This window comes from Pantoea sp. JGM49 (assembly GCF_018257655.1).
GTDB classification, from domain to species: domain Bacteria; phylum Pseudomonadota; class Gammaproteobacteria; order Enterobacterales; family Enterobacteriaceae; genus Pantoea; species Pantoea communis.
The window spans coordinates 115344-173014 of the sequence record NZ_JAERJM010000011.1 but is presented as its reverse complement, the minus strand read 5'-3'; the positions used below and the strand labels follow the sequence as shown (position 1 = coordinate 173014).

General features: G+C 54.2%; 49 protein-coding genes (2 of these 49 cut by a window edge). 19 read left to right on the top strand and 30 right to left on the bottom strand.

Annotated elements, in window-relative coordinates; all coding sequences use genetic code 11:
* From trpS to pilM, 12 genes are all read right to left on the bottom strand, one after another.
* On the bottom strand, positions 1-836 hold the 5' portion of the coding sequence (trpS, locus tag JK231_RS18810) for a tryptophan--tRNA ligase (protein ID WP_034819607.1). 169 nt of this gene lie to the left of the window's left edge; 836 of the gene's 1005 nt are visible here — the first part of the coding sequence; it begins with the start codon at positions 834-836; its stop codon lies off the left edge, out of view.
* A 15-nt stretch (positions 837-851) separates the two neighbouring features.
* Positions 852-1529 (bottom strand): phosphoglycolate phosphatase, encoded by a 678-nt coding sequence (locus JK231_RS18805; RefSeq protein ID WP_160834626.1) that lies wholly within the window; start codon positions 1527-1529, stop codon positions 852-854.
* Complete coding sequence (gene rpe / locus JK231_RS18800; protein ID WP_034819612.1) at positions 1513-2196, bottom strand: ribulose-phosphate 3-epimerase; 684 nt, start codon at positions 2194-2196, stop codon at positions 1513-1515. The genes JK231_RS18805 and rpe overlap by 17 nt, the downstream gene beginning before the upstream one ends.
* Positions 2197-2261: 65 nt before the next feature.
* On the bottom strand, positions 2262-3074 hold the full coding sequence (gene dam, locus JK231_RS18795) for an adenine-specific DNA-methyltransferase (protein ID WP_034819614.1): 813 nt from the start codon (positions 3072-3074) through the stop codon (positions 2262-2264).
* A gap of 96 nt (positions 3075-3170) precedes the next feature.
* Positions 3171-4211: an SPOR domain-containing protein gene (locus tag JK231_RS18790; RefSeq protein WP_097119707.1), complete on the bottom strand. Its 1041-nt coding sequence runs from the start codon at positions 4209-4211 to the stop codon at positions 3171-3173.
* A 173-nt stretch (positions 4212-4384) separates the two neighbouring features.
* Positions 4385-5473, bottom strand: a complete 1089-nt coding sequence (gene aroB / locus JK231_RS18785; protein WP_160834627.1) for a 3-dehydroquinate synthase — start codon at positions 5471-5473, stop codon at positions 4385-4387.
* Positions 5474-5512: 39 nt separating this feature from the next.
* The gene (aroK, locus tag JK231_RS18780) at positions 5513-6034 is read right to left on the bottom strand and encodes a shikimate kinase AroK (RefSeq protein WP_034820046.1); all 522 of its coding nucleotides are present in this window, start codon (positions 6032-6034) and stop codon (positions 5513-5515) included.
* A 481-nt stretch (positions 6035-6515) separates the two neighbouring features.
* Positions 6516-7781, bottom strand: coding sequence for a DNA uptake porin HofQ (gene hofQ / locus JK231_RS18775; protein WP_211729240.1), 1266 nt, complete (start codon positions 7779-7781; stop codon positions 6516-6518).
* Complete coding sequence (locus JK231_RS18770; RefSeq protein WP_211729239.1) at positions 7717-8103, bottom strand: HofP DNA utilization family protein; 387 nt, start codon at positions 8101-8103, stop codon at positions 7717-7719. Before JK231_RS18770 ends, hofQ begins: the two co-directional genes overlap by 65 nt.
* Positions 8093-8587 (bottom strand): hypothetical protein, encoded by a 495-nt coding sequence (locus JK231_RS18765; RefSeq protein ID WP_097119710.1) that lies wholly within the window; start codon positions 8585-8587, stop codon positions 8093-8095. The genes JK231_RS18770 and JK231_RS18765 overlap by 11 nt, the downstream gene beginning before the upstream one ends.
* On the bottom strand, positions 8580-9125 hold the full coding sequence (locus tag JK231_RS18760) for a PilN domain-containing protein (RefSeq protein WP_237448854.1): 546 nt from the start codon (positions 9123-9125) through the stop codon (positions 8580-8582). The genes JK231_RS18765 and JK231_RS18760 overlap by 8 nt, the downstream gene beginning before the upstream one ends.
* Positions 9122-9931, bottom strand: a complete 810-nt coding sequence (pilM, locus tag JK231_RS18755; RefSeq protein WP_160868900.1) for a pilus assembly protein PilM — start codon at positions 9929-9931, stop codon at positions 9122-9124. The genes JK231_RS18760 and pilM overlap by 4 nt, the downstream gene beginning before the upstream one ends.
* Before the next feature lie 242 nt (positions 9932-10173).
* Between pilM and mrcA the strand changes: the two genes are divergently transcribed.
* Positions 10174-12723 (top strand): peptidoglycan glycosyltransferase/peptidoglycan DD-transpeptidase MrcA, encoded by a 2550-nt coding sequence (mrcA, locus tag JK231_RS18750; RefSeq protein ID WP_034819629.1) that lies wholly within the window; start codon positions 10174-10176, stop codon positions 12721-12723.
* A 50-nt stretch (positions 12724-12773) separates the two neighbouring features.
* Here the strand turns inward: mrcA and nudE are convergent, their stop codons facing one another.
* Positions 12774-13340, bottom strand: coding sequence for an ADP compounds hydrolase NudE (gene nudE / locus JK231_RS18745; protein ID WP_211729238.1), 567 nt, complete (start codon positions 13338-13340; stop codon positions 12774-12776).
* Positions 13341-13737: 397 nt separating this feature from the next.
* Between nudE and JK231_RS18740 the strand changes: the two genes are divergently transcribed.
* The 5 genes from JK231_RS18740 to pckA all read left to right on the top strand — a co-directional run bounded on the left by JK231_RS18740 (position 13738) and on the right by pckA (position 19801).
* On the top strand, positions 13738-15879 hold the full coding sequence (locus tag JK231_RS18740) for an intracellular growth attenuator family protein (RefSeq protein WP_211729237.1): 2142 nt from the start codon (positions 13738-13740) through the stop codon (positions 15877-15879).
* Between the two features lie 51 nt (positions 15880-15930).
* The gene (gene yrfG, locus JK231_RS18735; protein ID WP_038644273.1) at positions 15931-16599 is read left to right on the top strand and encodes a GMP/IMP nucleotidase; all 669 of its coding nucleotides are present in this window, start codon (positions 15931-15933) and stop codon (positions 16597-16599) included.
* A gap of 13 nt (positions 16600-16612) precedes the next feature.
* Positions 16613-17014, top strand: coding sequence for a ribosome-associated heat shock protein Hsp15 (gene hslR / locus JK231_RS18730; RefSeq protein WP_160833813.1), 402 nt, complete (start codon positions 16613-16615; stop codon positions 17012-17014).
* A 25-nt stretch (positions 17015-17039) separates the two neighbouring features.
* The gene (gene hslO, locus JK231_RS18725) at positions 17040-17912 is read left to right on the top strand and encodes an Hsp33 family molecular chaperone HslO (RefSeq protein WP_211729236.1); all 873 of its coding nucleotides are present in this window, start codon (positions 17040-17042) and stop codon (positions 17910-17912) included.
* Between the two features lie 269 nt (positions 17913-18181).
* Complete coding sequence (gene pckA / locus JK231_RS18720) at positions 18182-19801, top strand: phosphoenolpyruvate carboxykinase (ATP) (RefSeq protein ID WP_211729235.1); 1620 nt, start codon at positions 18182-18184, stop codon at positions 19799-19801.
* A gap of 144 nt (positions 19802-19945) precedes the next feature.
* On the opposite strand, the gene envZ is transcribed toward pckA, so the two are convergent.
* Together envZ and ompR are read right to left on the bottom strand one after the other, a co-directional pair.
* Positions 19946-21304, bottom strand: a complete 1359-nt coding sequence (envZ, locus tag JK231_RS18715; protein ID WP_058960579.1) for a two-component system sensor histidine kinase EnvZ — start codon at positions 21302-21304, stop codon at positions 19946-19948.
* Complete coding sequence (ompR, locus tag JK231_RS18710; RefSeq protein ID WP_001157751.1) at positions 21301-22020, bottom strand: two-component system response regulator OmpR; 720 nt, start codon at positions 22018-22020, stop codon at positions 21301-21303. The genes envZ and ompR overlap by 4 nt, the downstream gene beginning before the upstream one ends.
* Before the next feature lie 514 nt (positions 22021-22534).
* Here ompR and yjbE point away from each other — a divergent pair.
* Positions 22535-22777 (top strand): exopolysaccharide production protein YjbE, encoded by a 243-nt coding sequence (gene yjbE, locus JK231_RS18705; RefSeq protein ID WP_097119379.1) that lies wholly within the window; start codon positions 22535-22537, stop codon positions 22775-22777.
* Positions 22778-22900: 123 nt separating this feature from the next.
* Here the strand turns inward: yjbE and greB are convergent, their stop codons facing one another.
* A complete protein-coding gene (greB, locus tag JK231_RS18700; RefSeq protein WP_160833810.1) occupies positions 22901-23389 on the bottom strand; it encodes a transcription elongation factor GreB in 489 nt (162 codons plus the stop codon).
* Between the two features lie 204 nt (positions 23390-23593).
* Between greB and JK231_RS18695 the strand changes: the two genes are divergently transcribed.
* A complete protein-coding gene (locus JK231_RS18695) occupies positions 23594-25924 on the top strand; it encodes a Tex family protein (protein ID WP_211729252.1) in 2331 nt (776 codons plus the stop codon).
* Positions 25925-26298: 374 nt separating this feature from the next.
* Positions 26299-26640, top strand: coding sequence for a colicin E1 family microcin immunity protein (locus JK231_RS18690; RefSeq protein ID WP_211729234.1), 342 nt, complete (start codon positions 26299-26301; stop codon positions 26638-26640).
* A 4-nt stretch (positions 26641-26644) separates the two neighbouring features.
* Here JK231_RS18690 and JK231_RS18685 read toward each other — a convergent pair whose 3' ends face one another.
* Complete coding sequence (locus JK231_RS18685) at positions 26645-27715, bottom strand: colicin-like pore-forming protein (RefSeq protein WP_211729233.1); 1071 nt, start codon at positions 27713-27715, stop codon at positions 26645-26647.
* A 961-nt stretch (positions 27716-28676) separates the two neighbouring features.
* On the opposite strand from JK231_RS18685, the gene JK231_RS18675 reads away from it, so the two are divergent.
* A complete protein-coding gene (locus tag JK231_RS18675) occupies positions 28677-30365 on the top strand; it encodes an alpha-amylase family glycosyl hydrolase (protein ID WP_211729231.1) in 1689 nt (562 codons plus the stop codon).
* Here the strand turns inward: JK231_RS18675 and JK231_RS18670 are convergent, their stop codons facing one another.
* Both JK231_RS18670 and bioH read right to left on the bottom strand, forming a co-directional pair.
* The gene (locus tag JK231_RS18670; RefSeq protein ID WP_160833808.1) at positions 30366-30635 is read right to left on the bottom strand and encodes a DUF1471 domain-containing protein; all 270 of its coding nucleotides are present in this window, start codon (positions 30633-30635) and stop codon (positions 30366-30368) included. It lies immediately after the preceding gene.
* Between the two features lie 150 nt (positions 30636-30785).
* Complete coding sequence (gene bioH, locus JK231_RS18665) at positions 30786-31562, bottom strand: pimeloyl-ACP methyl ester esterase BioH (protein WP_211729230.1); 777 nt, start codon at positions 31560-31562, stop codon at positions 30786-30788.
* 34 nt (positions 31563-31596) lie between these two features.
* Here bioH and JK231_RS18660 point away from each other — a divergent pair, with 34 nt between their 5' ends.
* Entirely contained in the window at positions 31597-32274 is a 678-nt protein-coding gene (locus JK231_RS18660) for a phosphoribosyltransferase family protein (protein WP_211729229.1), read from the top strand.
* Between the two features lie 58 nt (positions 32275-32332).
* Positions 32333-32908 carry a Fe-S biogenesis protein NfuA gene (gene nfuA, locus JK231_RS18655; RefSeq protein WP_034819678.1) on the top strand — a complete coding sequence of 192 codons (576 nt, stop codon included), beginning with the start codon at positions 32333-32335 and terminating at the stop codon, positions 32906-32908.
* A gap of 37 nt (positions 32909-32945) precedes the next feature.
* Here nfuA and malQ read toward each other — a convergent pair whose 3' ends face one another.
* The 5 genes from malQ to glpE all read right to left on the bottom strand — a co-directional run bounded on the left by malQ (position 32946) and on the right by glpE (position 39659).
* Positions 32946-34991, bottom strand: a complete 2046-nt coding sequence (malQ, locus tag JK231_RS18650) for a 4-alpha-glucanotransferase (RefSeq protein ID WP_211729228.1) — start codon at positions 34989-34991, stop codon at positions 32946-32948.
* Between the two features lie 91 nt (positions 34992-35082).
* Entirely contained in the window at positions 35083-37488 is a 2406-nt protein-coding gene (malP, locus tag JK231_RS18645) for a maltodextrin phosphorylase (protein WP_211729227.1), read from the bottom strand.
* Positions 37489-37675: 187 nt separating this feature from the next.
* On the bottom strand, positions 37676-38434 hold the full coding sequence (locus JK231_RS18640; protein ID WP_034819687.1) for a DeoR/GlpR family transcriptional regulator: 759 nt from the start codon (positions 38432-38434) through the stop codon (positions 37676-37678).
* Between the two features lie 41 nt (positions 38435-38475).
* Positions 38476-39300, bottom strand: coding sequence for a rhomboid family intramembrane serine protease GlpG (gene glpG / locus JK231_RS18635; RefSeq protein WP_160833803.1), 825 nt, complete (start codon positions 39298-39300; stop codon positions 38476-38478).
* Between the two features lie 32 nt (positions 39301-39332).
* Positions 39333-39659, bottom strand: coding sequence for a thiosulfate sulfurtransferase GlpE (gene glpE, locus JK231_RS18630; RefSeq protein WP_211729226.1), 327 nt, complete (start codon positions 39657-39659; stop codon positions 39333-39335).
* 228 nt (positions 39660-39887) lie between these two features.
* Between glpE and glpD the strand changes: the two genes are divergently transcribed.
* Entirely contained in the window at positions 39888-41396 is a 1509-nt protein-coding gene (glpD, locus tag JK231_RS18625) for a glycerol-3-phosphate dehydrogenase (RefSeq protein WP_211729225.1), read from the top strand.
* 99 nt (positions 41397-41495) lie between these two features.
* Here the strand turns inward: glpD and iolE are convergent, their stop codons facing one another.
* The 3 genes from iolE to iolD form a co-directional block, all read right to left on the bottom strand.
* Positions 41496-42392 carry a myo-inosose-2 dehydratase gene (gene iolE, locus JK231_RS18620; protein WP_034819699.1) on the bottom strand — a complete coding sequence of 299 codons (897 nt, stop codon included), beginning with the start codon at positions 42390-42392 and terminating at the stop codon, positions 41496-41498.
* Between the two features lie 46 nt (positions 42393-42438).
* A complete protein-coding gene (locus JK231_RS18615; RefSeq protein ID WP_038644253.1) occupies positions 42439-43452 on the bottom strand; it encodes a Gfo/Idh/MocA family oxidoreductase in 1014 nt (337 codons plus the stop codon).
* Between the two features lie 149 nt (positions 43453-43601).
* A complete protein-coding gene (iolD, locus tag JK231_RS18610; protein ID WP_211729224.1) occupies positions 43602-45536 on the bottom strand; it encodes a 3D-(3,5/4)-trihydroxycyclohexane-1,2-dione acylhydrolase (decyclizing) in 1935 nt (644 codons plus the stop codon).
* 547 nt (positions 45537-46083) lie between these two features.
* On the opposite strand from iolD, the gene iolC reads away from it, so the two are divergent.
* Both iolC and JK231_RS18600 read left to right on the top strand, forming a co-directional pair.
* On the top strand, positions 46084-47997 hold the full coding sequence (gene iolC / locus JK231_RS18605) for a 5-dehydro-2-deoxygluconokinase (protein ID WP_034819708.1): 1914 nt from the start codon (positions 46084-46086) through the stop codon (positions 47995-47997).
* A 208-nt stretch (positions 47998-48205) separates the two neighbouring features.
* A complete protein-coding gene (locus tag JK231_RS18600; protein WP_034819711.1) occupies positions 48206-49051 on the top strand; it encodes a MurR/RpiR family transcriptional regulator in 846 nt (281 codons plus the stop codon).
* 159 nt (positions 49052-49210) lie between these two features.
* Here JK231_RS18600 and iolB read toward each other — a convergent pair whose 3' ends face one another.
* On the bottom strand, positions 49211-50029 hold the full coding sequence (gene iolB, locus JK231_RS18595) for a 5-deoxy-glucuronate isomerase (protein ID WP_211729223.1): 819 nt from the start codon (positions 50027-50029) through the stop codon (positions 49211-49213).
* A gap of 25 nt (positions 50030-50054) precedes the next feature.
* Positions 50055-51560 (bottom strand): CoA-acylating methylmalonate-semialdehyde dehydrogenase, encoded by a 1506-nt coding sequence (locus JK231_RS18590; RefSeq protein WP_038644250.1) that lies wholly within the window; start codon positions 51558-51560, stop codon positions 50055-50057.
* 413 nt (positions 51561-51973) lie between these two features.
* Here JK231_RS18590 and JK231_RS18585 point away from each other — a divergent pair, with 413 nt between their 5' ends.
* Positions 51974-52789: a TIM barrel protein gene (locus JK231_RS18585; protein WP_097119388.1), complete on the top strand. Its 816-nt coding sequence runs from the start codon at positions 51974-51976 to the stop codon at positions 52787-52789.
* A 282-nt stretch (positions 52790-53071) separates the two neighbouring features.
* Here JK231_RS18585 and JK231_RS18580 read toward each other — a convergent pair whose 3' ends face one another.
* Positions 53072-54295 (bottom strand): MFS transporter, encoded by a 1224-nt coding sequence (locus tag JK231_RS18580; RefSeq protein WP_211729222.1) that lies wholly within the window; start codon positions 54293-54295, stop codon positions 53072-53074.
* Positions 54296-54523: 228 nt separating this feature from the next.
* Here JK231_RS18580 and JK231_RS18575 point away from each other — a divergent pair, with 228 nt between their 5' ends.
* The 3 genes in view from JK231_RS18575 to JK231_RS18565 are tightly spaced (each overlapping or abutting the next) and all read left to right on the top strand, a layout consistent with a single transcriptional unit that may run on beyond the window.
* On the top strand, positions 54524-55234 hold the full coding sequence (locus JK231_RS18575) for an ABC transporter ATP-binding protein (RefSeq protein WP_045814084.1): 711 nt from the start codon (positions 54524-54526) through the stop codon (positions 55232-55234).
* Entirely contained in the window at positions 55212-56183 is a 972-nt protein-coding gene (locus tag JK231_RS18570; protein WP_176505805.1) for an ABC transporter substrate-binding protein, read from the top strand. Before JK231_RS18575 ends, JK231_RS18570 begins: the two co-directional genes overlap by 23 nt.
* Positions 56184-57671: the 5' portion of an iron ABC transporter permease gene (locus tag JK231_RS18565; protein ID WP_211729221.1), read on the top strand. It continues 165 nt past the right edge of the window; 1488 of the gene's 1653 nt are visible here — the first part of the coding sequence; it begins with the start codon at positions 56184-56186; its stop codon lies beyond the right edge, outside the window. It abuts the gene before it with no gap.

Here is a 57671-nt window from a genome sequence, read left to right as displayed (position 1 = left end):
TCCGCCACTTCGCCTTTCAGGTGGCCATACATCTTGCCTTCGAATTCCTGCTCCAGCTGCGGAATCGACTTACCGGTGACACCAGAAAGAATATCCAGCAGGTTAGAGACACCGGCTTTTTCTTTCACGTCGTAACGCACCACTGGCGGCTCGGCGGAATCGGTGACCGCGCGCTTGATCTTTTTCACTACCGCTTTGGTGTCTTCCAGCAGGCCAATCACGTTGTTACGGTTGTCATCCGACTTCGACATCTTCTTGGTCGGTTCCAGCAGCGACATCACGCGTGCGCCTGATTTCGGAATAAACGGCTCAGGAATTTTGAACACATCGCCATACAGCGCGTTGAAACGGCCGGCGATATCGCGGCTCAGTTCGAGGTGCTGCTTCTGATCTTCGCCCACCGGTACCTGGTTGGTCTGATACAGCAGAATATCGGCCGCCATCAGCACCGGGTAATCGAACAAACCTGCAGTGATGTTTTCAGAATAACGCGCGGACTTATCCTTAAACTGCGTCATACGGCTCAGCTCGCCAAAGTAGGCATAGCAGTTCAGTACCCAGCTCAGCTGCGCGTGCTCAGGCACATGCGACTGTACAAAAATGGTGCTTTTTGCTGGATCAATACCGCAGGCAAGGTACAGCGCCAGGGTATCCAGCGTGGCTTTGCGCAGCGCTGCGGGGTCCTGACGAACGGTGATGGCGTGCAGATCGACGATGCAGTAAATGCAGTGGAAATCATCCTGCATCTGCACCCACTGACGCAGCGCACCCATATAGTTGCCAATGGTCAGTTCACCGGAAGGCTGGGCGCCGCTGAAAACGATGGGTTTGCTCATGTTATATCCTGATAATTACAGCCCGAGAGCGGGCAAAAGTTCGCTAAAAGTATCGAGAGTGAGATCGGGTTGGCTGGCGGCAATCGGCTCGCCATAGTTGTAGCCAAATGTCATACCGACATTAGGTACACCCGCAGCCTGAGCTGCGTGAATATCATTACGAGAATCACCAACAAATAGTAATTCTTTTTGCAGTACGCCAAAGTGACCCAAAACAAGGAAGATCGCTGCCGGATGGGGTTTTTTCACCACCACATCATCACCGCCAATAATCAGCGTGAAGAAATCGGCAATGCCCAGCGATTGCAGCAAAGGCGCGACAAACGGCGTTGGCTTGTTGGTGACGATGGCCATCGGCAAGCCTTTGGCATGCAAAGCAGCCAGCGTCTCTTTCACCTGCGGGAACAGCGTGCTGCCCGCTTCCACCGTTTCGGCGTAATACTTGTCAAACAGCGTGCGTGCGTCACGCTGCTCTTCGGCGTGCGGTTCACGGCCTAGTGCCCAGGTCAGCGCGCGTGTCATCATCACATCTGCGCCATTGCCAATCCAGGTGGAAGCCAGCGCCAGGCCAGGAGGCGGTAACTGCAAATCACCTAAAGCATGATCAATGGCCTGTGACAGACCCGGTGCGCTATCGACCAGCGTGCCATCGAGATCAAACGCCAGCGCGCGGATATCAGTGAAATGAGCCATTAACTTTCTCCAGTTCGCCGCGCATTTCGTCGATCACTTTTTTGTAATCGGGGTGACCAAAGATGGCTGAACCGGCCACAAACATATCCGCACCTGCCGCCGCGATCTGACCGATGTTATCGATCTTCACACCACCGTCCACTTCCAGACGGATATCGTAACCGCTTTGATCAATAAGACGACGCGCCTGACGCAATTTGTCCAGCGTGCCGGGAATGAAGGATTGACCGCCGAAGCCAGGGTTCACTGACATCAGCAGAATGATGTCGAGTTTATCCATCACGTAGTCGAGGTAATCGAGCGGCGTCGCCGGATTGAACACCAGACCCGCTTTACAGCCGTGCTCTTTGATCAGTTGCAGTGTGCGGTCAACGTGCTCACTGGCTTCAGGATGGAAGGTAATGTAAGTCGCGCCCGCTTTAGCGAACTCTGGAATCAGTGCATCCACCGGCTTCACCATCAGATGCACATCAATCGGTGCCGTAATGCCATAGTCGCGCAGCGCTTTCAGCACCATTGGCCCCATGGTCAGATTAGGCACATAGTGGTTATCCATCACGTCGAAATGCACCACATCCCCGCCTGCTGCCAGCGCTTTGGCGGTATCTTCGCCCAGGCGAGCAAAGTCAGCAGCAAGAATTGAAGGGGCCAGCAAAAATTGTTTCATCCGATTCTCCCAATTTTGTGCGCCAGCCAGAGCTGGCGTAATGCGTTGGTCGCGGACGAAACAGGCTAGCGGAAAAGCGCCAGCAGTTCGTCAACCTGAGTGCGACCACTTATGCTTCGGCTGATGGAACGCCGGGCTTTGACTACGTGTAAAACCGCATTCTGATACCACTCACGCGTGAGCAGCGTGTCGTGGTTGGAAATCAGCACCGGTATGCTGTTTTCATGTGCCAGCTTATTTGCCAGCTCGGCCAGATGCTGCTGCTCGCGCAGGCTAAAGCTATTGGTGTGGTACGCGGTAAAGTTCGCCGTCGCCGACAAGGGCGCATACGGCGGATCGCAATAAACCACTGAGCCAGCAGGGGCGTTGTTCAGAGTAACATCGTACGATTCACAGACAAAGGTCGCTTTTTGCGCCCGTTCGGCAAACCACAACAGCTCCGCTTCCGGGAAGTAAGGTTTGCGATAACGACCAAAAGGCACATTGAACTCACCGCGCAGATTGTAACGGCACAAACCGTTATAGCCATGCCGATTGAGATAGAGAAACAGTAATGCACGCTGATATTCATCTTTGCTGGCGTTAAAGGCCAGACGTTGCGCGTAATAGGTCTCTGCGATATTACCTTCAGGCGTGAACAGCTGCCGCGCGTCTTCAATAAACTCAACCGTGCGGTTTTTAACGATGTTATAGAGATTGATCAGGTCACCGTTGATGTCCGCCAGGTGATAGCGATCATAATCGGTGTTGAGGAACACGGAACCGGCACCCACAAAAGGTTCGACTAAACAGTCACCTTGTGGCAAATGACGACGGATATCGTCAAGCAGCGGGTATTTCCCTCCGGCCCATTTAAGGAAAGCGCGATTTTTCTTCATGCTGTCGTGGTTATTACATCTTAATTATGGGCTGTGGTGGAACCGACAGCAGCTTTGCGCTTTAAACGGGGCCGCATGATCGCAGCCCCACATCAATTACTGACTTTCTTTCTTCACCTGACTCAACGGTTTTACCCACGGATTTGCCGCACGAACTTCAGCAGGCAGTGATGCCACTGCGCGCTTGGCATCGGCTGGCGTAGCGTAAGCACCGCTGACCAACACATACCAGGGCTGACCGTTACGCGTGGTTTTATACACATGATAACCGCTCAGATTTTGTTTCTTCGCCCAGGCATTCAGGCTCTCTTCTTTCGACGCACCGCTCAACTGCAGCGTGTAGCTGCCACCGGTTGGCAGTGACTTACTGGCACCGCTGCTGGCACTCACAGGTGCATTGTGTGCGGCGGTGGTATGTGTTTTATTCTCTTTTGCTCCGGCGACTGGTTTCGACGTGGCCGGCGCTTTATGCGCGGTGTTGCTGTGCGTTTCACGTGAACCGTTGCTATTAGCACGCGCAGGTATTTCAGAGCGCATCGCCGGAGGCGTTATCGCTTTACCGTTACCGCTCACCGTAGCAGGCGCAGTGGGCAGTGAACTGTTGCCTTGCGCACCCTGTGCGGCGTTATCAACCTGACCTTGCTGGTTGCTCAACGCACTGTTGAGATCGCCCGGCAGCGTCACACGTTGCTGATTGGCTGGCGTATCGACAGGCGCAGCCTGTGTCGGTGTTGAAGACACCGCTGGCATAGAAATCGAGTTGGAATCGCTGCTTGCTGGCGAGGATGATGCAGCTGACGTCTGTGGTGCGTTTCCTTCCGCTGAAGGCGTGGCGTTTTGCTGGCCGCTCATGGACGTCGAGCCGGAAAGGTCGATGTTCTTTTCACCACCGGTTGCCGTCGGCGCCGCATTGCCATTATTAGCAGTGGTCGCTGGTTTCTTTTCATCTGGACCGGTCAATGCCGAACCGATGCCCAGTACTACCAACAGCAGAACCAGGATGCCGATCCCCATCATCATATGCTGACGAGAAACAGGTACCTTCACTTTCGGCGCAGAAGACGTTTTGCGTGGCCGCGTAGGACGGCGGTCACTGGCATCAGGTTTTAACTCGTCTTCCGGTTTGAACTCATCCATCTAGCCTCCTCCGTAAAACGGCACGCTTCCCACGCACCGCATCACCACTCTACCCGTCATACTCAAGCTGAAACGGCGTTGGTTGCACTTTATTATCCAGACGCTCACTCACATCAGCGCCTGGAATGCATGCAATGCTCACCTTGCTGCAGCTCAACTTATTCCGGATATCTTCAGTATTTTATACAATCGTTAATCGCAGCCAGCACCATATCATGTGCCACACCTGCGCGCACTTCAGAGCGGCCAATTGCGAGAGGCAGCACCAAACGCATTTCACCCGCCAGCACTTTCTTATCGCGCATCATGTGCGGAAGATACGCTTCTGCTTGCATGCTTTCCGGGCCGTGCACCGGTAAACCGGCACGCAGAAATAGCGCGATAATGCGATCGGTATCCGCTGCAGAGAACTGTCCCAGACGTTCAGCGGTACGCGCAGCCATCACCATGCCTGCCGCAATCGCTTCGCCATGCAACCAGTTGCCATAGCCCATGTGTGCTTCAATCGCATGACCAAAAGTATGGCCCAGATTGAGCAGCGCGCGTTGACCGTTTTCACGTTCATCGGCGGCGACCACTTCAGCTTTGAGTTCACAGCAGCGACGGATGCAGTAGGCCAGGGCTTGCTGATCCAGTGCCAGCAGAGCATCAAGATGCTGCTCCAGCCACTGGAAGAACTCGCCATCGAGGATAATGCCGTATTTGATCACTTCCGCCAGACCAGACGCTAATTCGCGCGCCGGCAGCGTAGCCAGGCAATCGGTATCGACCACCACTGAGGCTGGCTGGTAGAAGGCACCAATCATGTTTTTGCCCAGCGGATGGTTGACGGCTGTTTTACCGCCGACCGAAGAGTCGACCTGAGACAGCAGCGTTGTCGGTACCTGGATAAAGCGCACACCGCGTTGATAGCTCGCAGCAGCAAACCCCGTGAGATCACCAATCACACCGCCGCCGAGCGCAATTAACGTGGTATCACGTCCATGCGGTTTCTGCAGCAGCGCGGTGAAGACATCGTCCATCACAGCGAGCGTCTTGTACTTTTCACCATCAGGTAAAATCACCTGATCCGCCTTCACGCCCGCCTGCGAAAGCAGTGCTGACAGCTTGTCGAGGTAGATCGGGGCAAGCGTCTCATTGGTCACCAGCATGGCGTTATCGCCTGCTTTTAGCGGCCAAAAAGAAGCCGGATCGTTAAACAGTCCGGCAGCGATGGTGATGGGGTAACTACGATCCCCGAGTGAGACAGTGATCTTCTCCATGATGACCGATACCTATTGCTGAGCCGTCAGGGCGCTGGATTAATTTTTTTCCAGCATGTTGATGATCTGATTGGCGACAACTTTTGCACTTTGATCGTCAGTGCGAATAGTGACGTCAGCGATCTCTTCATAAAGTGGATTACGTTCGCCAGCTAAAGCTTCCAGTACTTCGCGCGGTGGCTCTTCAACCTGCAACAACGGACGTTTTTTATCACGCTGTGTACGAGCAAGTTGCTTCTCGATAGTCGTTTCAAGATAAACGACCACGCCGCGGGCGGAGAGACGATTGCGGGTTTCACGGGATTTGACAGAACCACCACCGGTCGCCAGGACAATGCCTTGTTTCTCGGTGAGTTCATTAATGATCTTCTCTTCGCGATCGCGGAAACCGTCTTCGCCTTCCACATCAAATACCCAGCCTACATCCGCTCCGGTACGTCGCTCAATTTCCTGATCGGAATCGAAAAATTCCATATTGAGTTGCTGAGCTAACTGACGACCAATAGTGCTTTTGCCGGCACCCATCGGCCCAACCAGAAAGATATTGCGTTTCTCTGCCATTTTATCGGTATTACTAAGAATTCGTTGATGATACCCCGCGTTCAGCATAGTGCTGGCGGGACAGGAACTGAGACCTCATGAGCATTAACAAGAGTCAGACGGAAAATTATCTCAACACTCATGGCCGTTTGGCAACCGAATAAATTGCCCCCGGCGACCTTGTAACAGGACCGGTCTGTGGTTCGCGAGACGGTAACGCCCCTCCTGTTTCCTTCACACTTCAAGCAGCATGCGCGTTGGCTGTGTCTTTTCATCCCTGAAACTTACAGAAATAAGCTTAGAAATGAACGCTTTCACCACCGCGCTTTAACTCAAATTATTTAAGGAAAATATATTCTGACGCCAGTATCGCTTGTGACTGACGCCCATCGGAAGGTTATCCTGCCGCGTTCCGCTACACCGTTTTAAAAATCGCTAAACCTTGTAAGCTAATTCCTGCCCTGCGTCAACGCAGATGGCAAATCAGAGTGAATTTTCCGCTTTATCCGGCTGTAAGCGCTGCTTCCCTGACCAGTCTGGGGGTAATGAAGATCACCAACTCCTTCTTTTTATGTTCTTTGGTTTGCTGACGGAACAGCGTTCCCAATAGGGGCAGTTCACCCAACCAAGGTACCCGCTGCTCGGTCTGCATGCGCTGTTGTTGAAAAATCCCGCCCAGCGCCAACGTTTCGCCATCACGCAGCGTCACCTGGGTTTCAATTTCCTGCTTATCAATACTCAGCACGCTGCTTTCACCCACGTTCAGGCTGCGCCCCGGCATGTTCTGGCTTAAGCGCAGTTTTAACTGAATCCGTCCATTCCCCAGCACCATGGGCGTCACTTCCATCCCTAACACTGCCTCTTTAAATTCAATCGCCGTTGCACCACTGCTGCCCGACTTCACCTCGTAAGGAATTTCGGTTCCCTGTTTAATGGAAGCGGTTTGCTGATGAGAGGTAAAAAGCCGCGGACTGGCGATGATTTCAATTTGGTTCTCCTGCTCAAGCGCGCTGAGTTCCAGATTTAGCAATCCGCCACTGACCTGACCCAGCGTAACGCCCGCGCGCAAAGCAGGATTATTTACCGCCAATGGGATCTCCAGCTGTGGATGATGCAAGGCTGCCGTCACACTTTGGGCAGGTGCGGTGTGCCAGTTCACTCCCAACTCACGCAGATGCTCTTCATTGATGGTGATGATGTGGGCAGACAACTCGACCTGTTCGAGTGGCATATCCAGCGCGCGCAACCAGCGCGAGGCGTCACGCAACGCGGCGGCGGTGTCACGCAATAACAAGCTGTTGGTGCGGCTATCGACCGTGACACTGCCGCGTGAAGTGAGGAGTGAACGCTCCGCTTGCAGACTACGATAGACATCGCTGGCATTGGCGTAATGCAGCGTGACGGACTGCTGTTCGAGAGGAAGTTGCTGTTGCCGCTCCTCATGTTCTGTTTTCGCCTGTTGTGTCTGCATCTGTTGCCAGCTTTCGGGATAAACCAGCAGCACGCCCTCTTCCTGCACTACGGTGAGTTTTGCCAGCCGGGTCACCAGCGCCAGTGCGCGTTCCCATCCTACATTTTCCAGGCGCAGTGATAAGCGCCCTTCAACGCCAGGTGCAATCAGCAGGTTGGTTTGTTGATAATCTGCCAGCGCCTGCAAAATACGTTCAACGGGGGCATCATCAAACACCAGGCTTAAGCGTTCTTCATTTGCCTGCAGGGGCAGGGGCAGGCTCAAACTCAGGCACAGCAGTAGTGTCATCCATTTCATAATATCCTCCTTTTATAGACCAGATGATTTGCTGCGGCGGGCAGCTTTGCGCGACATGCAAGGTCATGCTATTCGCGGTTAATGCTGCCACCTGCCAGCTTGAGCGCGGTAACCGAGCCGAAGGGCCAAGCCGATGATTTTTTCCTTCTGGTGAGCGTAGCCAGGCAACATAGCGCGTGGGAGTACCGATAATGCCCTGCAACCGCCAGCCATCAGGTTCAGCTACCTGCATCCGACATTGCACCTCGGGCAGCGGCTGAAAGGGATCGCGTGCCAGCGTAAAGCCGCTCCACAGCACTAACAGCCATGCACTATGGCGCATCTCCATCCTCCAGCCACAGCTGTGTGTTCAGCGCTCCCTGCTCTTCTTTGAGTTCAAAGCGCTGCGGTACAGGCAGGCGAGTCAATGACAGCTCAGAAAACAGCGGAACAAATTGCGTCCAGCCGAGCCGCAGCTGTAACTGCTGCGGCTGATTATCCGGTAGCCAGCTTTCCAGTTGATCGCCGCGCGCGGTGATCAAAGCTTCAAGCGTAGCTTGCTCAGTGACGCCACTCATGGGTTGCTGTAACCGTGCGATTTCCTGTTCCAGCACGTTGATGGCAGGTCGTGCAGCCAATAGCTGCTGACGCTGCATCATCTGTTGTGACATCACCGCCTGCTGGCGTAATTGGGCAGCATGGACCTGTTGCTGCGGGCGAAGCAAAATCCACCACGCCATAAGCATCAGCAGCAGAGACATGCCTAACAGGCAGGCAATCCGCCACATCAGGGCTAAAGCGAGCCAGCGCTGTAATGCATCATTCACCGATGTTCTCCTGCATCCGCGCGCGCAAGACAAATCGATAGTGCCCAGCGGTTTGGCGCTGCACGCTGGCCGGTTTAACCGTGGCAAACAGCGGCTGCCGCATCAATTGATGACGAAAATCCTGGATCGCCATCATGCTCTGCGCCTGCCCCTCGAACAGCAAGACGCCCTGGCGCCGCTCCACCCGTTTGAGCCAAAGCGTGTCCTGCATCAACATTGGCAAGCGCAGCCAGAACTGTTGCCAGCGCTGATGCTCATCCTTTTTACGATGCCGTATCCGCTGCGTCTCTAATAGCTCATCGCGTTGCTGCAGCAGCAGTTGCTGTCGCGTCAACTGGCGTTGCAACGCTTCATGCTGTTGGCTGATATCCGCCAACGTCCTGTGCATCTGGCCCTGTGTCTGGCTTCCGCGCCACCATAACGACAGCACCATCATTACAGTCGCCAGCAGGACGCATCCCAGCAGGGAAAAACTTTGCTGGCGGCGGCGCTGCTGCAACCGGACGCGCCAGGGTAATAAATTGACGGCCAGCATCATGCATCCTCCGGGCGCAGCGCCAGACCCAGCGCAATGGCAAATTCCCCTTCGTGCGCGGGCAATGGCGGCTGCCGGTAATGCAGTAATGAAAGCGGTTGACAGTGCGCCACGCTGGGTTCAGCCAGGCTGTAGGTCGAGGTGCAAAAGATGGAGGATGCCTGAGGGAAGGTTTCACGCAGTTTCGCCAGCGTTAGAGGCTCTGTGGCCGCGCCTGATGTGCCCGGCTCACCGGCTAACGTCCATAGCCAGTGATCGCTAAGCGGATGGATTAAAAGTTGGTCACGATGCAGCGGCATGCGCATGGCGATTTGGGTCAACGCCAGGCTGCTCAGTTCAAAGACATCGGGTCGCAGGCCAGCCTCCTTTAAGGGCGCCAGCCACTGCGCAATCACTTCACGCCGAGCCGCCGTAATGCACAGTTGCGTTGCATTGCGTGCCGAGCGGTAGTCAATCGACAGCGTGGCGGGTTCAACCGGAAACAAGCGTGGCGCCGAGGATGCCACATAACGGCTCATTGCTGGCTCACTGAGCGAGGTTTCTGGCAGCGGCAATGTTCGCTGCAACACCAGTTGCGGGGGCAAGCCAACTCGCAGTGAATAGCGTTTCGGCAGATGGCGCTGCCAGCGCGTCAACATCTCCTGTAACAGTGGGGTAGTTTGCAACACGCCGTTGCGTAACGTATCGTGCGGCAGCGGTTGCTGCCACCAATGGCGTAACTGCCAGCCATGACGTCGGCGTTCAATGCCCAGGGCGCAAAGTTGCCCGTTTTGGATGTCCAATCCAATTTGCCAGCGCTGAAAAGCCATATGCGCGATCTCCTTATCTTTTAAGGTAAAAAAAGAGAGACCCTCAATCTTTCGAGTGGCGGCAAGGCGGAAAACGAACTATTACTCAGGCGCTTACCGAAGTCAGCGTCTAAGGTGAGCTCGCGCAGCCGACGTAGCTGCCGCTCGAAGTATGACGGGTATATCAAAGCGTCAGGCTTGCCTTTATACTACCGCGCGATTGTTTATAAACTGCCCAAACGACAACAGATGGGAATTCTCAGGTGAAGTTCGTAAAGTATTTATTGATTCTTACAGTGTGTTGCATTCTGCTGGGAGCAGGCACGGTTTATGGTTTGTACAAATACATAGAGCCGCAGCTGCCTGATGTGAACACGCTGAAAGACGTGCGTTTGCAAACCCCAATGCAGGTTTACAGCGCGGATGGCGAACTGATCGCCCAGTACGGTGAGAAGCGCCGCGTGCCGCTCACCTTGCAACAGATGCCGCCTGAGCTGATCAAAGCGTTCATTGCAACCGAAGACAGCCGTTTCTATGAGCACCATGGTGTCGACCCGGTGGGCATTTTCCGTGCTGCCAGCGTCGCGCTGGTGTCCGGCCATGCTTCGCAGGGTGCCAGTACCATTACGCAACAGCTGGCGCGTAACTTCTTCCTTAGCCCTGAACGCACGCTGATGCGTAAGATCAAGGAAGCGTTCCTGGCGATTCGCATTGAACAACTGCTGAGCAAGGATGAAATCCTCGAGCTCTACCTCAACAAAATTTATCTAGGTTACCGCGCCTATGGTGTCGGAGCGGCTGCACAGGTCTATTTCGGTAAGCCGGTTGATCAGCTTTCGTTGAGTGAGATGGCGATGATTGCCGGTCTGCCGAAAGCACCGTCAACCTTTAACCCGCTTTACTCTCATGCGCGCGCGCTGGCGCGTCGTAATGTGGTACTGGCGCGTATGCTTGACCAGAATTACATCACGCAGCAGCAATATGATGCCGCGCGCAACACGCCGCTGGTCGCAACCTATCATGGTCCCGAAATTGCCTTCTCCGCACCTTATCTGAGCGAAATGGTGCGTCAGGAGATGGTGAAACGCTATGGTGATGCCGCTTACGATGATGGCTACAAAGTGTATACCACCGTCACGCGTCATCTGCAGGAGGCCGCACAACAAGCTGTTCGCAATAACGTGATGGCGTATGACATGCGTCATGGTTATCGCGGCCCGACCAACGTGCTGTGGAAAGTGGGCGAAGCAAGCTGGGATAAGAGCCGCATTCAAAACGCGCTGAAAGATCTGCCGACCTACGGTCCACTGAATGCCGCCGTGGTGACCACTGCCACGGCCGATGAAGCCACCGCGATGATGAAAGACGGCAGCAGCGTCTCTCTGAGTATGGCGGGCGTTCGCTGGGCGCGTCCTTACAAATCCGACACGCTACAAGGCCCGACGCCCCGCAGCGTGACGCAGGTACTGCAGGCAGGCCAGCAGATTTGGGTGCGTAAAGTCGATAACGATTGGTGGTTAGGTCAGGTGCCGCTGGTCAACTCGGCCCTCGTCTCGCTCAATCCAGAAGACGGTGCGGTACGCGCGCTGGTCGGTGGTTTCGACTTCAACCAGAGTATGTTCAACCGTGCGACACAGGCACTGCGTCAGGTTGGTTCAAACATCAAACCGTTCTTGTATACCGCCGCGATGGACCGTGGACTGACGCTGGCTTCCATTCTGAATGATGTGCCTATTTCACGTTGGGATGCGGGTGCCGGAGCCGACTGGCGCCCCAAAAACTCACCGCCGACCTATGCGGGGCCTATCCGCCTGCGTCAGGGCCTGGGTGAGTCGAAAAACGTGGTGATGGTACGTGCGATGCGTGCGATGGGTGTGGATTACGCCGCAGAGTATCTGCAGCGCTTCGGCTTCCCAGCACAGAACATCATCCATACCGAATCGCTGGCACTGGGTGCGGCTTCGTTTACCCCAATGCAGGTGGTGCGCGGTTATGCCGTGATGGCTAACGGCGGCTTCCTTGTCGATCCTTACTTCATTACCAAAATTGAGAATGAACAAGGCGGCGTAGTGTTCGAAGAGAAACCGAAGATTGCCTGCCCACAGTGCAATCTGCCGGTGATCTACGGTGATACCAAAAAATCGCTGGCGTTGAGCGAAGAGAGCGTGGAAAACGTCGCGACCTCCGATCAATCGCAGAATCAGGCGGTGCCACAGCCGGAGCTGGAGCAAGTGCCTGCTCAGCCGCAACCCGCAGGTGACCAGCAATACGCACCGCATGTGATTAATACACCGCTGTCGTTCCTGATCAAAAGCGCACTGAACTCCAACGTGTTCGGTGAGCCAGGCTGGATGGGGACAGGCTGGCGTGCGGGTCGTGACCTGAAGCGTAACGATATTGGCGGAAAAACCGGTACCACCAACAGTTCAAAGGATGCGTGGTTCTCGGGTTACGGCCCTGGTGTCGTGACCTCAGTGTGGATTGGTTTTGATGATTCACGCGCGCTGGGCCGCTCGACCATGTCAGGCGCGATTCCTGACCAGATTTCTGGCTATGAAGGCGGCGCGAAGAGTGCTCAGCCTGCCTGGGATGAGTACATGAAATCTGCGCTGGATGGCGTGCCGGTACAGCCGCTGACACCGCCAGATGGCGTTGTCACTGTGACGATCGATCGCGGTACGGGCAAGCTGGCCAACGGTGGCGGCAATACCCGTCAGGAGTACTTCATCAATGGCACTCAGCCAACGGAGTATTCAGTGCATGATGTGGGCACCACACTCATGGACAACGGCCAAAGCCACGAACTGTTCTGATCAAAAAAGCCGGCGTATTCGCCGGCTTTTTTATTGCGCACTTGTCGTATTCAGTAGGTCAATCGTCCCTGCTTCACCAGCCACTCACGCACCAGGAACAGCGCACTGACATTTCTGGCTTCGCCGAAATCTGGCTCGTCCAGCAACGCCAGTAGGTTATTGAGCGGCCAGCGGTGCACAATCAGCGGTTCAGGTTCATCCCCTTCCAGCTTCTCTTCATACAACCCCTCAGCCACCACAATGTTCATTTTGCTGGAGAAGTAAGACGGAGCCATAGTGAGTTTACCCAGCGCTTCGAGTTTTCGGGCACCAAAGCCGGCTTCTTCTTTTAACTCACGGTCTGCGGCTTCAAACACGCTTTCGCCTGGGTCAATTAACCCCTTAGGAAAACCCAACTCATAGCTTTCCAGCCCCACGGCATATTCCTGAATCAGGATCACATCATCACCCAGAATCGGCACAATCATCACCGCTTCCCGGTTGGAAGGTTTCATACGCTCATAGACACGGCGTGCACCGTTACTGAAAGCGAGATCAACCGCTTCAATAGTAAACAAGCGGGAGCGGGCCACCGCTTCCACGTTGAGGATGTCAGGTTTTTTCATTGGAGTTTTCATATCAGCCTCAAACTTAGCACAGCCTTGTGAATCGCGATGACGCCAGCATACCGAAGCCCGCAGCAATGTGCGACACGCAGCGCAGGGAAAGCATCGTGACACACATTTGCTTACGCCTGCTAACAACTTATTGTTATCTATACACTTAAATTTTCACAATAAGTCAATGGGGTTTTGTTAAATTCAGAAAATACCGATATTTAATTGAGTGTCCTGTGGTTAACATCCCATTAAGGAATAATCTAATAAATTATAATTCAATGATTTTGCGCGTTATTTTATCTGAGTTTTTTCTTGTAAGAATGACTTATGCTCGCCAAAATTGACTGGTAATAATGGTTCCATCGGGAGCACATCGTAAACGTGAAGGCAGTTTTTTGGCTGGATTGAGCAAAGCATGAGCACTTTTATCACCATTCTGGCTGTCATGCTGGCCTGCTCTCTGATAGCAGGAATAGGTTATTGGTACGCTATGCGGCATCGTCCGCCGTTGGCGAAACCGCTGCCGTTTATAAGCCCCCCCTGCCGCAAACTCACTGATGAAGAACGTCATGCTGTTGAAGCGTACATTGCGTCCCTGGCGAAACAGCAAAAACAGAGTACTGCCCGCTCCTCAAAGAAGTCGCGTGAAACCAAATCCCTGACGCTCACGGCGCAGAGCAGCAATGTTTATCCTGTCACACGTTCCATCACTCGCTATGGTCTCTCAACGGATGATGCGCATCAATGGCGCTACTACCTCGATGAAGTGGAAGTGCATCTGCCACCGCTGTGGGAGCAGTACATTGCGGAAGAGAATTATGTTGAGCTGATCCGCACTCAAACGCTGCCGCTGGTGATCTCACTCAACGGTCACTCGTTAGTAAACTATGCCGTAGAACAACCCGCCTTGCCGCCGCTGGTGCGCTCAATGTCGACCAACGCCTCTATTCGTAAAGAGGAGAGCGAAAATGTCGAGTTGCTGCAAGTGCGTAAAGAGTCGCCGGAAGAGTACCGTCTATCGCGGCCGGATGGCACGCGCGAGGCCATTGTTATCTGCTTTGCCTTCCTGCTGTTCTTCCTCAGCCTGGTGCTGCCCGGAAGCCTGATGCTGTGGATTGCCCTGTCAGCCTGCGCAATGATTGCGGTTAGCTTGTGGTTCCTTTACCGCTTCCCGGGTGAAAAAGGGCTGCGCGATGTGCACTGCTTGCGCGGAGCACCGAAACGCTGGGGCCTGTTTGGTGAATCCAATCAGGAGCAGAGCAATATCTCGCTGGGCATTATCGATTTAATTTATCCCGCCCACTGGCAACCCTATGTGGCGCACGATTTGGGCCAGGTGACGGATGTCGACATCTATCTGAATCGGCAAGTGGTGCGACAGGGGCGTTTCCTCTCCCTGCACGATGAAGTTCGCAACTTCCCAGTTCAGCGCTGGCGCAAAAATCTGGTGCTGGCATGTGGTTCGCTGGTGCTGCTGGTGATGCTCTTTACCTGGATTCCGCTCAGTATGCCAATCAAGCTCAGCCTCGCATGGGTAAAAGGCACCGAAAGCATTGAAGTGAATAGCGTGGATAAACTCAACGCCCTGCCGCTGCACATCGGTGACAACCTGAAGGTGAGCGGAACCGGCATGTGTTCCGTACCGGGCAACTATCAAAGCAATCGCAGCTATGCGTATATGCCGTTCGATTGCTCAGCCATTTACTGGAATAACGCAGCACCTCTGCCGCAGCCGCAGTCGGATATCATCGATAAAGCTGCCGCTCTGCTTGATACCACCACACGTCAGCTGCATCCGGAAACCAACACCGATCCGAAACTCAACCCACAGCTCGCCTCCGCGATACAGAAATCGGGCATGATTCTGCTGGATGATTTCTCTGATTTAGTGCTGAAAACACAGGATCTGTGCAGCCAGCAGCAAGATTGCGTCCGGCTGAAAAATGCCCTGGTGAATCTGGGCAATGCTAAGGATTGGGATTCACTGATCCACCGCGCAGATTCCGGCAAGCTTAACGGCATGAACGTGCTGTTACGCCCGGTCAGTGCGGAAGCGCTGGAGAACCTGGTGAATACCGCGACCTCGACCTTCTTCTCGCGTGAAACCCGTCGTGCAGCAGAAAATCTGAATAGCCCACCACCGGGCGGCTTCCTGATAGTGAGTGATGAGGGTCGTCAGATGGTGAATCAGCCACAGCCTTCCGTGTCGCTGTTTGATCTTGATGCACCATCGCAATGGCGCGAATTACAACGCATGTCCGGCATGCTGTTGCACACGCCGTTTGCTGCCAACGGCATCATTACCAGCATCACCACTGACGCTAACGGCACACGCCACATTGCGTTGCACAATGAACCGGATGCGATGGCGCAATGGCGATACCTCGGTACCGCATTATTGATGCTGGTGCTGATCCTCTGCGGCGTCACCAATGGGCTACTGGCCCTGCGACGTGTGCATCGTAATCGCCTGCGCATGGTGGAAATTCAGCAGTATTACGACAAGTGCTTCAATCACAATCTGAGCACTATGCAGAGCGTGCGCTCACTGTTCTGAGCCCTTCCCTTCTGTGCTACCCTGTCGCCCTATTTTTTAGGGCGAGAGAGTATGACGATGACGCTAAACTGGTCCGGGATTGATACCGTGCTGCTGGATATGGATGGCACGCTGCTCGATCTCGCCTTCGACCGCCATTTCTGGTTGGAACACGTTCCTGAAACCCTGAGCCGCGAGCGTGATATCACGCTGGCCGAGGCACATCAGCTGATTCAGCAAAAGTATCAAGCCGTAGTGCATACGCTAAACTGGTATTGTCTTGATTACTGGTCGCAAGAACTGGCCTTGGATATCCGCGCCATGACATGGGAAAAACGTCACCGTGCCGCCATGCGCGAGGATACGTTGCCGCTACTCCAGGCACTACGTGCTGCGGGTAAACGCACCATTTTGCTGACCAATGCGCATCCGTACAACCTCGAGGTAAAGCTGGAGCAAACCGGTTTGGCTCCCCACCTTGATTTATTACTTTCTACCCATACCTTTGGGTATCCGAAAGAGGATCCACGTCTCTGGCAGGCCGTTCAGCAGCAAACTGCATTCGATAGCGAGCGCACGCTGTTTATTGATGACAGCGAAGCGATCCTCGATGCGGCGGCACGCTGGGGCATTCGCTGGTGTTTAGGCGTCAGCAATCCGGATTCCGGTCGGCCCGATCAATCTTTCCAGCGTCATGCTGCAGTGCGAGACTATCGCCAGTTGTGTGAAACGCTGCGTTAAAGCAGGAGCCGCAATGAAAGAAAAAACCAGCGAAGGTGTCCGCCTCGATAAATGGCTGTGGGCTGCACGTTTTTATAAAACGCGCGCGCTGGCTCGCGAAATGATCGAAGGCGGTAAAGTGCATTACAACGGCCAGCGTAGCAAGCCGAGTAAAACCGTGGAATTGCATGCCGAGTTAACGCTGCGTCAGGGCAACGATGAGCGAACGGTAGTGATCACCGCCATTGGCGATCAACGTCGCCCTGCTACTGAGGCGCAAGAGATGTATGCGGAGACCGCCGCCAGCATTGAGAAGCGTGAAAAAACGGCGCTGGCACGAAAAATGAATGCTCTGACCATGCCGCACCCCGATCGCCGCCCGGATAAAAAAGAGCGCCGCGATCTGATGAAATTTAAATTGTCGGGCGATGAATAACCGTCGCCCCAACGAGAGAAACACTATGTCTGTTCAAGATCAACTGCACCGTTACCTGTTCGAAAATGTCGCCGTTCGCGGCGAGTTGGTCAACGTATCCGAAACCTGGCGTGAGATTGTCAAAAACCACGACTACGCCGAACCGGTGAAAAACCTGCTGGGTGAATTGCTGGTCGCGACCAGCTTGTTGACCGCAACGCTGAAATTTGATGGCGACATCACCGTTCAGTTACAGGGCGATGGTCCACTGACATTGGCGGTGATCAATGGCAACAACAAGCAGGAATTACGTGGTGTTGCACGCGTGAAGGAAGATGCCGATATAACACCGGGTAGCAGCCTAAAAGAGATGGTGGGCAACGGCTATCTGGTCATCACCATTTCTCCGGAAAAAGGCGAGCGTTATCAGGGTGTCGTCGGTCTGGAAGCCGATACGCTGGCTGGCTGCCTGGAAGATTACTTCATGCGTTCTGAGCAGTTGCCAACTCGCCTGTTTATTCGTACCAGCGATCAAGGCGCCGCCGGTATTCTGTTGCAGGTACTGCCTGCACAAGAGCCGAGCCAGGATGATTTTAATCATCTGGCCACTCTGACCGAAACCGTGAAGAGCGAAGAGCTGATTGAGCTGCCCGCGACGGATGTGCTGTGGCGCCTGTATCATCAGGAAGAGGCCACGGTGTTTGATCCGACCCCGGTCAGTTTCAAATGCACCTGTTCACGCGAGCGCTGTGGCGAAGTACTGAACACACTGCCGGTTGAAGAAGTGGACGAAATCCTTGCAGAGGATGGCAAGATCGATATGCACTGCGACTATTGCGGTTCGCATTATGTTTACGATGCCGTAGACATCGCCGCGATTCGCAACGCACCTACAAATAACAGCGATCAATTGCACTAATTCCCCTACGGGCGGCATCGCCGCCCGCATTTCTGTCAGAAATTAACCCATCAACTTCCGCGTAATTTAACTAACTTACACTGACTTTAGTTTCTTAACTGGCAGAATTCACTGCTTGTCACGTTCCAGCTCGCATTTTTAACTCTCTTCACTTTTACGCCCTGCTCAGACGTGTACACTGCGCGCGATCTGCCCTGTCCGGCCATGCACGACAGGACGCAGACCCCCTCATAAAAATGCTATGAAGCATCGATCTAAGGAGCAGCCACATGCGCGTTCACGGCCTGACATCGCAAGACCTTGCCGCTTTGGGCATTAGCGGCACCACAGAAGTGGTGTACAACCCTGACTTTGATACGCTGTTTCAGGAAGAAACCCGCCCGGAACTTGAAGGTTATGCGCGAGGCACCCTGACGCAGAGCGGCGCCATTGCCGTGGATACCGGTATCTTTACCGGACGTTCGCCAAAAGATAAGTACATCGTGCGCGATGACACCACGCGTGACACCTTGTGGTGGAATGATGTCGGCAACGGTAAAAATGACAACCAGCCGTTGTCGCAGGAAACCTGGCAGGCGCTGAAAGATCGCTGCACCGCACAACTCTCTGGCAAACGTCTGTTTGTCATCGACGCTTTCTGCGGTGCGAATCCCGACACCCGCCTGAGTGTGCGTTTTGTGATGGAAGTCGCCTGGCAGGCGCATTTCGTCAAAAACATGTTTATCCGCCCTGATGAAGCCGAGCTGGCCTCCTTTAAGCCGGATTTTGTGGTGATGAACGCCGCGCAATGCACCAACCCGGACTGGCAGGCTCAGGGTTTACACTCTGAGAACTTTGTCGCCTTTAACCTCACCGAACGCATGCAGCTGATTGGCGGCACCTGGTACGGCGGCGAGATGAAGAAAGGCCTGTTCGCCATCATGAACTACCTGCTGCCGCTGAAAGGCATCGCGTCAATGCACTGCTCGGCGAACGTGGGTAAAGCGGGTGACGTAGCGGTGTTTTTCGGCCTGTCTGGCACCGGTAAAACCACACTGTCCACCGATCCCGATCGCCAGCTGATTGGCGATGACGAACACGGTTGGGACGATGATGGTGTCTTCAACTTCGAAGGTGGCTGCTACGCCAAAACCATCAATCTGTCGGAGAAAGCCGAGCCGGAAATCTATCGCGCCATCCGCCGCGATGCCCTGCTGGAGAACGTGGTGGTGCGAGCGGATGGCAGCGTTGATTTTGCCGATGCCAGCAAAACAGAAAATACGCGCGTTTCCTATCCCATTGAGCACATTGAAAACATCGTGCAGCCGGTATCCAAAGCGGGCCATGCGCAGCGCGTGATTTTCCTGACCGCTGATGCCTTTGGTGTACTGCCGCCGGTTTCGCGCTTAACGCCAGAACAGACCCAGTACCACTTCCTGTCGGGCTTTACCGCCAAACTGGCCGGCACCGAGCGTGGTGTCACCCAGCCAACGCCGACTTTTTCAGCTTGTTTTGGCGCGGCCTTTCTGACATTGCATCCAACGCAATATTCCGATGCGCTGGTGAAGCGTATGGAAGCGGCGGGTGCAAAAGCGTATCTGGTGAATACCGGTTGGAATGGCAGCGGAAAACGTATTTCACTGAAAGATACCCGCGCCATCATCAATGCGATTCTGGCGGGTGAGCTGGACGACGTAGCGATGGAAACGCTACCGGTATTTAACCTGCAGATGCCTGCGACCCTGGAAAAAGTCGATGATGCGATTCTGGATCCACGTCGCAGCTGGCCGGATGAAGCCGCGTGGCATGAGGCCGCGCAGGGTCTGGCGCAGCGTTTTGTCACCAACTTTGAGAAGTATACCGATAACGATGCCGGCAAAGCGCTGGTTCAGGCTGGCCCGCAGTTGTGAAGTGAATGAGCCGCCAAATGGCGGCTCATTGATACTCAGTCTTAAGCGGCGTGATTTTTCAACTGTGGTGCTGAGGGCTACGCAGCCAGTCGCGGATGCCTGCAGGCGAAACAGTCATCGCTCCACATTTATCTGAGCGAAGCGTTAACTGTGATGCGTGCTGACTAACGCCGTACCGTTATTCTCCGGTATCGGCAACCACGCGCGAATGCGCAATCCGCCATGCTCGCTCTCACCTATCTCCAGCGAGCCTTCATGCGCGTCGATAATACGCTGCACAATCGCCAACCCTAAGCCGGTGCCACTGGTGCTGCGTGCGCTATCGCCACGTACAAAAGGCTGGAACAGATGCTGAAGCTGATCGGGCTTAATACCCGGACCATCATCTTCCACCTGGAACCAGGCGCGATTCAGTTCCTGGCCGCTGCTGACTTTGATCCAGCCGTTGCCATAACGCGCGGCATTCACCACCAGATTCGCCACGGCACGCTTAATCGACAGCGGATTGATATCCAGCATCAACTCTTCCGGCATCACCGCATTCTCAATCTCACGCTCATAGCCGCTTTCCGCCGCCACCACTTCACCCAACACACTGTTGAGATCGGCGCGCTCGGTCTGCATCTCCTGCCCGGTGCGCAGATAGTCGATGAACTGCTCGATGATGGCGTTGCACTCTTCGATATCTTTATTGATCGACTCGGCCAGATAGCCATCCTGTTCACTCATCATCTCGGTGGCGAGACGAATGCGTGTTAAAGGGGTGCGCAAATCATGACTGACACCCGCCATCAGCAGCGTACGGTCATCGGCAAGCTGTTTGACGCCCGCCGCCATTTGGTTAAAGGCTCGCGTTACGGAACGCACTTCCGATGCGCCATACTCACGCAGCGGAGGAGGAATGATGCCTTTACCGACCTGAAGCGCTGCATGCTCCAGGTCGACCAGGGGTCGGTTCTGAATGCGGATAAACAGCCAGGCACCGCCGATCGCCAGCAACATAATCGCCAGGGTGTAGCGGAACAGTGGCGAGAAATCGCCCTGATGGATTTCAGTCAACGGCACACGCACCCAGATGTCTGGCGACAACCAGGTTTTCAGCCAGACCACGGGGGAATTCTTGTTAACCTCGACACGGACATCGGTCGGGCCACCCAGCTGTTGCGCCATCTGCTCGCTAAGGAATTCGTAATGCTGTGCCCAGCGCAGGCCACTCTCTTCTGCCGCTGCGTTGGTGTACAACGAAATACCCAGTTCACGATAAATTTCACGCCGGAAGGCAGGTGGCACTTCCAGTTGCGTGCCATCTTCCAGCTGCAGTCGATCGGTCATCAACATACGCACTTCGTAAGCGAGGACTTTATTGAACTGCTGCAAACTTGGAAGAATGGCGAAATTCAACACCACCAGATAGGTCGTTACCAGGCTGACGAACAGCAAGGTAACGATCAATAACAGGGTGCGGGCAAACGAACTGCGAGGAGAGAAGCGCAATCGCCTCATGCTTTACTGCCGTCCGGAACGAAGACGTAGCCAAGACCCCAAACGGTCTGGATGTAGCGTGGATGCGCCGGATCTTCTTCTACCATGCGGCGCAGACGGGAAATCTGCACGTCGATAGAACGTTCCATTGCACTGTATTCACGACCACGCGCCAGGTTCATCAGCTTATCGCGTGATAACGGTTCGCGCGGATGGCTCACCAGTGCTTTCAGCACTGCAAACTCACCGCTGGTCAGCGGCATTGGCTCATCTTCACGGAACATTTCACGCGTGCCGAGGTTCAATTTGAACTTACCGAAGGCGATAACCGCTTCTTCCTGTGAAGGCGCACCTGGCAATTCATTGGCCTGACGGCGCAGCACGGCACGAATACGGGCCAGCAGTTCACGTGGGTTAAACGGCTTCGGAATGTAATCATCAGCGCCGATTTCCAGCCCAACGATACGATCCACTTCTTCGCCTTTTGCCGTCACCATAATGATCGGCATCGGGTTGCTCTGGCTGCGCAAACGGCGGCAAATGGACAAGCCATCTTCGCCTGGCAACATCAGATCCAGCACCATTAAATGGAATGATTCACGAGTTAGCAGACGATCCATCTGCTCGGCGTTGGCGACACTGCGCACCTGAAAGCCCTGCTCGGTGAGATAGCGTTCGAGCAGTGCGCGCAAACGCATATCATCATCGACGACCAGAATTTTGTAGTTCTCTTGCATTGTTCAACTCCCAAAGGCGCCATTGCCTGAGTCAATATTGTGTAAAAAAGATGCCTGCATGTGACAGTTATTAATGGTTTATATTCTAGCCGAAATTGTTACAAAGCATATTAAACAGCAGCTTATATTTAATTTAAGCCCTGAAATGCGCGTTGTCTCCCGCTTTTTATCGGGGCTTTCCAGCCGCTTAGCGCTAATCCGAAAATTTACGCGGTTTTCTTTTCGAAAATGGATCACTGGGCCGAAGACCGCTCGTTATCACAGCATTTGGGGCCATTTGGCTTAAGTCGACAGGCCAGAATCATTCGATGGGCGATCATTCGCAGCATAATATCTGGCTCTTTTCGTTTTCAGTGCTCATCTGCTCTCGGAACAATACGCATCTCGCGCCAGATAATGCCAGTGTTAAATAAAGTCTGATTAATCAGACAGTAATCAGCACTTTCTTCCTGCACAACGATCTCAGAAACTGCAAGGGTTCCTGCTGATATTGCGCATCTTTGGAGAGAAAAAAATGAAAAAAACTGCGGTCTTGCTGAGTGTACTGGTGCTGGTCAGCCTTTCTCAGGCTCATGCGGCCACCAGCGCGGGTGAAGCGGCGGGAGCCGAGGCCTCCACTACCGCCAAAGGCAATTCAGACGCGATGGGTGTGGGTGCCGTGGGTGCACTGTTAGGGGTGGCACTGGCAACCATGGGCGGCGGTGACAAAGGCACCAGCAGCACATCGACCACCACCGCGACAACGCCAGGCAAATAATCCAAATCTTTCAGGCGCGGCAATGCTGCGGCGCTCCCCCCTTCTACGCCAGCCCATTTCGCCACCGGAGAATAAGTTGCACCCAAGGCTTTTTTACCCAAGCCATTATTCTCCGCCTCTTTTTTACTCTGGGTTCTTCACATACTCGATGCAGTTAACAAACCAGACTTTCTGTCCTTCCGGCGTATTCACCACGACTTCGTCATCCACCTCTTTTTTGATCAGCGCACGGGCCATCGGTGAATCAATGGAGATGTAATCCTTAACCGCATCGCCATAGATTTCATCCGGCCCCACAATGCGGAATCGCTTTGCATCACCCTGTTCATTTTCCACCTCAACCCAGGCACCAAAGAACACCTTTCCTTCCTGTTGCGGCGCATAATCGACAATTTTCAGATCGGCGAGGCATTTGCGCAGATAGCGCACACGGCGGTCTATCTGCCGCAACAGGCGCTTGTTGTAGGTGTAATCGGCGTTTTCTGAACGATCACCAAGGCTGGCCGCCCAGGAGACAATTTTGGTGATTTCCGGACGCTTCTCGTTCCACAAATAGTCGTGTTCGGCACGTAATTTGTTATAGCCTTCGCGGGTAATCAGTTGGGTTTTCATGACGTCTACTCGTGATAACAAGGTATCGTTACTGCAAAGAGGCCAACAATAAGCGACTGCTTTGCTCTCAGCAAGGTGTGCACAGCGATGTGCGCGCTGCATTCAGAAAAAGACGGATTCACCTGTCCCCGGCTGGCAATTTGCCGCCCCAATCCGTATAACTGTCCCCTGTTTTCCAACCCTGTGTAAGCATTGTTAATGATGATGAAAGATTCACTGAGCCAGATTATCGCAAGTGAGCTGAAGGCTCGCGCCGACCAGGTTGACGCCGCTGTAAGCTTGCTGGATGAAGGGAACACCGTGCCGTTTATCGCACGTTATCGTAAGGAAGTGACCGGTGGGCTGGATGATACCCAGTTGCGTCAGCTGGAGAGCCGCCTTGGCTATCTGCGTGAGCTGGAAGATCGCCGCCAGTCAATTCTGAAATCCATCGACGAGCAGGGCAAACTCACCCCAGAACTCGCCACGGCCATCAATGGCACGCTGAACAAAACTGAATTGGAAGATCTGTATCTGCCTTATAAGCAGAAACGTCGCACGCGTGGGCAGATCGCCATCGAAGCGGGCCTGGAGCCACTGGCTGAAACGCTATGGAGCGATCCTTCTCAGGAACCCGAGTCATTGGCTGCAAGCTATGTGAATGCGGATAAAGGCGTCGCCGATGTGCGCGCAGCGCTGGATGGCGCACGTTATATCCTGATGGAACGTTTTGCCGAAGACGCCACGCTGCTGGCAAAAGTGCGTGATTATTTGTGGAAAAACGCGCATCTGGTAGCGCGTGTGGTGGAAGGTAAAGAGGAAGAAGGCGCGAAATTCCGCGACTACTTCGATCACCACGAACCTCTCAGTACCGTTCCTTCTCACCGTGCGCTAGCGATGTTCCGTGGTCGCAATGAAGGCGTGCTGCAACTCTCTCTGAACGCCGATCCACAATTCGAAGAAGCGCCGCGCGAAAGCCACGGTGAAACGCTGATCGCCGATCACCTGCAACTGCGTCTGAACAATGCTCCGGCAGACAGCTGGCGTAAAGCGGTGGTGAGCTGGACCTGGCGCATCAAAGTGCTGCTGCATCTCGAAACCGAACTGATGGGCACCATTCGCGAACGCGCAGAAGATGAAGCGATTAACGTATTCGCCCGCAACCTGCACGATTTGTTGATGGCGGCTCCGGCAGGCATGCGCGCCACCATGGGCCTCGATCCGGGCCTGCGTACCGGCGTGAAAGTCGCCGTGGTGGATGCCACCGGCAAACTGGTGGCACATGACACCATCTATCCGCACACCGGGCAGGTGGCGAAAGCCGCATCGGTTGTGGCAGCACTGTGCATCCAACACCAGGTGGAGTTGGTGGCGATTGGTAACGGTACCGCTTCACGTGAAACCGAGCGTTTCTTCCTCGACGTGCAGAAGCAGTTCTCGCAGATCAACGCGCAGAAAGTGATTGTCAGTGAGGCTGGTGCATCGGTCTACTCCGCATCGGAACTGGCCGCGCTGGAATTCCCGGATCTGGATGTTTCCATTCGCGGCGCCGTCTCCATAGCGCGTCGCTTGCAGGATCCGCTGGCCGAGCTGGTGAAAATCGATCCGAAATCCATCGGTGTCGGCCAGTATCAGCATGATGTGAGCCAAAGCCAACTGGCGAAGAAGCTGGATGCGGTGGTGGAAGACTGCGTAAACGCCGTCGGCGTGGATCTGAATACCGCTTCAGTCGCCTTGCTGACGCGCGTGGCAGGCTTAACCCGCATGATGGCGCAGAACATTGTCACCTGGCGTGATGAGAACGGCCGCTTCCAGAATCGCCAGCAGTTGCTGAAAGTCAGCCGTCTTGGGCCAAAAGCTTACGAGCAGTGCGCCGGCTTCCTGCGCATCAATCACGGCGATAACCCGCTGGATGCCTCCACCGTGCACCCGGAAGCTTACCCGCTGGTCGAACGTATTCTGGCCGCGACTGAACAGGCGCTGAGCGAACTGATGGGCAACCCGGGTGGGTTACGAGATCTTAACGCGCGCGACTTCACCGACGAGCGTTTTGGTCTGCCAACCGTCACCGACATCATGAAAGAGCTGGAGAAACCGGGGCGCGATCCCCGTCCGGAGTTCAAAACCGCGCAGTTTGCCGAAGGCGTGGAAACGCTGAACGACCTGCTGCCGGGCATGATTCTGGAAGGCGCGGTCACCAACGTCACCAACTTTGGTGCTTTCGTGGATATCGGCGTGCATCAGGATGGTCTGGTGCACATCTCTTCACTGTCAGACAAGTTCGTCGAAGATCCCCATCAGGTGGTGAAAGCGGGCGATATCGTCAAAGTGAAGGTGATGGAAGTGGATATGCAGCGTAAGCGCATCTCCCTCACCATGCGTCTTGACGAACAGCCCGGCGAGAGCAATGCGCGCGGCGGCAATAATCGCAGCAGCGGCAAAGAGAATGCACGTCCCGCGGCCAATAACAAAGCACGCGGCAAGCCGGCTAATTCGCCAGCTGGCAATAGCGCGATGGGTGATGCACTGGCCGCCGCGTTCGGTAAGAAGCGCTAATTGCCTTACCAAATAGCACCTGAATTTATCACTTTGTAGCCATGTGCTCTGATGCTGTCCTATTAAGCATCAGAGCCTTTCCACTCTGGATTCTTTGCTCTAATAATAAGAAAAGCTAACGCTAATCTATTACCAGATATAGTAAAGAAACTCCTCAGCCTAAGGATCTTTTTGGCTGTTTTAGGAAAGAATCGGGAATTGTTGTGCCAGATAAATTGCAAGGCCAAATAATCACAAAAGAATTGAATGGTTAAACATGTAATTCTTGAGAGAATATAAATTAGAAAAATATGATTTACAGCACAGTAAGTTTACTTCTAATAGTGAAATATAGACCACTCAAAGGATGAATGGTAATAACAAAAGGACTTAAAATGACAAAGTCATACTATATAAAAAATGCTGCGTTAGGAATGCTATTATTTGTCATCACTACAGTAATTATGCGTGATGCAGCTATAGATATCAGCCAAAACTCCAGATTAATCTTTCTTGCAGTTTGTGGGATTCTATTTCCCTCTGCAAAATTCACTATCGAAAGTTTTGCATTGAAATTCACATCTAAAACCTTTTGGACCACTGGTTTTTTTGAAAATGACACGGGAATGCAAGGAATAAAAGCTATCTATTTTTTGATTTGCTTTACATTAGCCATTCCTCTAAGCATTCTATTTTTCATTATGAAGTTAAGTAAAGCCGGGAATCCCCCGGCTTAAACCTCTATTTAAAACCCATTTTAGAATTCAAATTATTGATCAATGAATTGTTAACTAAAGAACCAACGAGTGCCATTATGATTGCGTATCCGACAATGCCTACTCCAGTGCCGAGTATAATACTGAAAGCGAATGCAGTTAATGCGGCCGCCAATTTTCCTGCTACTAACTTCTCAAGTTTGACGATAACATTTCTCCAGTTATTAGTCTGAGTAGCCAATGCAATCTCCTTAATGACATCTATAAAGTCGGAAATTGCACCATAGAACCCTAACCCTCTACTAAATCGATTCAAATCTCGAGCAAACGTTACATAATCAATTTTTCTAACAGCATCCCCCAATTTTTTACGTTCTGCGCTGTTAAACTTAGATCCGTTCAAAACTTTGTATTGTTCAAAAGATTTTATTGCATCGTTGACACTTCTTAATTTCTTACCTTTTATTTCTTCAGTGAAGTACTGCGCATGAAACGATACCCTTGCACTAATCCGCTCTGATAAATTTTTATAAAAATCTGTTACCAGTCTTATACCATCCTGCAAATCAGAATATGATGGCTGTAATTTCCTAGCCTCCATGATAATTGACAATTCTAACTTGGCTTTTAATGTCGCTTGCCTCGCAGCGGTAATGCTAGTACCAGACTGAGTGGAGTTTGCTAAACGAGCATTTTTTTGAATAATTTTCTTCAACGCAGTAACGCGAGCATCAGATATATCTAAATTATAAGGTACACTACCTCCAGGAGCTGAATTATTTTGCTGCCCGGGGGAAAGTGTCGACTCTTCTGGATAACCTAAATTTACACCGTATGCATCTCCCAAGTTGTGTTTTGTTATGCCTATTAGCTCGCCGTTAATACCTAATGTATAACCTACAAATTCAGCAGGATTGATACCTAGTTTTTTGGCCTGTTTCTCGCCTATTTTCGGATTAACAGACAATCCACCACCATAAGCCTTCCCATTAGAAGAACTCCCTGCCCCGTTACCCGCATTGCCTTGGCTGCCACTATACCCAGTACCATTGCCGCGTTCAGAGCTCCAGTTGGTACCATCACCATATCCATTCATATACATCTCCTTAATGAAAAAAGTGTTGTGCTATATGTTTTCAATATTACAAGGTCTGGATGGTTTATCCACCCATAACAATCAAAACTCAATCATATTCAATTGAATGAGTAAAAATGGCAACCATCCTATACTTGTATTAATCCTTAATAACAAAGAAATAATAACGATCCTGGAAAGATAAATTTAAATATCACAGGGATGATGGCTCAGTCATTTAAATTAATAATTAACCAATGAAAGTAATAAAACTTAAAACCAAATCCATGATTGTTATTTTGCAAGCAGCTTATTAAAATCCACAAAAAGTAGTTGCCTATTATAACCCTTCCATTATGGTTGATTAAAACCAATGCGAACACATACAAGGAAGAATGATGATCATAATCATTGATGATTACGTTAATGCACTTTACGTCAATCGAAGGAACATTAAATTAACAAAAATGGAATACACTCTTTATTCAAACTTAATGAAAAATAAAAAAACAAAAAGCACAGTTGAAACATTAATAAGACAGACGTGGCCAAGGAGGTTTGAATCCATCACTCAGAACAATCTTTCTCAGTTAGCCTTCAAACTGAAAAGAAAATTATGTGATGCGGGCATTCTAACTACCATTACGGTATCACTTAAAAGCGGTTGCAAAATATCGCACTACAAACCCTGTTTGATTATCCGCGTAAAGACTTCTTTGGCATCAAGGCTTATCCAAAAAATCATTATTCATAAACCATTCAAAAATAATTAGACTTATCAATAAAAAATAATTGATATAATTTATAGTGCTGAAATGTAACCTGAATTGATTTTATCACCTGCCCAGTATCAGATATGAGCACTATCCTTTGTGCGGAATCAGCTCTGCTTCCGCACATATCAAGTTGATAAATCCCCTCATCCGTCTACGCTGAAAAAATCCGTGTGAAAAAATGACCTTCCGCGTGGCCCAACGTTCTGATGGACATAATCAACGCCCTACTTGATGAGATTTACGAAGGCCGCTTCCCCGTCGCCGCACGTGAGCGTCTGCTTTCCCACATTCGTGCAGCGCACGATACCGCTAAACTGCCGCGCAAAGCCCACTGGGACGAGAAGGATGTGGTGCTGATCAGCTACGCCGATCAGTTCCGTGAACCCGATCAGCCCACGCTCGCCAGCTTCTCGCACTTCTATCAGCAGCATCTGCAATCCACTTTCAACCTGGTGCATTTGCTGCCGTTCTTTCCCTATTCTTCCGACGATGGCTTCTCCGTGATTGATTATCACCAGGTGAATCCTCTCTGTGGCGAGTGGCAGCATATTGCGGCGCTGCACAGTGAAACCCGGTTGATGTTCGATTTTGTCTGTAATCATATGTCGGCGCACAGCCAATGGTTCCGCCACTTTTTGGCGCAGGATCCTGGCTGGGATGACTTCTTTATCAGCATGCCACCGGCCACCGATCTCAGCGCCGTGACGCGCCCTCGTACCTCGCCATTACTGACGCCGTTTGAGATGGCTGATGGTGAAACGCGCTTTATCTGGACCACCTTTAGCGCCGACCAAATCGACCTTAACTTTGCCAATCCTGACGTGCTGATTCGCATGGTGGGCGTATTGCTGGATTACCTGAACAAGGGCGCCGATTATGTTCGTCTCGATGCGGTGGGGTATATGTGGAAGACGCCGGGTACAAATTGCATTCACCTGCCGAAAACCCACCAGCTGGTGAAGCTGTTTCGCGCCATTTCCAACGAAGTGGCACCGGGCACAGTGATCGTCACCGAAACTAATGTGCCGCATAAAGACAACATCAGCTATTTTGGTAACGGGCACGATGAAGCGCAGATGGTGTATCAGTTTTCACTGCCGCCGCTGGTGCTCCATGCCATTCATTCAGGATCCGCACGCGCGCTGCGTCAATGGGCCAGCACGCTGGGCACCGGTAACGGCACCACCACGTTCTTCAACTTCCTTGCCTCGCACGATGGCATTGGCCTCAATCCTGCGCGCGGTATTTTGTCTGAAGTGGAGATCGTAGCACTGGTGCGAGATTTGGCGCTGGAAGGGGCGCTGGTGTCTTATAAAAACAATCCCGATGGCACCACCAGCCCTTACGAAATTAACGTCACCTATTTCGATGCTCTCAACCAGCAGAATGATGACGATGACACGCGCCTGCGCCGATTCCTGCTGGCACACGCCATTCTGCTCGCCTTTCCGGGCGTGCCGGCGATCTATATCCAAAGCATTCTGGGATCGCGCAACGACAATGAAGGCGTGCGCGCGGCAGGACACAACCGCGCCATCAATCGCCAGAAATACAGTTTGCGTGAAATGGAACAGTGGATCAGCGGCGATGACCCATTGCGTCAGCAGGTGTATGAACGACTCAGCGCATTGATCCAGCTGCGCACCCGCCAGAGCGCGTTCCATCCGGATAATGCGATGACGCTGCTGGAGAGTGAAAATACCCTGCTGATGTTGCGGCGACATCCGTCAGGCAGTGAAGAGGGCTTATTGTGCGTGTTTAATCTCAGCAGCCGGGAAGTGACCACGCATCTGCCGCAGGCGCGACATTATCAGGATGTGATCAGTGGCGAGAAAATCGATGGCAGCCAGCCAATGACGCTGGCTGCGTGGCAATTTATGTGGTTGCGTGGCTGATTATTTGTAAACATCCGCCGTGGCGCTGAACTTGCCATGTTCGCGGCCCGCAATCACCAGAAAGTATTTGCCGCCTTTCTCATCGGCCGCTTTGGAGAGTTCGCGCTTCGCATCCATCGGTGAGGTGGTCTCCGCCGTGGTGGTCACCGTACCGATTTTCTCCAGATTCATTTTCTGCACTTCTTCTTTAGTCACTTCCTTTGCGGCGAACGCTGAAAACGACACCGCACTCATCACCAGAGAAGCCACAGCCAATTTCATCATCTTCATAGCATTACCCTCATCCATTTTTTGCATTATTGGGATGTCAGCGGCCGCGAAGCACAACAGGCGAGATAGCAAAAGAACACACCGCGAAGCAGCTCAGCTCACGTCAAAAGTATTACCGCTGGTGAAAGAATTTCCACTGCCGCAACAGATTTAACAGGTAACCGCTTGGATGAACTCGATAATATGCTGGCAAAATGTGTCAGGATGCGAGACAAATGGCGCATGCGCCGCTTTTTCCATCACAATTGAAGGTGAACGCGGTAACGCTTCATCCAACTGCTTTGCAATTCGACGTGGTACTAATCCATCCAGCGATCCATACAAACGCATCAAGGGCATTGCCAACTGCGGCAGCTGCGCGCGCAGATCCACTTCGCGCAATATCTCCAGTCCACCTTCCAGCACCGCGACCGAAGGCATTGGCTGCGATAGCACCACATCTTTGAGCTGACGTGCATCCTGGCGCGCATTTTCCGTACCCATGGTTTGCAAGGCCAGGAAACGTTCTACGGTGCGCTGGAAATCATTGCTCAGCTGCTGCTGGAAGCTCTCCAGCGTCTCAGGCTTGATGCCCGGCCAATCCTTGTGCGCGGTAAAACAGGGCGACGACGCCACGCTAATCAGCGCGGTGACACGTTCAGGCTGCATCAGTGCAATCTGGCTGGCAACCAGTCCCCCCAGCGACCAACCGAGCAACACTGCACGCTCAGGAAGTTGCGGAAGCAGCTGTTGAGCCATGTCGGCTAAGGTCAGTGCACCAAATCCCTGGCTGCGGCCAAAGCCGGGCAGATCCACCAGGTGCAGACGAAAATGCGGGCTGAGTCGTGGAACAATGTTCTGCCACACTTCGGCATTCAATCCCCAGCCGTGCAGCAGCACAAGATCGCGATCGCCTGTGCCTGTGGTGTGCCAGTAAAGCGAACTCATCGGTTACACTCCCGAAAAGTGAAAAGAGGCCGCTATGCTATCAATCCCTGCCCTGTGTTGGCTATGCCGCCTGCCATTACAGATTGCCAGACACGGGCTATGCAGCCGCTGTGCGCAACAAATCCCGGCGCTGCCCGCGATCTGCCCCTGCTGTGCACTGCCGGCCAGCGGCACCCGATTGTGCGGCCGCTGTCTGCGTTGTCCACCGCCGTGGCACAGCCTGACTTGCGTGAGTGATTACCTGCCGCCGCTGAGCGATTGGGTCATCCAGCTGAAATTTTCTCGGGCAACCGCACTCAGAGTGATGCTGGCACGACTCCTTTTGTTAAAATTGTTAAATAGTCGCCGCGATAACCTTACGCCGCGCATTGATTTGGTGTTGAGTGTGCCGTTACATCGGCGTCGTGCCTGGCAGCGTGGCTATAATCAGGCTGAGCTGCTGGCAAAACCGCTGGCACACTGGCTAGGTTGTGAATATCGTGCGGGGGTGCGCCGCAGACGGCGGGGCTTGGTCCAGAATGCGTTGCGCGCTTCGGCGCGGAAAAAGAATCTGCGCGGGGCCTTTTCCCTTGAAATGCCAGTGCGCGGACGCCATATCCTGCTCATCGACGATGTGGTTACCACCGGAAGCACGGTGGCAGAAATCAGCCGCATTTTGCTGGCGCAAGGCGCGGCCAGCGTGCATATTGGCTGCCTGTGCCGTACCTTGTAGAGCGGCGGCGTTGGGCGTATTATAACCAAGTAATTTAGTCAACTATTGAGCAATCGCCATGATCGTTATTACTGATGCTGCGCAAGAGCACTTCTCAAAATTGCTGTCAAAACAAGAAGATGGCACACAAATTCGCGTATTCGTCATTAATCCGGGTACGCCAACCGCGGAATGCGGTGTTTCTTACTGCCCACCCGATGCAGTAGAAGCCACTGATACTGAAATGAAGTTCGAAAAGCTGTCAGCCTATGTTGATGAGTTGAGCGCGCCTTATCTGGAAGATGCTGAGATCGATTTTGTCACCGATAACCTCGGTTCCCAGCTGACGCTGAAAGCGCCAAACGCCAAGATGCGTAAAGTGTCTGATGATGCGCCAATGGTTGAGCGCGTGGAGTATCTGCTGCAAGCGCAGATCAACCCACAGCTGGCGGGTCACGGTGGTCGTGTATCCCTGATGGAAATCACCGATGACGGTTACGCGATTCTGCAGTTTGGCGGCGGCTGTAACGGCTGTTCAATGATCGACGTCACGCTGAAAGATGGCATCGAGAAAGAGTTGCTGGCAGCGTTCCCTGAGCTGAAAGGTGTGCGTGACCTCACTGAACACCAGCGCGGCGAGCACTCTTACTATTGATTTTCTTGCGGCAGCGCACCCGCGCTGCCGCAGATTTCTACCTCGCTTTGCGTCCGTCATTCACCGCTTTCAGAACTTGCTTCACGGCTTTGTCGGCAAACATCTCTTCCAGCGTGACACATAACTTGCGCTGCCAGTTGGGATACTCATCCACTGTGCCAGGCACGTTGACCGGCATTGTCATGCCGAGCCAATCTTCCGGCTGCAATCCCAGTAATGCGCTCTCCGTGCGGGCCAGGTAACGGTGCATCGCCACATTGATCGCCGGCGTCAGCGGTTGCTTCAACGCAGGTTGACGACTGCGAGCTGGCATGGCCCCCGCCTGCTGTAAGGCGTCCAGCAAAGCCTGCTTTTGTGCTGTGCGCTGTTGTTGCAGGGAGTGCAGCACGCTATCGCGATACATGCCAAGCTTTTCACCCAATGCCAAATCTTCCGCCTGCCAGAATCCGCTCAACGTGGGCAAATCATGAGTACTGGCACTGGCAATCGACTGTCGAGGATAAGCCGCAGGCTGGCGGTAGCGGCCATCGCGCTCCTGTTCGAAGAACAGCACTTTCCACGAGAAAATGCCGTGGCTGCGCATCATGCGAACGATGATCGGCGGCACAATGCCCAGATCCTCGCCGATCACCATGCAGCAATGGCGCTGACTTTCCAGCGCCAGAATCGCCATCAAATCGTCCACCGGATATGACACATAGGCGCCTTTGTCTGCTGTCTCGCCATACGGAATCCACCACAGCCGCAATAACGCCATCACGTGATCGATACGCAGCGCGCCACAATCACGCATATTGGCGCGCAATAAATCGATAAAAGGCTGATAGCCGCGCGCGCGCATCTCATGCGGATCAAGCGGCGGCAACGCCCAGTTTTGCCCCAATGGCCCCAGGCGATCCGGCGGTGCCCCCACCGAAGCACCCAGCTTATACAACTGCGGGTCCTGCCAGGTTTCTGCGCTGTGCTGCGCCACACCGACCGCCAAATCCCGGTACAATCCCACCGTCATGCCGAGCTGCTGGCTACGCTGCCAGCAGGCGGCAAATTGCTGCTGCGCCAGCCACTGCAACCAACACCAGAATTGAATCTCGTCCTCATGTGCAGCACACCACTGCTGAACTTCTGGCTGATGGGCATTGCGCCAGGTTTCCGGCCACGATGCCCACCCCCACTCCTTCTCCTGCTGAGCGCTGCGTTCTGCCAGAATGCCGTCAAACGCCGCCTGATAGCGCAGATGCTCGCCGCCCTCGGCGACAAATTGCAGGAATTCCTGCTCAGGCTGATAATGCTGCCAGGACAGGCGTAGCGCGGTGATTTTCAACTCAGCCACCGCTCGATAATCGACATAGTCAGTGGCGCGCGCGGCTTGCACAGCCTTGCGCGTTTTGGCGAGTTTCCACCAGCGCTGTGCTTCAGCGCTTTGAGCGAATGCCGCCACCTGATTAACGTCGATATACAGCATATTCAGCCAGCGACGCGAGGTGGGGCTATAAGGGCTGGCGTGGTCAGGCTGCGCAGGATAAAGCGCGTGTAGCGGGTTGAGGCCAACAAAATCGCCTCCGTGAGCGGCGATCTGCTCCAGCATTTGCGCAAGATCGCCAAAATCACCGATCCCCCAATTGCGATCGGATCGCAGCGTATAAAGCTGCACCAGCGCTCCCCAGCGTTTGTCGCCTTGCGCTAGCGGTTCGGATAAATAGCAGCGACGTGGCGCGATAATAATGCGCGAGTGCCACTGCTGACGTCCTTGCTGTAAGGTCAAACGGTGATACCCCTGCGGCAGACGCGGCGGCAATGTGAAGGTCTCGCCTGCCTGAAGCGTGCCGCTGTAAGTTTTGCCCCGTTCGGTCTCAAGCTGCCAGCTAAATTCGCCTTTGCCCTGCGGGCAACACTGACGCGGACGGCGCGGAGTGAAAACCAGCACCGGTGGCAGTGGTGGCGTTTTACCTTCCGGCGTATTCATCACCGCCAGCAGTGCACGTTTGGTGTCGTCGCTAATGCGCACCCGCTCACCGTTCGCATTGGTAAAATCTACCGCAATACCCGCTTCCTGCGCGGCCTGATCCAGTTTGCTGAACGTCATCACGTCTCCTTGGGTGCAGTGCGTATCAATACGTATCCGACGAAAACCTTATCGAAACCATGTCGAGCGGCCATCAATAGCGAGCTGGAAATCAGCGCGCGGCCTGCCAGATGCGTTGCTGGTAATCGCGAATCGAACGATCGGAACTGAATCGCCCGGTGCGCGCGGTGTTGAGAATCGCCGCTTTAGTCCAGGCTTCCGGGTTCTTCCACAAGGCTTCAACCTGTTGCTGCGCGTCGAGATACGCCTCGAAATCGGCCAGCACCAGCCAGGGATCGCCACCTTTGGTCAGGCTGGTGAGCAGCATATCGAATGCCTGCTTATCACCTTCGCTGAACTTGCCCTTCTCCAGATCTTTCAACAATCCATCCAGATACTTATTTTGCTTGCGCAGTTTTTTCGGGCTGTAACCGTTGGCTTTGAGCGCCTTAACCTCATCCACGGTATTGCCGAAGATAAAGATGTTCTTCTCGCCCACCGCTTCGGCGATTTCGACGTTCGCACCATCCAGCGTGCCAATGGTCAGCGCGCCGTTCAGCGCCAGCTTCATATTCCCGGTGCCGGACGCTTCATAACCGGCAGTCGAGATTTGCTCCGAGAGATCGGCTGCCGGAATCATCAACTCGGCGGCGGTAATGCGATAGTCAGGGATAAACACGACTTTTAACCGATCGCCGACTTTCGGGTCGTTATTGATCACCTCGGCCACTTTGTTAATGGCGTAGATGATGTTCTTGGCAAGGTAGTAGCCCGGCGCGGCCTTGGCACCGAACAGGAATACGCGCGGCACAAAGTCGGGGTTATCAGGATTGTCCCGCAGCTGACGATAGCAGTGCAGCATATGCAGCAGGCTGAGGTGCTGACGTTTGTACTCGTGTAGCCGCTTAATCTGCACATCGAACAGCGCATCAGGATTCACATCAATGCCGGTCACGCGTTTGATGTATACGGTCAGGCGCAGCTTGTTCTGCTGCTTGATGGTGCGGAACTGCTGACGGAAAGCTTTTTTACGCGCATAGGGCGCCAGCCACTCCAGCGCATCCAGATCGTTGGCCCACTCCACCTGCAACGTTTCATCAATCAGGTTCGACAGCAATGGATTGCACTGCTTCAACCAGCGGCGCGGCGTGATGCCATTGGTCACATTATGGAATTTGTTTGGCCACAGAAGGTGGTATTCCGGGAACAGATCCTTCACCACCAGCTCAGAGTGCAGCGCAGCCACGCCATTCACGGCGAAACAGCTCACCACACACAGGTTCGCCATACGCACCTGTCCATCAGCCACCACCGCCAGCTTTTGCCATGTCGCGCTATCGCCGGGCCACTGCTTCTTGACGATTTTTTTCAGACGCTGGTTAATTTCGCGGATGATCAGCATATGGCGCGGCAGCAGATCGCGCACCAGCGACTCATCCCAACGCTCCAGCGCTTCCGGCATCAAGGTGTGATTGGTATAGGCGAAAACGCGGCTGGTGATGTGCCAGGCTTCATCCCAACTCAACTGATGCTCATCCAGCAGGATACGCAGCATCTCCGGGATGGCGATAGTGGGATGCGTGTCGTTGAGCTGGATGACTTCAAAATCGGGCAAGGTGTGGATCGAGCGCCCGGCAAGATGGTGGCGGCGCAGAATATCGCCCACCGCACACGCGCACTGGAAATATTGCTGCATCAGGCGCAGGCGTTTACCTTCTGCGTGATTATCGTTGGGATACAGCACCTTGGTGAGTTTGTCAGCATCAATGCCGGGCTGTTCGGCCTGCAGGAACTTGCCATCATTGAACAGGGTGAGATCGAACGGATGCACGCTGCTGGCTTGCCACAAACGTAACGGCAGCGTCACACCATTACGGTAGCCGACAACCGGCAAATCCCAGGCTTCACCTTTAAGCTGAAATTTAGGTCGCCACTGTAGCGAGCCATCGCTGTTTTTCTTCACTTTGCCGCCGATGCCAACCTGCACATCCTGTGCGGCGTTATGGCGAAACCACGGATAACTGTTGCGCTGCCAGTCGTCTGGCGCCTCTTTTTGCTGGCCATCGTCAAAGGTCTGGCGGAACAAACCGTACTGATAATTAAGGCCATGTCCCATCGCGGCCTGCCCGACAGTGGCCATCGAGTCCATGTAACACGCGGCCAGGCGCCCCAATCCACCGTTGCCAAGCGCCGGATCCACCTCTTCCTCCAGCAACTCACTGAGTTCTACCTGATGCGCGGCCAGCGCTTCCTTCACCTCGTCGTACCAACCCAGATTCAGCAAGTTGTTGCCGGTCAGGCGGCCGATAAGAAACTCCATCGACAGATAGTTCACATGGCGTTGGCCTGCGCGCGGTGTGGCGGGCGGCTGCGTGGCGAGCATCTCGGTCAGCACACGGCTTAATGCCTGCCACCACTGATGCGGTGTCATTTGCTGGGCGGAGGTGAGTCCAAGGTGCTGCCATTGGCGGGTAAGTGCGGCGTCGAAACGTGTTTTATTAAATTTTTGCTGCGACATATCAATCCCTTCGAGTCCGTTAACGGTAAAGACGGGCGAGCGCATAACCAGAAAGGATAAGTAAAGCCGGGGGCGAAGAAAAAAGCGACAGGGAAATGCGGATGGAGGGAAAAAAAGTGGATTTACGCGTGGCGCGCAACCTGATGCCATTCTGCGGGCGGCATAGCAACCGCCCCGACAGGATGGATTAGCAGAGTTCGAGATGGACTTCGTGTTGCTCAATCACCTTCAGCACGCTGGCAGGCGGCGTCTGATCGGTATACATGTAGTCAATCAGGCTCATATTCCCCAGGTTCACCATCGCATTACGGCCAAATTTCGAATGGTCCACCACCAACATCACGCAGCGTGAGTTTTCGATTATCGCGCGTTTGGTGCGGACTTCGTGGTAATCGAACTCCAGCAGTGAGCCATCCATATCGATGCCGCTGATGCCGAGAATGCCGTAATCGAGGCGAAACTGGGAGATGAAATCCAGCGTCGCTTCACCCATGATGCCGCCATCCCGCGTACGCACTTCGCCGCCAGCGATGATGACGCGGAAATCCGGCTTCGCCATCAGCAAAATCGCCACATTGAGGTTGTTGGTCACCACGCGCAGATTGTTGTGATTCAGCAACGCATGCGCCACCGCTTCCGGCGTAGTGCCGATATCGATAAACAACGTGGCACCATCCGGGATCTGGCTCGCCACACGCTCGGCGATGCGCGCTTTTTCCGCTGACCACATCATTTTGCGGTCCTGCCATGCGGTGTTTTCAGAGCTGGAAGGCAGCGCCGCGCCGCCGTGATGACGCTGAATTTTATTCTGATCGGCCAGATCGTTCAGGTCACGCCGAATGGTTTGCGGGCTCACCTCAAAGTGATCCACCAGCTCTTCCGTACTGACATATCCCTGGCGTCGCACCAAATCGATAATGGCGTCATGACGTTGCGTCTGCTTCACATCTCTCTCCTCGGCTCAGAGCCGTTTTCTTTTTATACCTGCTACCGACGAGCCACATTGCGCGTATCGACAAACGCCATGGCCAGGCCGACCAGCAAGCCGGTGACATGTGCAGCGTTAGCAATCGACAGCCCAAAAGCGCCGTACCAGCCAATAATCAGCCATACAATAGCGAAGCCCATCAGACCACGCTCCAGATAAATGCCACTTTCGGGATCGCGCTCGCCACGCAGCCAGCAATAACCCATCAGCGCATACACCACGCCCGATAGTCCGCCGAACAGCACACCGCTGAATTTGGCCTGCATCCAGCCGCTCAACAGCGCGGAAATGAGCATAATCACAAACAGCTTACCGCTGCCAATACGCTTTTCCACTGCGCCACCGAGATACCACCACCACATCAGATTGAACAGGATGTGCAGCAGTGAGAAGTGCAACAACGCATGGCTAAACCAGCGCCACACCTGGAAATACTGTGAGGAGTCAGCAGGCCACGCCAGCCAATCCAGCGCCACATCATCGCCAACAATCTGCATCATGATAAACACCGCCACGCAGGCGATCATGATCGTCATGGTGAGCGGACCTGCGCGTTCACGAATATTCGCCCAGATATTGCTGCGCTCGTAGCGCAAGCCACTCTCGGTACTGCCGGTGTGCCAACTGGCCGCCTGATAACGCGGATGGTTGGGATCGCGAATGAACTGTGCGAGTTCGTTTTCAACCATTGAAAGCTGCGTTTCGTCATCCAGCATAATGACATAGTGGCTTTCGCGCTCAATACGCAGCGTGACGCCACGTGTGGCCATATAGTCCACAAATGCCTGTGCCATGCGGGGATGGTTAAACTGGGTAATGCGCATCGTGCGTGCTCTCCTTCCTTTTAGGGATCGGCTCAGACGCTGCCAGTCGCAACCTGCGCTGGAAACGCACTACGCCAGGCGTCAAAACCGCCATCGATGCTATACGCGGCATTGAATCCCTGCCCTAACAGGAACTGTGCTGCACCTTTGCTGCTGTTGCCGTGATAGCACATCACCAGCACCGGCAGCTCATGATTCGCCTGCGCAATAAAGTCCGCCAGATTGTCGTTCGACAGATGTAACGAGCCTGTCGCGTGGCCCATGGCATAGCTTTGTGGGTCGCGAATGTCCACCAGCTGCGCGCCTTGTGCCAGGTGCTCGTTAGCCTGCTGAACCGAAATACATTCGAAGTTTTCCATGGTGTCTCTCATAAGGTCGTCACAATTAGCGCCTAGTTTAACCTGAGAATCCGTCGCGATAACCTGACAAAAGTTATGGCTATGGATTTTTTTTCCTGCAGGAATGTTAGCTATATCACGCAAAAATGTTTTTATTGAGTTAAGCGCTGGCATCAATGTTGGTTTCCGATTATTATTACGCTCGAAAACGAACATTTTAGAACTATTCCGAACATCGGAGGAGATGACGTGGAAACCAAAGACCTGATCGTGATCGGCGGCGGCATTAACGGAGCCGGCATTGCAGTGGACGCTGCAGGACGCGGACTGTCAGTGCTGATGCTGGAGGCGCGGGATTTGGCCTGTGCAACCTCCTCCAACAGCTCTAAATTAATCCACGGTGGCCTGCGCTACCTGGAACATTACGAATTCCGTCTGGTGGGCGAAGCGCTGGCTGAACGTGAAGTGCTGCTGAAAATGGCACCGCACATTGCCTTCCCAATGCGCTTCCGCTTGCCACATCGCCCGCATCTGCGTCCGGCGTGGATGATTCGCCTTGGCCTGTTTATGTACGACCGTCTGGGTAAACGCACCACTTTACCGGGCAGTAAAGGCCTGCGTTTTGGCGCGGAATCGGCCCTTAAGCCTGAGATTACGCGCGGATTCGAATATTCTGACTGCTGGGTGGATGATGCGCGTATGGTCGTGCTCAACGCGCAGGAAGTGGTGAAACAGGGCGGCGAAGTGCGCACCCGCACCCGCGTGACCCGTGCATGGCGTGAGAGTGGCCTGTGGATGGTGGAAGCGGAAGATATTGATACCGGCAAAACCTTCACGTGGCGTGCCAAAGGCCTGGTCAATGCCGCTGGACCTTGGGTAAAAGAATTCTTTGATGATGGCCTGAAGCTGAAATCGCCGTACGGTATTCGCCTGATCAAAGGCAGCCACATTGTGGTGCCGCGCGTACACCGTGAAAAGCAGGCTTATATCCTGCAGAACGAAGATAACCGTATCGTGTTTGTGATTCCGTGGATGGACGAGTTCTCTATCATCGGCACGACGGATGTGGAGTACAAAGGCGATCCGAAAGACGTGAAGATCGATGACAACGAAATCAGCTATCTGCTGAAAGTGTTTAACGGACACTTCAAACAGCAGCTGAGCAAAGATAACATCGTCTGGACTTATTCTGGTGTGCGTCCGCTGTGTGATGACGAATCGGATTCACCGCAGGCCATCACCCGTGATTACACGCTGGATGTGCATGACGACAATGGCCAGGCGCCGCTACTGTCGGTGTTTGGCGGTAAGCTCACCACCTATCGTAAGCTGGCAGAGCACGCGCTGGAAAAACTGGCGAAGTACTATCCCAACGCCGGCCCAGCCTGGACTAAATCAGCAGTACTGCCAGGCGGTGATTTCTCTGGCACCCGTGAAGATTACGCCGCAGGTCTGCGTCGTCGTTATCCGTTTATCAGCGAAGGCATGGCGCGCCACTTTGCCCGTACCTACGGTAGCCGCACCGAAGAACTGCTGGCAGGCGCAAGCAGTCTGGCGGATCTGGGCGAGAACTTCGGTCACGAGTTTTATGAAGCTGAATTGCGCTACCTGGTGAAAAATGAATGGGTGCGCGAACTGGATGACGCAATCTGGCGTCGTACCAAACAAGGTATGTGGCTGACAGAAGCCGAGCAGGCACGCATTCGTGAGTGGCTGGCGGTCAACGGTCAGAAACCGGCTCTGTCGCTGGCTTCATAATCCAGGCCAAATAGAAAGGCCGTTATCCTGTAAGGGATAACGGCCTTTTTTATTGTGTCTGATGGTCAAAAGAGCGCGATAAATCGCGCATCATTGAACTTATAAGCCGGTATTCTCGCGAATATATTTACGCGCTTTCACCGCATATTCGAACGGATTGGCCAGCGCCGGATCCTGCTCCGCTTCCACCACCATCCAGCCTTTGTAACCGTAATCGTCGAGGATTTTGAACACCGGTTTGAAATCAATCACGCCGTCGCCCGGCACGGTGAAGGTGCCTTTCTTCACGCCATCAAGGAATGACAGTGATTTTTCACGCACTTCAGCCACCACGCTGTCACGCACATCTTTCAGGTGCACGTGGAAAATACGTGGCAGATATTTGGTCAGCACATCCAGCATCGCCTGCTGTGAGCCTTCGGAGTAGTAGATGTGGCCAGTGTCATACAGCAGGCCGACATTCTGATTGGTTGATTCCATAAAGCGATCGATTTCCGCTGGGGTCTGAATGCCGGTCCCCATGTGATGGTGCAGCGTTACGCGCATGCCCTTCTTCGCCGCGATCTCAGCCAACTCGTTGTAGCCTTCCGCTGTCAGACGCCACTCTTCATCGGTGAATATCGGCTTCTGCTCCAGCACTGCCAGCGTGGTGCCCTGAATGCTTTTACTCTGCTCAGAGCAACCAATCACGCGCGCGCCCATGGCGTGCAGGAAGTTCATGTGCTGGGTGAACTCGTCGATGGTTTTCGCCTTGTCGCCGTTGGCGAAGAAGGTGCTGAACCAGGCATTGCAGATCTGAATACCACGAATTTCCAGCATCGGCTTCAGCACTGCCGGATCTTTCGGATATTTACTGCCGACTTCACTGCCGGTAAAGCCTGCCAGCGCCATTTCACTGACGGTCTGCTGGAAGGTGTTTTCGCTGCCCAGTTCTGGCATGTCATCGTTGGTCCAGCCGATTGGCGCAATCGCCAGTTTTACATTGTCTTTGTTCATTTCAATTCCCTGATTCTGAGAGAGAAGTGTTAGCGCACAGGCTCAGTTATTTGGCGTAAAAGTCTGGACGCGCTGGCATGGTCACCGGCTCGATAGCGCCGCTGTTCTGGGCTTTATGGCAGGCATCCGCCGCAACGGAGGCAGCAAAACCATCCCAGGCGGAAGGCCCGGTCAACTTGCCCGCTGTGGCGTCATTGATGAAAGCTTGCAGCTCAACGTCGTAAGCCTCGATAAAACGGTCTTTCCAGTCAGTGAGCAGCGCATTGCCGAGACGCGCGTTTTTACGCATCTGAATAGATGAAGGCTCAGGCAGTTTGGCAATGCCCTCTTCGCCCACCACTTCACACTGAATGTCGTAGCCGTATGCGCAGTTCACGAAGATCTCGACATCAATACGAATGCCCTTCTGGGTTTCGAACAGCACGATTTGCGGATCTTTCAATTTGGCATGGCTCTTCGAGGTGGAACGCGGGAACACCACCTGCACCGATTTATAATCGTCTTCGGTCAACCAGCGCAGCACGTCCAGCTCGTGAATCAGGGTGTTGGTGATTGCCATATCGGTGGTGTAATTTTCCCCCACGCTCTGGTTGCGGTGCGCACAGTGCAGCATCAGCGGCTCGCCGATTTCACCGTCAGTGATCACTTTCTTCAACGCGCGATAGCCTGAATCGTACGGACGCATAAAGCCCACCTGCACCAGGCGTTTACCGTGTTTGATTTCGGCATCAACGATGCGACGGCAGCCTTCGGCGCTCATCGCCAGCGGCTTCTCGCAGAACACGGGCTTGCCAGCAGCAATGGCGGCAAGGGTGAATTCTTCGTGGGTCGGATCCCATGATGTCACCAGAATGGCATCCACCTCCGGCGAGTTAATCACCTGATGACCATCCTGATACACCTCAGCTTCGATATTCAGACGCTGCAGCGCCGCGCGGGCCCCTTCCACGTTGATATCTGAAACCGCCACCACTTTCGCGCCCTGCAACACATTGTTGCAGCGACGAATGTGATCCTGACCAATTGCACCGGTACCAATTACACCGAGTTTGAGCGTCATAATTACACCTGTAGAGTCGGATAAGTATGCCCTTCATATTTCAAGATGCAGGTGCGTTGGCTGCTCTCGTTGGCCGCCTTCCTGATTCTCGAATTATTTGGGGGACATAGGGTTAAACAAGGCCGGCGAACGCCGGCCTAAAAAGGGTGTTAGTACTTACGTGCTTGTTCGATATGCACGTTAAGTTTGTCGGCCACTTCCTGCGTGCGTTCAGACGTTGAAGTCTGAGCCACACCAACGTGCCACCAGCTGAAATATTTGTGAATCATGGTTTTTGGCAGCACTTTGATGTCGAACAGCACTGAAACGGTCTGTTTCTGCGCGTCAATCAGTGCAGCTTCCAACTGTTCCAGCGTGGTAATGCGATAGGTTTTGCAACCGTAACCGCCCGCAATCGCCGCGAAATCGACCGGAATAAAGCCGCCATCCAGCTTGCCGCCTTCCGGGTTGCGGAAACGGAACTCGGTGGTGAAGCTGTCCATGCCGTGTTCCATCTGTAGGTTGTTAATACAGCCGTTGGTCATGTTATCCAGCAGCACCACGTTGATTTTCGCGCCTTCCTGAATCGAGGTGACCAGCTCGGAGTGCAACATCATGAACGAGCCATCTCCTACCATCACATAGACTTCACGCTGCGGCTGGGCCAGCTTCACGCCCAACGCGGCATTGACTTCGTAGCCCATACAGGAATAGCCGTATTCAACGTGGTACGAGTTGTAATCTTTGGTGCGCCACATGCGTTGCAGGTCGCCCGGCAGACTGCCCGCTGCCGCGACAATCACTGCATCCTTTGGGAGCTGCTCGTTTAAGGTGCCCAGCACGCTGCTCTGCGTCAGCACTGACCGCGTCAGGCGCTCAAACTCAGTAAACAGCGCTTCACGGTCAATGTGATCGGCGATTTCGGGAATAAAATCGTCGGTGTTATAAGTGGCGGCATACACACGCTGCGTCTCTTTCAGTAGCTTGCTTTGTGCCTGCTCAACCTGACCGCCCCAGTGGTTTTCAAAGCCTTTCAGGCCGCTTTCCAGTGCAGTCAAACCTTCACGTGCATCCGCTAACAGCTGCACTGCATCGAGCTTGTAGCTGTCGAAATTGCTGACGTTGATGTTGAGGTAGCTCACTTCAGGATTCTGGAAAATCCATTTCGAAGCGGTGGTGAAATCGGTGTAGCGCGTGCCGATCCCAATCACCAGGTCGGCTTCTTTCGCCAACAGGTTAGCAGCCAGACAGCCCGTTTCGCCGACGCCACCCACATTCAGCGGATGATCAGAAACAATGGTGCCTTTACCGGCCTGTGTTTCCGCAAACGGAATGTTAAAGCGTTCCGCGAATTTCAGCAGCGCGGCACCGGCATCGGAATATTTCAGACCGCCACCCACGATAATCAGCGGCTTGTGTTTACGCGCAATCAGCGACAGCGCATCTTCCAACTGAGCAGCTGTCGGCAGACGGCGATCCAGACGGTGCACACGTTTCTGGAAGAAATATTCCGGGAAGTCCCAGGCCTCACCCTGCACGTCTTGCGGCAGCGCGATGGTCACGGCACCGGTTTCCGCCGGATCGGTCAGCACACGCAAGGCATTAATACAGGCAGTCATCAGCTGTTCAGGACGGCTAACGCGGTCCCAGTATTTGCTCACCGCGCGGAAGGCATCATTGGTACTGATGCTGAGATCGTGGCTCTGCTCGATCTGCTGCAAAACGGGATCGGGCTGACGCGTGGCGAACACATCGCCCGGCAGCAGCAGTAAAGGAATGCGGTTCGCGGTCGCCGTAGCAGCTGCGGTGATCATGTTCGCCGCGCCCGGTCCCACTGAAGAGGTACAGGCAATAATCTGACGACGCAGCGACTGCTTGGCGAAACCAATCGCCGCATGCGCCATGCCCTGTTCATTACGACCCTGATGCACCACCAGATCGCCGCTGTCCTGCTCCAGCGCTTGCCCCAGTCCCAGCACGTTACCGTGGCCAAAAATGGCAAAAATGCCTTTCACAAATTTGGTTTCAACGCCGTCAACGTTCAGATACTGGTTATCAAGAAATTTCACCAGCGCCTGTGCCGTGGTAAGTCTGATTGTGCCCATATGCTTCTTCCTTTACATGCTGGTACCTGACGTGAGGTACAACGCGGTTCGGGTTTTCGCTGCCGTGACGGCACCCGCGGATAAGTGAAACGTGTGGCGATTATAAACAAATATTTTTTTCATTAAACGTAATTACAGAAGAAACATTTCATTTTGCGATGGAGATCAAATTCAGCGATGAAACGTTGCCAGCGAAGGCCGTTGCAGGGGAAAAAGTGAAATGACAAAATAGCATTTTAACAAGATAGCGAAATTTCATTTCACTTCAGTAGCTTCCTTTATTCACAGCCATTTTCCTGCGACCTGGCTCACAAGCCATAGCATCAGTGAAACCCATGCTAAACAGCATGCCGTGATAGCGCATTGTGCAGAGTTTTACCTGGGTCACAAAATCGCGACGGATGTTTCATTTCATATTGTATTTGGAATTTTTATTCCTCATACTGCCACCATAGCCAATCAGGCACCTTGAGAACCCGGAAGCATAGCGCTTCATGTTGGGCGTTTTCGCCCCAGTGTCTGCTTATCACAGAAGGAAACCACAGGTATGAGTACACAACAGAAGCGGCTTGATGTGATTTGTATCGGACGCATCGCCGTCGACCTCTACGGTCAGCAAATCGGATCACGTCTGGAAGATATGACCAGCTTTAATAAATATCTGGGCGGTTCTTCCGGTAACGTGGCCTATGGAACAGCCATTCAGGGCCTGAAATCAGCCATGCTGGCGCGCGTAGGGGATGAACATAACGGCCGCTTTCTGCGAGAAGAATTGCAGCGCGTGGGTTGTAACACCGATGGGCTGATCACCGATAAAAACCGCCTGACCGGTCTGGTGATCCTCGGTATTAAAGATGAGGATACCTTCCCACTGATCTTCTACCGCGACAACTGTGCCGATATGGGCCTGGTGCCGGATGACATTAAAGAGGAATTCATCACCTCTTCTCGCGCTGTCGCGGTCACCGGTACGCATCTTTCACATCCGCAAACCCGCGCGGCAGTACTGAAAGCGTTGGATATCGCCAAGCGAAATGGTCTGCGCACCGCACTGGATATCGATTATCGTCCGGTGCTGTGGGGGCTGACGTCACTGGGCGATGGCGAAACGCGTTTCGTTGAATCCGGTGAAGTCACGAAACAACTGCAGGAAGTGCTGCACTATTTCGATTTGGTGGTAGGAACGGAAGAAGAGTTCCATATTGCCGGCGGCAGTACGGATACGCTGACAGCACTGAAAAATGTGCGCCAGGCAAGTAAAGCCACGCTGGTCTGTAAACGTGGACCGCTGGGGTGCGTGGTGTTTGAAGGTGATATCCCGGACAGCTGGGAGCAGACAAAATTGCAAACCGGCGTTCGCGTTGAAGTCCTGAACGTGCTGGGTGCAGGCGATGCCTTTATGTCTGGCCTGCTGCGCGGCTGGCTGAATGATGAAAGCTGGGAACAGGCTTGCCGCTACGCCAACGCCTGTGGTGCGCTGGTGGTTTCACGCCATGGTTGCGCGCCGGCGATGCCAACCAAAGAAGAGCTGGACGATTTCCTCGGTCGCGACAAAGACGTAAAACGCCCGGATCTGGATGCGCGTCTCAACCATCTGCACCGCGTCACCACGCGTAAACAACAGTGGCCAGAACTCAATGTGTTCGCGTTCGACCATCGCAAACAGCTGGCCGATATGGCCCGTGAAGCAGGCGTCAGTGAAGATAAGATCCCACAGTTGAAACTGCTGCTGTTGCAGGCGGCGCAGGAAGCGGCCAATGAAGCAGGCTTAAATGAGAAGAGTGGGATTCTGGCGGATACCACCTACGGCCAGAAAGCACTGAACGCGATTACCGGTAAAAACTGGTGGATTGGCCGTCCGATCGAACTGCCAAGCTCGCGTCCCCTGCGTCTGGAGCACGGTAACATCGGCTCGCAACTGGTCGACTGGCCAGCAGAGCACGTGGTGAAATGCCTGGTGTTCTACCATCCGCACGACAGCGCCGAGCTGCGTAAAGAGCAGGATGAACTGGTACTTGATGTGTGGAACGGCTGTAACAAGAGCGGGCATGAGCTGCTGCTGGAACTGATTCTGCCGGAGAGCAATCCGGACCGTAATGAATCGTACTATTACGACATGCTGAGCCACTTCTATAGCCTGGGCATTCAGCCGGACTGGTGGAAACTGCCACCGCTGTCGGCAGAGAGCTGGCAGGCTATCAGCGGGTTGATCGAACAGAACGATCCCCACTGCCGCGGCATTCTGCTGCTCGGCCTTGATGCGCCGGAAGAGACGCTGAAAGCCGGTTTCGCCGCTGCAGCGCAGGCACCGTGGGTCAAAGGCTTCGCCGTCGGCCGTACCATCTTCGGTCAACCGTCACGTCAGTGGCTCAACGGCGAGCTGGATGACAAAGCGCTGATTGAAACGGTGAAAGGCAACTATCTGCGACTGATTGGTTACTGGCGCGCCGCGCGTGGCTGATTGGCGTTAAAGCAGTACCAAAGCGGCTCATTAGGGCCGCTTTTTTTATGGGCATCAGCACTGCCGCTAATCACTTCTTTTTGTGAGGCATTTCATAAACCGATGAAATAAGCGTCACGATAGCGTCAAACAAATGAAATTTTCCATCCATCTGGTACTATAGCGCTCATTATCCAGCCATATTTTCATTTTTTGACGGGCCGAAGTCATGACCAACAATCCAACCCAATTAACCTTGTTACAGGACGATATCCGTCGTCGCTATGAGACGCTGAGTAAACGCCTGAAGCAGGTGGCTCGTTATATTCTTGATAACAGCAACAGCATTGCATTCGATACCGTGGCTTCCATCGCGCAACAGGCCGATGTGCCGCCCTCCACGCTGATCCGCTTTGCCAACGCCTTTGGTTTCAGCGGTTTCAACGAAATGAAACAGGTTTTCCGTCAGCACCTGATGGAAGAAACCGTGAACTACACCGAGCGTGCTCGCCTGTTCCGCCAGACTGCCACTGATGACAGCGCCAGCTCGCCTGAAAGCCCGGTAGAAATCCTCAACGTCTTTACTATGGTGAACAGCCAGGCATTGCAGCAGTTAGCGATGCAGGTCAATCCGGACCAGCTGAATAAAGCGGTCAAGATGCTGGATGAAGCGGAGAATATCTACATCATTGGCCTGCGTCGCTCCTTCAGCGTTGCGTCCTATCTGGTGTATGCGCTGCGCCATCTGGAGCGTCGTGCGTTTCTGATCGACGGTCTCGGCGGCATGTTCACCGAGCAGTTGAGCATGGTGAATCCCAAAGATGTGGTGATTGCCATTAGCTACTCGCCGTATGCGCGTGAAGCGGTTGAGCTGGTTGAGTTGGGTGCCAAGCGCGGCGCACATCTGATTGCTATTACCGACAGCCAGGTGAGCCCACTAGCCGCCTTCAGCGATGTGTGCTTTGTGGTGCGCGAAGCGCAGGTGGATGGCTTCCGTTCGCAGGTGGCCTCCCTCTGCCTGGCGCAGACGCTGGCGGTTTCATTAGCGCTCAATAATACCGGCACCGGCGAATAACTTCGCCAGATGTTGTACATCAAAAAGGGCAGCCATTTGGCTGCCCTTTTTACATTTGTCATTCATATCTTGCGGTGTGCTGCCAGATGCACATCACTGTGCACCCAACGACAAGCGTATCGCTAGTCGGTAGCGTCGCCATTATGGCGACCTGCGACTTTATTTGCTGCGCGGGTACTTATCGCTGTTCACCCAGGCGTGATCTTTCTCCCAGGTAAACTTCCACAAACGCACCGGACCGGCCATCACGTTCAGATAGTAATTGTCGTAACCCGCAATGGTGGCCACCGGATGGTAGCCACGCGGGACGGTCACCACATCGCGGTTATACGGCGCCATGCACTCGTCAAGTGAACGGTCGTCGGTATACACGCGCTGCATCGCGAAGCCTGGCTCAGGATCGAAACGGTGATAGTAGGTCTCTTCCAGATAGGTCTCATCCGGACTGGTTTTCTGGTCGTGCTTATGGCTGGGGTACGAACTGGTCGCACCCTCGTCGGTATACACTTCCACCACCAGCAGGCTGTCCGCTTCTTTGTTGTCCGGCAAAATGTTGTGCACCAGACGCTGGTTGCGTCCTTTACCACGCTGCTCCACCCCCACATCTTCCGGTGCAATCAGGCGTGCAGGCAGATTGCCTTTGCTCGGTGCATTACACACCGCCAGCTCCAGATCGCTATCGGCGTAGACTTCTACTACATCATCGTGCGGCACATACACCGAGTACGGTGGAATACGCTCGAACGGTGACAGGCGCTTACCCAGGTTCGGGAACTCCGCGTTGCGGGTTTTTACCGAGGCAAAACCCGCCACCAACACCAGACACAGTTCTTTATCGCCGCTGCTGAGCTTTAGGCTCTGGCCCTTCTTCAGCAGGTAGGCATCAAAGCCGACGTACTCCCAGCCCGCACTTTCTGGCGTGACGTGCTGGATACGACCATTACTGTCTGGCTGCTGCGCTTTCGAAATCAAAGACATCATCGATCTCCTAAGTTAAGCGAGATTAGCCCAGCGTTGGCATGCTGAACTCTGAAACAGTCTGCTGACCGCTCGGCCAGCGCACGGTGGCGGTTTTCATGCGGGTGTAGAAACGCACACCGTCTGGACCGTGCACGTTCAGCGCACCAAACACCGAACGCTTCCAGCCACCGAAGCTGTGGAACGCCATTGGCACTGGCACCGGCACGTTAACACCCACCATGCCCGCTTCCACGTTCTGCACAAACTCACGCGCGGTGTGGCCGTTGCTGGTGAAGATGGCACTGCCGTTACCGAATTCATGGCTGTTGACCAGCTTCAGTGCACTGTCAAAATCAGTAGAACGCATGATGCTCAATACCGGCCCGAAGATCTCTTCACGCCAGATCACCATGTCCGGGGTCACGTTATCAAACAGGGTGCCGCCCACGTAATAACCCTCTTCATGGCCTGCGACTTTTACACCACGACCATCTACCACCAGTTTTGCGCCCTCGGCTTCACCCTTGTCGATGTAGCCCAGCACTTTCTTCTGATGCGCCGCAGAAACCACCGGGCCCATTTCGTTCTCTTCAGCACCTTTTTGGATACCGGGGCCGATGCGCAGCGCTTTGATCAGCGGAGTCAGACGCGCAATCAGTTTGTCAGCAGTATCATTGCCCACTGCAACAACCACAGGCAGCGCCATGCAACGCTCACCGGCAGAACCAAACGCGCCGCCCATGATGGCATTCACAGTGGCATCCAGATCGGCATCTGGCATCACGATGGCGTGGTTTTTCGCCGCACCAAACGCCTGCACACGTTTGCCGTGGGCGCTGGCGGTTTTGTAGATATGCTCGGCCACGCCGGAAGAACCGACGAAGCTCACTGCCGCAATACGCGGATCTTTGTACAGCTGCTCAGCGTCTTCGTTAGAGGAGTGCACCACGTTGAACACGCCATCCGGTAGGCCCGCTTCTTTCAGCAGTTCAGCCATACGCACAGAGGCTGATGGATCCAGCGCCGGTGGCTTCAGGATAAAGGTGTTACCGCACGCCAGGGCGATAGGGAACATCCACAGTGGCACCATCGCCGGGAAGTTGAATGGCGTGATACCCGCCACCACACCAACCGGCTGCATCAGCGAGTAGCTATCCACGCCGGTGCCGACGCTTGGTGAGTTTTCACCTTTAATCAGATGCGGGATTCCGCAGGCAAACTCGATCACTTCGATACCGCGCGTCAGCTCACCCAACGCATCCGACCACACTTTACCGTGCTCAGACACGATCAGCGCAGCCAGTTCGTCACGGTGTTTTTCCATCAGTGCTTTGAAGTTGAACATCACACGGGCACGACGCAGCGGCGCTGTTTTCGACCATTCAGGGAACGCGGCATGGGCGATTTCGATCGCTTTTTCCACTTCAGCAGCGGTGCTCTGCGTGAGTTCACGCGCGACCTTGCCGGTGGCTGGATCGTATACCGGGATGGTTTCATTGCTGGCGCTGTGGGTAATCTTGCCGCCGATAAAGTTTCCTACGATAGTCATGTCGTTGCCTCTTTGATGTGAAGTTCCCTGCAGGCAGTCGGTTATCACTGCAACGCCACCTGACCAGGCAATACGAAAAGCGTGCTATGAAGCTATTACAATGAAATAAATTTTTCAAATACTTCTTTTTGGAAAATTTCCTTTTAGCGGCATGGATCGCATTTTTCCCGCCTTCCCTGCAGCAAGGCCGCAAACCTCGCTCGATCGGCGCCCTGCCTCTCTTGCCGACACGCAATCATAACCCTCTGTGACCACACAATTTCCACTGAGATCACGCCAGCATGATGTTACGCGAAACGAAATATGAAATTTTTGCGAGGAAGATCCAATATCTGATATTTCATAATTCACTAACAATGAAATAAATGTTTTCTTTGCAGCATCTGAACCGTATCCTATTACAGGAGCCACACATGGCCATCGATCCAACCCGTTTCTGTATCAACCGTAAAATTGCGCCCGCGCTCTCTCTTGAAGCTTTTTTCCAGTTAGTTCAGCGACTGGGTTTGAGTAAAGTGGAACTGCGTAACGATATGCCGGGCGGCAAGGTCACCGATGGTCTGAGCGCATCGCAGCTGCGATCGCTGGCGGATAAGTATCACATCGAGATCGAGACCATTAACGCGCTTTATCCGTTTAACCGCCCTGATGACGCGCTGTTGAGCAAAGCCGAAGCGATGTTGCAAGAAGCGAAAGCCATTGGAGCCAAAGCGCTGGTGATGTGCCCATTGAACGAGGGTATTGCCATCGCACCAGAGAAAACGCTGGAGGCGTTGCAGATCCTGGCATCGCGCTTCGCTGAATACGGTATTCAGGGGCTGGTTGAGCCACTGGGCTTCCCGGTGAGTTCACTGCGCTCTGCGGTGCAGACGCAAAAGCTGATTAAGCAGGCGGGCGTGCCGTTTAAATTGCTGTTGGATACCTTCCATCATCACCTTTACGAGAACGCCGAGCAGGAGTTCCCGCAGGAGATTGAGGTGAACCAGATTGGCTTAGTGCATCTCTCAGGCGTGGAAGATACCCGCCCAACGGCTGCACTGACGGATGAAGAGCGCATTATGCTGAGCGACCGCGATGTGCTGAACAGCGTGGCGCAAGTGAAGCGTCTGGAGATGCTGGGCTATAAGGGCATTTACGCCTTTGAGCCATTCTCCTCGGAGCTGGAGAAGTGGGGCGCGAAAGAGATTGAGCGCGAGATTCGCCAGAGTATTGAGTTGCTGCAAGCCTGATTTATAACGGCGGCCGAGGGTGTGTGCCGCCGTTTCCCCTACCCTTATCTGTGTCCATAACAAGACACACTTTGTTAGTGTTGGCCTCGGTCGGAGGCCCTTTTTTCCATCCTCGTCATATTTTACGTCATAGCTGCGTTGGCCGCGTTTGTGCGCCCCAGTCACTTACGGACGTAAGCTCCTGAGGACTTACAAACTTGCCGCCTTGCTCTGACGTAAACTATTTAGAGGATGCCTGAGCGATTGACATGAATAATTTGAGGATGCCTTATTGATTGAAAATTAGGCATTTTCCTTGATCTCCACGCCCGTTTCTTGTGGCAGCCGCTTCATCATGCGTAGCGTGCAGAACAGCGCCAGACATACCAGCAGCGCGGTGAGCAGATAGACCAGCGACACCCCGGCGTAACTCATGATAAAACCCGCAATCGGTCCGGTGATACCTAGCGACAAATCCATAAACGCCGTGTAGGTCGCCAGCGCGCTGCCCTGATTCTGCTGGGGCACCACTTTCACCGCCACCACACCAATCGCCGGGAACACCAGCGAGAAACCTGCACCGGTCAGAAACGCCCCCATTTTCGCCATCCACGGATCGAACGATCCCGCCACCAGAAACAGTCCGACCGCTTCAACGGCAAAACAGATGCTGGCGACGCGCAAGCCACCGAGCTTATTAATCGCGTTGGGGAACAGCAGACGCGTACCGACAAAGGCGGCGCTGAACATCGTTAAGGCAAAGGCGGCACCATCCCAGCCCTTATCCTGATAGAACAGGGTGATAAAGGTAGCGATCACGCCAAAACCTGCCGATCCCATCGCCAGAATCAGGCCGAAGCCGTAGATTTTGCCCAGCACATCGCGGAACGGCAGCGGTTTGGCTTTGCTGCCTTTCACTGGCGCACGCGGCAGTGCCAGCGCAATCGCCAGCACGCAGATGGCAATGATGATGCCCGAAAGCAGCAGTAAACCGCCGCTGCGGAAAATCACCACACCGAGCGGCGCACCGATCGCCATCGCGCCGTAGGTGACAATACCGTTCCAGGAAATCACCCGGCCAATATGCAGCGACCCAACGCGCGCCACACCCCACAGTGACGTGCCGGTGCCCGAGAAACTTTGCCCCACGCCCAGTATCACGCGCCCCAGACACAGCAAAATCAGACTGAGCACGCCCTGCCCTTCAGTCAGTGCCGAGAGCAAAATACAGATGCCGCTGATCAGGCAACCCACCAGCCCCACCACCACCACTTTCTTTGGCCCCCACATGTCTGCATAGCGACCCGCATGCGGACGGCTTAATAGCGTGGCGATGTACTGCAGGCTGATCACGACCCCAGCCCAAAAGGCGCTGTAGCCCAATCCGTCATGGACAAAGCCCGGCAGCACCGCCAACGGCAGGCCAATCGTGAGATAGCTGGCGAAGTTGAACTTCACAATGGAGAGGATCAGAAGATTCAGGCGAAGTCGGCCGTGTTCAGGGGCCGCGGCAGGCTGGTCAGGCATGAGTGATTGCGCTCGTGGGTGACTAAATATTTGTATAGAAGGCTAACTATACGCCTTTTCCTGCGTACTGCATCCGGTGATCGCCCTAATTTGTGGTCATCATTTCGTCATATCGCCCACTTACACTCGCGCCCATCAAATCCCAAAGAGGATACACAATCTGATGCTGCTCCTGATTTGCTGTCAGGCGCGCGTGCCACAGTGCCACTCCTTTGCCGGAGGTGGCCAGTGACGCATGCCGTGCCTATCGAACTGAAAAATCTCAGATGGTCAGTGAACAATCTGACGATTCTGCACGATCTGTCCCTGACGATTCCCGCAGGCGAAATCCTTGCGCTACTCGGCCCGAGCGGCTGTGGCAAAAGCACGCTGCTGAAACTACTGGCGGGCCTGCTGCAACCCACGGCAGGCGAGTTGTGGATTGGCGATCGCTGCGCTGCCTCCGCGCGTCATTGCGATGCGCCGGAGATGCGCAACCTCGGCATGGTTTTCCAGGATTACGCTCTGTGGCCGCATATGACCGTGGCACAAAACGTGGCGTTTCCGCTGCGCATGCGCGGTGTGAAAAAAGCGGCTGCACGTGAACAGGCCGATGCGGCGCTGGCGCAGGTCGGCCTGGCTGATTTTGGCGATCGCAAACCGGCGTTGCTCTCTGGCGGACAGCAGCAGCGCGTCGCCCTCGCCCGCGCTTTGGTCGCTAAACCGGCGATTTTGTTGTTCGACGAACCGCTCTCCAATCTTGACCGCGACCTGCGTGAAACCCTGGTGCACACCATGGCGGATTTACTGCGCAGCGCGGGCATTACCGCTGTTTATGTCACGCATGACCGCGAGGAAGCCAACACGCTCGCCGACCGCATTATTCACCTGGCACAGGGCCAGATTGTTTCCGTTACTCACCTCTCAGGGGACCGCAATGCCATCTCTCAAGTCAGTTAAAACAGGAGCCATCAGCGCGATGATTTTGACCTCCGCTATGATGATCAACGATGCCCAGGCACTGACGGTGTACACCGCCGGTCCGGGTTCGCTATCAAAAAGTCTGGCCACCGGATTCGAAAAGCAAACCGGTATTAAAGTGAATATCTTCCAGGCCACCACCGGCAAAGTGATGGCGCGTCTGGAAGCCGAACAGGCTAATCCGCAAGCCGATGTGCTGATCTCTGCCTCATGGGATACCGCTGAAGATCTGCAACATCGTGGCTGGCTGTTGCCGTACGAAAGCGCCAATGCCGCTAAAGTGCCGGATCAGTTCAAAACGGCCAACTACGTGGCACAGGGCATTTCCGCGCTCGGCATCGTGTGGAACACCAAGAGCGGCACGCCAGAGCCAAAAACCTGGCAGGATCTGACTGCACCCGCGTTTAAAGACAAAGTCACCACCCCCGATCCGGTACTCTCTGGTGCTTCACTCGATCTGCTGATTGGCCTGCAAAACAGCGAGGGTGAAAAAGCCTGGCAGCTGTTTGACCAGTTAAAAGCCAACGGCATGGTGATGAGCGGCCCGAATGCCCAGGCGGTGACGCCAGTATTGCAGGGTGCGAAAGCGGCGGTGTTTGGTGCAGTGGATTACGTCACCTATAACAACATTGCGCAGGGTGAAAGCGTCAAAGTGATCTTCCCGGAAAACGGCACCGTGGTGGCCCCGCGCCCGATGATGATTCTGAAAAGCAGCCAACATGCCGATGATGCGAAGAAGTTCGTCGATTATGTGCTGTCGGATGAAGGCCAGGAGCAGGTCGCGAAGGCCTGGTTGATGCCGGCGCGTACCGATATCAAAGCCCAGCGTCCGCTGTTCACCGAGATCAAACTGCTGCCCGCCAATAGCGATGGCAGCAGCGAGCGCTCGGCGGTGCTGAAGCGCTTTGGCGCCCTGTTCGGGCAGTAAATGATGTCGCGTGCCCTGAATGGATTGATTCTGCTGGCGCTGATGCTGCTGGTGGCACTGCCGCTGCTGTTTATCGTGCTACAGGCACTGTTTCCACAGCTTGGCGAGGGGAACTGGAGTGGGGCTTTCAGCGCGTTACCGGCGCTGTTTGAAGATCCCCAGCTGGTTCCGATGTGGCTGGGCACGCTGAAAATCGGCGGCGGCGTGGCGCTGTGCAGTTTGCTGCTGGGCTTACCGCTCGGCGCACTGCGCGGCCTGTTCCGTCTGCCGGGGGCGGCAATGTGGGATCTGCTGTTTCTGATCCCCTTCCTCACCCCGCCCTATATCGTGGCGCTGTCATGGACGCTGGCACTGCAACGCAACGGCTATCTGCAACAACTCACTGGCTTCAACCTTGATAGCCTGCTGTTTAGCAGCACCGGCATGACGCTGGTGATGACGCTGAATATCTTCCCGGTGGTCTACTTTGCGGTATCGCGTTCATTGATGGCGAGCGGTCAACGCCTCGCCTGGGTGGCTCGCGTGCACGGCGCATCAGCCTGGCGCGCTTTTGCCCAGATCACATTGCCGCTGACACTGCCAGCGTTAGCCGGTGGCGTGCTGCTGGCATTCACGCTGGCGATTGAAGAGTACGGCGTGCCTGCGGCGCTCGGCACTCAGGCGCATCTGACGTTGATGACGGTCGGTATCGAAACCAAACTGGCGGACTGGCCAATCGATTTACCGGGCGCGGCATCGCTCTCGTTGATGCTGAGCCTGGTGGCGCTCACCGCCTGGTTCCTGCAACGCAAACTGACCGGCAGCAGCGATGTCACGGCCGTTAACGGCAAACCGGTGGTGCAGGAGCTTGCCGAGGGCGGGCGCTGGCTGCCGCTGATGTTGCTGCCGTTTATCCTCACCGTTTTACTCGCCGTGGTACTGCCGCTGGGCGCAATGACGCTGAGTGGATTACTGAATACCCTTTCCGGCGGCCTGCATCTGGATAACCTGACGCTGCGCCACTTCGGCGCGCTGTTCAGTCAGCAAGGGGATGCGTTAGCGGCCTTCTCCACCAGCATTGGGCTGGCGCTGAGCGCAGCACTGCTTACTGGGCTGCTCGGTTTCCTGATTGCCTGGCGCGTGTCAGAAGGAAAAACGCGCCTGCTGGCGATGATGGACGGCCTGGCGTTGCTGCCTGCCGCCATGCCCGGCGTGGTGGTCGGCGTCGGCTTGATTCTGCTGTGGAACCGCGGCTTCTGGCCGGTTTCCCCTTACAACACAATGTTTATTCTGCTGCTTTCCTACAGCTGCCTGCTGCTGCCTTGGCCGGTACGCTATGTCAGCAGTGCGCTGCGCCAACTGGCCCCCACGCTGGAACCGGCGGCGCGCGTGCACGGCGCGTCACGCTTACAGGCGCTGCGCCTGATCGTCCTGCCGCTGGTCGCACCGAGTCTGCTGGCCGCGATGATGATGGTGTTTGCCGTAGCATCGCGCGAACTGGTGACCTCG

Coding starts and splice junctions, on each gene's coding strand:
- JK231_RS18600 (WP_034819711.1), top strand. CDS start 48,206: ATGACCAACAATCCAACCCAATTAACCTTGTTACAGGACGATATCCGT.
- JK231_RS18760 (WP_237448854.1), bottom strand. CDS start 9,125: ATGATGCTGGCCGTCAATTTATTACCCTGGCGCGTCCGGTTGCAGCAG.
- rpe (WP_034819612.1), bottom strand. CDS start 2,196: ATGAAACAATTTTTGCTGGCCCCTTCAATTCTTGCTGCTGACTTTGCT.
- nudE (WP_211729238.1), bottom strand. CDS start 13,340: ATGAAAACTCCAATGAAAAAACCTGACATCCTCAACGTGGAAGCGGTG.
- iolB (WP_211729223.1), bottom strand. CDS start 50,029: ATGTCTTTGATTTCGAAAGCGCAGCAGCCAGACAGTAATGGTCGTATC.
- hslR (WP_160833813.1), top strand. CDS start 16,613: ATGAAAGAAAAAACCAGCGAAGGTGTCCGCCTCGATAAATGGCTGTGG.
- glpE (WP_211729226.1), bottom strand. CDS start 39,659: ATGGAAAACTTCGAATGTATTTCGGTTCAGCAGGCTAACGAGCACCTG.
- glpG (WP_160833803.1), bottom strand. CDS start 39,300: ATGCGCATTACCCAGTTTAACCATCCCCGCATGGCACAGGCATTTGTG.
- pckA (WP_211729235.1), top strand. CDS start 18,182: ATGCGCGTTCACGGCCTGACATCGCAAGACCTTGCCGCTTTGGGCATT.
- hofQ (WP_211729240.1), bottom strand. CDS start 7,781: ATGAAATGGATGACACTACTGCTGTGCCTGAGTTTGAGCCTGCCCCTG.
- aroK (WP_034820046.1), bottom strand. CDS start 6,034: ATGGCAGAGAAACGCAATATCTTTCTGGTTGGGCCGATGGGTGCCGGC.
- JK231_RS18660 (WP_211729229.1), top strand. CDS start 31,597: ATGCTATCAATCCCTGCCCTGTGTTGGCTATGCCGCCTGCCATTACAG.
- JK231_RS18585 (WP_097119388.1), top strand. CDS start 51,974: ATGGCCATCGATCCAACCCGTTTCTGTATCAACCGTAAAATTGCGCCC.
- aroB (WP_160834627.1), bottom strand. CDS start 5,473: ATGGAGAAGATCACTGTCTCACTCGGGGATCGTAGTTACCCCATCACC.
- envZ (WP_058960579.1), bottom strand. CDS start 21,304: ATGAGGCGATTGCGCTTCTCTCCTCGCAGTTCGTTTGCCCGCACCCTG.
- bioH (WP_211729230.1), bottom strand. CDS start 31,562: ATGAGTTCGCTTTACTGGCACACCACAGGCACAGGCGATCGCGATCTT.
- iolE (WP_034819699.1), bottom strand. CDS start 42,392: ATGAACAAAGACAATGTAAAACTGGCGATTGCGCCAATCGGCTGGACC.
- JK231_RS18790 (WP_097119707.1), bottom strand. CDS start 4,211: ATGGATGAGTTCAAACCGGAAGACGAGTTAAAACCTGATGCCAGTGAC.
- nfuA (WP_034819678.1), top strand. CDS start 32,333: ATGATCGTTATTACTGATGCTGCGCAAGAGCACTTCTCAAAATTGCTG.
- pilM (WP_160868900.1), bottom strand. CDS start 9,931: ATGGCTTTTCAGCGCTGGCAAATTGGATTGGACATCCAAAACGGGCAA.
- JK231_RS18690 (WP_211729234.1), top strand. CDS start 26,299: ATGACAAAGTCATACTATATAAAAAATGCTGCGTTAGGAATGCTATTA.
- JK231_RS18805 (WP_160834626.1), bottom strand. CDS start 1,529: ATGGCTCATTTCACTGATATCCGCGCGCTGGCGTTTGATCTCGATGGC.
- malP (WP_211729227.1), bottom strand. CDS start 37,488: ATGTCGCAGCAAAAATTTAATAAAACACGTTTCGACGCCGCACTTACC.
- yjbE (WP_097119379.1), top strand. CDS start 22,535: ATGAAAAAAACTGCGGTCTTGCTGAGTGTACTGGTGCTGGTCAGCCTT.
- JK231_RS18740 (WP_211729237.1), top strand. CDS start 13,738: ATGAGCACTTTTATCACCATTCTGGCTGTCATGCTGGCCTGCTCTCTG.
- JK231_RS18580 (WP_211729222.1), bottom strand. CDS start 54,295: ATGCCTGACCAGCCTGCCGCGGCCCCTGAACACGGCCGACTTCGCCTG.
- JK231_RS18685 (WP_211729233.1), bottom strand. CDS start 27,715: ATGAATGGATATGGTGATGGTACCAACTGGAGCTCTGAACGCGGCAAT.
- JK231_RS18695 (WP_211729252.1), top strand. CDS start 23,594: ATGAAAGATTCACTGAGCCAGATTATCGCAAGTGAGCTGAAGGCTCGC.
- JK231_RS18670 (WP_160833808.1), bottom strand. CDS start 30,635: ATGAAGATGATGAAATTGGCTGTGGCTTCTCTGGTGATGAGTGCGGTG.
- JK231_RS18615 (WP_038644253.1), bottom strand. CDS start 43,452: ATGACGCTCAAACTCGGTGTAATTGGTACCGGTGCAATTGGTCAGGAT.
- JK231_RS18770 (WP_211729239.1), bottom strand. CDS start 8,103: ATGCGCCATAGTGCATGGCTGTTAGTGCTGTGGAGCGGCTTTACGCTG.
- iolC (WP_034819708.1), top strand. CDS start 46,084: ATGAGTACACAACAGAAGCGGCTTGATGTGATTTGTATCGGACGCATC.
- yrfG (WP_038644273.1), top strand. CDS start 15,931: ATGACGATGACGCTAAACTGGTCCGGGATTGATACCGTGCTGCTGGAT.
- JK231_RS18675 (WP_211729231.1), top strand. CDS start 28,677: ATGGACATAATCAACGCCCTACTTGATGAGATTTACGAAGGCCGCTTC.
- ompR (WP_001157751.1), bottom strand. CDS start 22,020: ATGCAAGAGAACTACAAAATTCTGGTCGTCGATGATGATATGCGTTTG.
- iolD (WP_211729224.1), bottom strand. CDS start 45,536: ATGGGCACAATCAGACTTACCACGGCACAGGCGCTGGTGAAATTTCTT.
- JK231_RS18570 (WP_176505805.1), top strand. CDS start 55,212: ATGCCATCTCTCAAGTCAGTTAAAACAGGAGCCATCAGCGCGATGATT.
- greB (WP_160833810.1), bottom strand. CDS start 23,389: ATGAAAACCCAACTGATTACCCGCGAAGGCTATAACAAATTACGTGCC.
- malQ (WP_211729228.1), bottom strand. CDS start 34,991: ATGACGTTCAGCAAACTGGATCAGGCCGCGCAGGAAGCGGGTATTGCG.
- JK231_RS18590 (WP_038644250.1), bottom strand. CDS start 51,560: ATGACTATCGTAGGAAACTTTATCGGCGGCAAGATTACCCACAGCGCC.
- dam (WP_034819614.1), bottom strand. CDS start 3,074: ATGAAGAAAAATCGCGCTTTCCTTAAATGGGCCGGAGGGAAATACCCG.
- hslO (WP_211729236.1), top strand. CDS start 17,040: ATGTCTGTTCAAGATCAACTGCACCGTTACCTGTTCGAAAATGTCGCC.